Genomic DNA, 57,671 nt, shown 5'->3' on the forward strand with positions numbered 1-57,671 from the left:
AATTACCGTTCCCAAACCCCCGCCGCCGACGAATGTACCAAAGACTGCGGCACTGATCTGATTGATCACAGCGATGCGGATCCCGGTAAAAATAACTGGAAAGGCAATCGGCAGTTCAACATGAATGAGCTGATACATCTTGCTCATCCCCATCCCTTTGGCCGCTTCCTTGACCGCTGGATCAATCCCGGACAAACCGGTATAAGTATTGCGGACAACCGGAAGCAGGGAATAGAGGAACAATCCTACAATAACCGTAAGCTTATTGCCGCCCAAGAAAATCATAATGATTCCCAGCAAAGCCAGCGATGGGATGGTCTGCAGCACATCTGTGACCTTAAAGATGAAGACTTTAAACGTCTTATTGAAGTAGGCAAAGATTCCAAATGGCAGACCGATCAGCAGGGTCAGGCAGATCGCAGCCACCACGACGCTGAGATGTTCAAGAATAACATTTACACTCATCCGCGCTTCCCTCCTAACCCTCTTGGTGTCAGCATTTTCTGAATCCAGTCCACCAACGCTCCCAATGTGAGCGCCAGTATTGCTGCAGGAATGGCTCCGGTCAGAATCAGCTGATTGTTATTGGTGCCTACACCACGGTAAATAAAATCGCCAAGGCCGCCCAGTCCGATCATTGCTGCCAAGACCGCCCAACTGACTGTATATATTGTGGATAACCGAAGACCCACGAAAATATTCGGCATCGCCAGCGGCAATTCAATTTTAATCAGAATCTGCAGGGGCGACATACCACATCCGCGAGCCGCCTCTTTTATCTTTTCATCCACATTCAGAAGGCCGACATACGTATTTTTCAGGATCGGAAAAACCGCGTAGATTGTCAACGCAATCAAGACCGTGGCAGGAACCATTCCGACATAAAGAAACAGGATGCCGACAAAGACAATACCGGGAATCGTTTGGAAAACGGACAAAACTGGCAGAATATAACCAGAAATCTTTGGCACTCGGCTTAATAATACGCCAAGTATTACGGCGATCACAAACCCCAGAATTACCGGAACCAGTACATAATAGAGATGTGTGATAATGGCTTGAATCAAATCCGCGCCATATCGATTTGCCCATTCCATCATCCCTGATCACCCCAAACTACACTTGCCAAAGCTTTTGACATGCTGGTTTTGGTGATAATGCCTTTCACCACATTCTCATCATCAACCACTAAGACGTAAGGCAGATTAGTTTTGGTCAGCCAGTCGAAAGCTTTGCGGGCTTCATCTTTTAGATGAACAGTTGGATAATCAGTACGCATGACTTTTCCTACTGATTCACCAGCTACGCCTTCACTTTTCAGCATATCAATCGTGACCACGCCTTTAAAGTGATGGGCTTCATCAGTAACAACCAGCGAATCGACTTCACGATGACTCATCATTTCAATACATTCCAAAGTCTTACGATTTTCCGTCGTCATATAGACTCGCTTTTTCATCAGGCTTTCACAGGTCATGTCTTCACCTTGACTGCGGTATGCTGCGCTGTGTTTGCCCATAAAGTTCCGAACAATTTCATTCGCTGGATGCCGAAGCATTTCTTCTGGAGCTGCATCTTGCTGAATTACACCTTTATCCATAAAGATGATTCGATCACCCATCTTGATTGCTTCATCCATATCGTGAGTGACAAATATAATTGTAATTCCCAGACTTTTTTGAAGCGCTTTCACTTCATCCTGCAGCGTATCGCGAGTGATTGGATCTAAGGCGCCAAAGGGTTCATCCATCAGGATCACCGGAGGTTTTGCAGCTAAAGCACGAAGAACCCCGACTCGCTGCTGTTGTCCGCCACTGAGTTCGTTAGGATATTTTTTAGCGTTCTCTTCATAAGGCATGTGTACAAGTTCAAGCAGCTCATGCGTCCGCTGATTCATTTCTTCTTTAGACCATTTTAACAATTTCGGTACGACACAAATATTCTCTTCTACTGTCATATTCGGAAACAAACCAATCTGTTGGATAACATAACCAATATTTCGCCGCAGTTTTTCACCATTTAGCTCATGAATACTTTTCCCATTAATCAGGATATCTCCCGAATCCGCTTCAATTAAACGATTAATCATTTTGAGTGTCGTTGTCTTTCCACAGCCTGATGGGCCGATTAAAACAACAAATTCTCCATCATTGACAGTTAGATTTAAATTATTAATGACCGGTACGCCATTATATTGTTTTACAATATTCTTTATTTCAATCATTTTTATCCCTCCTCAGTTTAATGCCATCATGTGACAACTCTATAATAACACAAAGTTGTCACTTCTTCAATTCTCATTGAAATCCCTTTCATTCAATTTTCACAATTATTTCAGGAAAAGAAAGAAAAAAATCGTTCGAAAATGAACGATTAATTAGCGTTTTGTGTTAAAAAATTGATCTACACGAATGATACAGTCTTCCTGACCAATAAAGTAAATAATATCTCCAACATGCAGCCGTGCATATGGACCAGGAGATAAAACTAATTCCTCTTTATGTCGAATTGCGATAACTGTCGCTAAGGTATTGTGCCAGAAATTAATTTCGGACAGATTTTTTCCAATGTGATTCATATTCTCAGATAATTCGATTTGATAGGGAATGAAGGGATTCAAGGCCTTAAATCGCGTAACTGTATCCAGCAAACTTTCGAGCTGATTTTTTATTTCGTTGTTTCTTAAATTTTGTTCATTTAGTGATTCAATCAGCCCTTCTTTCATTGCCGATATCGTATACTCTTCATCAAATTGTCTGACATACATTACGGCATTTTCTGGAGATTGAATCACAACGCCTATCCCTTGTATGGATTCAACAATTTTCATATCACAAAGTACACAGATGGCACGCCGGGCGGTTTCGCTTGATACATGATATTGTGAAGCTAACGAAGAACGTGCAAAAATTTTATCCCCAATTTTATATTCACCACCCGCAATTTTTGCAGCAATATCCGCTGCAATTTGTTGATAACGTGGTGCATTTTTTGCTTGCATTGGGATCACTCCTTTGTTCTTAGTATATCACAGTTTTTTCCTCAATTAAGTTTTCTGTTTACAAATAAGAAACATATCTTCCCTATGATTCTAAGGTTATCCAAAATATAGCAGTTATCCCAATCCACGCACCACTTGCGTGATGCAACACTGCTGAGAACGTTGTTTCTGGCGGTGAGAAACGCATTTCAATCCACGCACCACTTGCGTGATGCAACGGAATTCTGGAGGACTTTACAGATGGCGTACTCCACGATTTCAATCCACGCACCACTTGCGTGATGCGACGTGATTCGGAATTAAAATTATTTGCACTTAAAGTAATTTCAATCCACGCACCGCGTGAGCGACGCGACTACGATAATGTCGTAACTCTGAGCGGATGCTGCATTTCAATCCACGCACAGCGTGAGCGATGCGACAGTTAATAAGAAACTAAACAGTACTCATATGATTCTTATCGCATCTCTATCATAGCTAAGCATCGATATACTTGCAATACTTTCTTCATTTTTCACATATTTCTGGTGCGAACCTCCCTGGGATTTCATGTTCACCTCAGGTTCGCACTTATAGTCCCTCTTCTTCTACAAAACGATAAAATCCTTTTTCTTTTTCTATATCATCGGAATTGACAGTGCCAACTGGTGCTGTATAAACAACAAATTCTTCATTACCGTCTAACTCAAAAAGCTTACTACAAATAGCATCATCAAATGCCGCGATTCCACACACTCCCAAATTTAAAGCTGCACAGGCTAAATACAGATTCTGACCGACATGTCCAGCATCAATTAAAGCTACACGATGTGCACGTATTCCATATCGCCATTCACATCGATAAGCTATGAGTGACCAATAAAATACAACACTAGCTTTACCAGCCCAGATTTGACCGCATAATGAATCGGAAATTATTTTCTCATCGTTGTCAACCTCATGTAAAAATTCCAGTGCATGCTCCATCGGCAAATAATGATATGCCCCGGATTTTAGTCCTTCACACTTTTTGACAATTAAATAAGTTTCAAAACCATGGCGAGCACCGCCAGAAGGCACTGTTCTCAACGTTGCATATTGCTTTCCACGAATCTCTTTTACGCCTTGACTTGCCCATAGCAAATAGGATAATTGAAGCAAGCTAATCGGTTTCTGTGTGAATACCCGAGAACTATGCCGCCGCGAAAGAATCTCTGTAAAATCTTCAATTTTGGTCAATGCTTCAAAATTACGCGGCAGCTTTATCTGCTGAGTTCTCATCGCTGCTTTTACCAAAGGTGGCTGAGGTTTCTTTAATTGCTGATCTGAAATGAATTCATCTTGATCCTTCAGACTCTGACAATGCATAAATTGCCGTCCTTCCTGAATTAAAGCTTTTACACGTTTTTCATTCATCATCATTATAGCTCCCATCTTTTCTTTAATTATAACAGTTCCGCCAAAAACGAAAAGAAAAACTCCATCCCAGGAAATCAGGATGGAGAAATGATATTTATTTTTTCCCGCAGGTATGACCTGCAAGCCAGCCATGGGTCATAGCCATACCTACAGAGTTTCCAGCCATAGGCGTACTGTAGCCTAAACCATATCGACCACCCAAGCAATTGCCGGCAGCATACAAGTTGTCAATCTTTTCCCATTGTTTATTTAATACATTTTGATCAGCATCTGTTACCAATCCAGATAACGTAACCATGGATGGATTGCCACCATGACTCAGATTGCCAGTTCCACCATAAAATGGTGCTGTTTCAATAGGAATCATAAATTCTTTATCTTTACCATAATCTGTATCGCCTTCTGCGGAATGACACAACTCATTGTAATGAGCGATACTGTCAAGGAAATTCTGTTTTGCTTCTCCTTCATAACCTAACAAATCAGCCAATTCCTCCAACGTATTAGCGGCAAAGACGGTGCCTTTCATCATTTTCCGTTCAGCCAGATTGGCACCAGTAACGGTTGAGCCTTCCGGATTACCAATTTCAACAGCATCCATATCCGCTTTCAATACGTCATAAAAATCATCCATACCAAAGTTTGGAGCACCATGATCTAATGGAGCCTTGGCCACGGTTTCACTCCAATTCGCATCGGTAACATAACAAGCCAGACCCGCAGGCTGACGTTTGGATACCGAACCCAGCTGACTGATTGCGCCTTCATTGCAGAAACGCTTTCCTTCAACATTTAACATCAGCATTGGACAGGTTCCCCAAGGTCCGCTGACACCGCCGCCCAGTGCCATCCAGCCACGCGGTGAAGCTTCAATCATACCGCCAGCCCAGCAACCCATTTTGTGGCCGATCCCAGCACGGATGGTTGTGCTTGCCCAATCCTCAGCTGTTTTTCCATCTCGTTCAGCCCATTCCATACCTTCATTTAATAAAGCCCAACACATCTTTGGATCACCGATAAAATCTCCAGCGCATAAAATTACACCCTTATTCGCTGTAAATTTAACATACTCACCCTCAGCATTCTTAGCGATCAAACCTGTAACAGTCCCTTCATCAGACTGGACTAAGACAACACCTGTATGTTCAAAGAACCATTCAGCCCCATGTTCTTGGGTATACTGTACAATATATTTATGAACAAATTCTATATTGTTCCCTTGATAGCCATAGAATTGTGCATTACATGGCCAAGTCTTATAACCACCGCAGCGAATTGGATAGGAAACTTTCGCTCCGCTGTAAGCAGCCTGAGTATTACATAACGGATATTCAAACATGTTGGACATATCAAATTCGCCTTCATCAGGGACTTCTACACCTGGAATTCGAACCATCGTCCCCTTCATGAAGACATGACTGTCATTCGCTTTCCGCTGTTCTTCATACAGATTATAAATTTCCTGATATCGATCAAACATCGCACCGGAATTCTGCACGAAGCCGCGGATAATATCCGGATTACAGCGTCCATTGGCTCGCAGGCAGAACTCAGAAGTAATTTCACCTGTATTGTATGGGCCAAAACCACGATTGATCAAAAACTGTGAATTGACATGTCCGATATCCTCACCAAACCAACCGCCCATATTTGCCCCGGTATTCTCTAAATCTACAAATGCACCCCAGGCCTGCTGTTCAATGACAGCCACACTTGCCCCTTCATCCACAGCACCTAAGGCTGCACCTAAGCCCGAATGGCCTCCACCTAAAATTACGACATCGAACGTCTTTTCTTCTTTGATTTCTGAATCAGCAACCACTGGTTTCTCACCCAGCCAATCACCAGGGCCACAATAGCCCGGAACTCGTCCATCCGCTGCGGCAGAACCGCTATTCGCAGTTACCACTGGTGTTGATTCCGGCTGCGTCTCATTCGTTGAACAGGCACTGAGCAATCCCATTGCGGCAACACCCAACGCGCTTGCTGCTGTAGATTTTAGAAAATCCCGTCTTGAAATTCCTTTAATCATAAGTTTCTCCCTTCATTCTTGGTATTTTTATCCTACCATTGCTGAAAAAAGAAAAAAATGGCTTCTGTCTGCTTGGACATTTTTCTTGTCTGCTTAGTCAATTTTTTAACAAGGCTTTCGGAAGAGGGAAAAGCAAAGTCAGTATAAAATGATGATTGATCACTTCTGTCGATATTGTGCCTTGATATTTTTCAACAGTATAACGAATACTCCTCAAGCCATAGCCATGACCTGCATCCGCTTTTGTCGTTTGCAGCTGATCCTTATGCCAAAGCATTAAATCACATTGACAAGGATTATCAAAACGAATAACACACCAGGATTGATGAAGACAGACCTTCACATTGATTTCCCGCATATCCTCGGAAAGCTGGCAAACATGTTCAATTGCATTATCCAAGGCATTGGCAAAAATTGTTGTTAAATCAGCAGGAGCTAAGAAATCTAACAGCTCTCCCTGAATCATAGTTAAGAGTGGGATCTTATTCCTCATGCAGCATTCATGTTTATCTGTCAGGATTACATTTAAAGTTTCATTGCCGGTGTCGACAAAGTTCTCAAAGCCTTCCATTTGTTTTTGCAGTGTATTTAAATATTGCCGGCGCTTTTCATGATCTTCCAGCTGTTCCAGAACTTGAAGATGATTTTTCATATCATGATATTTCTGATTCACGATTTCCATAGTCTGCTGGCGATTTTCCACTTGGCGATACTGCAGCTTCAGCATGGTTTGCATGCGCTGCAGATCTTCCTCTTTGTGCTGGCTTTCCATCATCCATTGATAACCAACGATAGTTAGAAAGCCACAGATACTGGCAATTCCTTCAATAGAAATAGCTTCCAATCCGCGTGCCCAGCTTTCTTTGCCTAACGTCTCTGCAAAAGTCCCAATATAAACTACAGGGACAACACTTAAAGCAATCAATCCCATATAAACTGGATTTTGCTGAGTCAAGTCATATCGAAAAACCATCTTTTTCACAGGTGTCAAAATTAGAATATAGATTCCGAGCAGACCAAAACAGGAAATCAGGCGTAATCCCCAGGCTGAACCTTCTACTAAAAAATTAGTTGATTGAGCACTGATCATTAGATGACCAATTAAGTGTCGAATAAATCGTGTCGCCAAAAACAGCACGATAACATAGTAAAAACATTCCCGCCATCGACAGCCGCAATACAATCTGACAAAAACCATCAATGTTAGAAAAGTTTCCAATACATAAAGAATGCTGTAAATATCACGGGTTTGCTGCGAAGTCATACTGAGGAGATTCCATAAGTAATAACCAGCGACTAAAAGCAGAGGAAGTCCCCAGCGACGCCAAGAATGCGGACGAAGCGATGAAAGATAATAAAGAACGGCATAGACTTCACAAACTGTAAACAGCAGCAGGAAACCAAGATCTAACAGTTCTGATTGCGTCATATTAAAGTAACCTGCCTACATGTTTTGTCAAAGCTTCCATAAACTCTTTACGCCGATATTTGCTGATTAATAACTCATCTTCACCAACAAATACTGTAGATTTACGAATTTGACGTACATAATCCATATTGACTAAATAGGCGACATGGCAACGAAAAAAACGTTCATCCAAAATCGCTTGAATATTCTGAAGAGGTTCATTGCAGCGCAGCACTTGTGTCTCTGTATGAATTTGCAAATGACGCGCCACGATCTCCACATAAAGAATCTCATTCATTTCCAGCCAGACCTGACCACGGTCTGTTTTCATCGGAATTCGTTTCTCTTTTTGTTTCTTTTCAATCCGTCGCACGGCTTTCATTAATTTTTCCTTGAAGAGTATAGGATTAACGGGTTTCAGAATAAAATCCATTGCTTGTACAGCATAGCCTTGTATTGCATACTGCGCAAGATTCGTAATAAAGATAATGATTAGATCTTCATCTTGTTCGCGAATTTTAGCCGCTGCCTCCATACCATCCATTTTATCCATTTGAATATCCAACAAGGCCAAGTCAAAGGAATGCGCTGGTAAGGCAGAGAAACTTTCACCATCTGTAAAAACAGCAATCTGTAAATTCAGTTGTTCTTCTTGCTGAATCTGATTGAGAATTTCTTCCATACGTTGAATCTGCGGCAGATAGTCTTCTACCAGCGCCACTCTGATCATCACAGCTCCCCCTTATTAATCCTTTGTGAAATCTTTACGTTATTTGTATCATACCATATTTGAAAAGACGGAACAATTATGATCAAAAAAAACGCTTAAACATCATTTCGTCTACTTAGCCATTTTTTCCGACTGATTGGAAAAATAGATATCCTTTTTTCAATATCAATTCGTGATATAATGAACGAAAAGAAAAAGAGAGGTTTTTTTATTGATGAAAACGAATAAAACAATGATTATGGCGATCAATTTCCCATTTTGTTTACAGGAAGAAAATCACGCGCATCCTTTTCAGATTTTAGGTGATTCTCAGATTAAGATGAATTATTTAGAGGCACTGAGCCGAGAACTTCACAGTACCGCTGAAGATTTTCAAGATGTTGCCTTTACAGCAGTCAAGCTTACAGGCTATCCGACAATTATGAATGCTGATAAAGTTGGAGAACTATTGCATCAAATTCGTCAGGAATATCATTTAACAGAATTTTGTGAAGTTAGTATTGAAACATTGCCAAATACAGTTTGTGTACCTTTATTAAGCGGATTGAGTCAGGGAAAGCCGACACGTTTTCAACTGCAAATACACTCACTGCAGCCAAAAGAATTACTAACATTAAAGGTTCCATACACCTTACCTGACATTCAAAATTCAGTCTTATTTTTAGATAAGTTCCGCGTCAATAATGTTTCATTGACCTTGGATTTAGGAATTCCAGGTCAGACCTTTGTTTCATTAAAACGCACGTTACGTTCTTGTTTAGAACTGGAACCTGATCATTTGATGCTTCGGCCCTATTTAAGTGTGCAGCAACAGGCCGATCAAAAGCTGCAGCAAAGAATGTTAAATTCAACAGATGAATATTTAAAAGAGCAGGGTTGGGTGAATTACGCACCTGGATTTTATTGCAAAAAAGAATGTCATGATCAGTTCTTAAGCCAGCTATGGACCCAAGGCGAAGTAGTCGGTTTTGGTCTGGATGCTTATTCGTGTTTTGATGGTTATCAATATCGAAATACACGTGATTTAGCATCTTATATTTCAGGGGCTGATGATTGTCAGCAATTAATTGAAAATCCACAGGCTTTATCGTCAGAAGAAAAACAGCTTCGGCAATTACGCGGACAATTATTACTTGATCAGCAGCCAGCTGCTGAAGGATACGCCGAGAGTGTTCAAAAGGAAATCAATTCATTTATCAAACAAGGATATATTGAAGAATTAGATGGTAAATTAAGCTTAACTAAGGATGGTAAAGGTGCTTTCTGGATCAGCTTATCACATGAAGCTTATTACTGATGAATGAATAAGTAATGTGTAGGACAGTTACGATTTAATTAAGTGCTGGAATCGTGTTCACTCATCTTTAAATTAAAGAATAACGGGTGCGAACCTGAGGTAAACATAGAATCCCTGGGAGGTTCGCACCAGAAATATGTGAAAAAGAAAGATAATGTTGCAAGTAACAGAATTATTCGCTATGATAGTAGCAAGTTAAGAATCATTTAAATCTCTTTTAGTTTCTTATTAGCTGTCGCATCGCTTACGCGGTGCGTGGATTGAAATAACGGACAAAGAGTTCCTAAAACAATATGCAAAACGTCGCATCGCTTACGCGGTGCGTGGATTGAAATTGTACCGTACTTTTTTCCATCAAAACTTATTCCGGTCGCATCGCTCACGCGGTGCGTGGATTGAAATGCAAATAGAACTGATCCTCCACCACCGAACACTTGTCGCATCGCTCAAACGGCTCCAGAGAATATTAATTCAATTTTCAGCAAGAAAGCTAAAAAAAAGAACCTTAAAAATAAGGTTTAAAACAATTTTTCGATTGACCAATCAATACCGTAAATTGAAAATTAGATATTAAAAATCAAATTGCTGATCTATGATCGTAACCACCTAATAATTTTAATACAAAAATAGACTAAATATCACAAAAAATCAAAAAGTGGTACGATTTGGGTACGATTTGAAAATGAATGCATCAAAAAAGCCCTTAACTAAGGGCTTTTTAAGCATCTGGTGCCGATACCCAGAATTGAACTGGGAACTGAGCATTACCATTGCTCCGTTTTACCATTGAACTATATCGGCAGGCATTTAATATAATATCAGGTACTTATAAAAAATGCAACTATCTTTTTTCAGAATCCAAATTTTTTCAATGCACGAACTATGCGAGCAACGGGAAATCCCATAATTGAATAAAAATCACCATTAATTCTTCTTGCCAAAAAGAAGCCTTCGCCCTGAATGCCATACGCTCCTGCCTTATCCAGCGGTTCACCCGTTTTTACATAAGCTTCAATCTCCTCAGCCTCTAAAGAATAAAACTCCACATCGCTAATATCACAGAAAGAGATTCTTTGAGTTGATGACAACAAGCAAACCCCTGTCATTACTTGATGCGTTTTACCGGATAACTGAGCGAGCATCATTTTCGCTTCTTCTGAATTTCCTGGTTTTCCTAAAACTTGCTGCTCTAAAACAACAATGGTATCCGCACCGATCACGACCGCTTCCGGATGTCGATCTAACACCGTTTGAGCTTTTCGCCAAGCTAATTCCTCCATCGCAGCTTCCAATGGTAAATTCCGATTTAACGTTTCATCAATGTCCGCGATCTCAATGTCAAAAGGAATATGACACCGCTCTAAAAGCTCACGCCGCCGCGGTGATTGGCTGGCAAGAATTAGTTTCTGTTTCATTCCCGGCTTCCTTTCTGATTCTTATCATAAATAATCTTCATTCCTTTGAATGCAAGATCCGGGTCATATTCATCAATACAATCCGTTTCTTTGACAAGAATTCGCCCCAATCCCCCAGTTGCGATTACCTTTAACTGCGGCTGATTCAGCTCCGCTTTAATCTTTCGAACAAGATATTCCACCTGCCCGATGTATCCATAGACCAATCCTGACTGCATCCCCGTAACCGTATTTTTAGCCAGCACACGTTCTGGTTTATTAATCTCAATTTCCGGCAGCTTGGCCGTCATTGACCATAATGCCTGAGCCGCAATTTCAATCCCCGGTGAAATCACCGTATATTCAAACACACCTTTACTGGATATGTAATCATAGGTTGTCGCTGTACCAAAGTCAATCACAAGACACGCCTCATGATACAGATGATAAGCCGCTGCTACATTTACAATTCGATCGGCTCCCACCTCTTTTGGATTTTCAGAATTTACAGAGATTCCCGTTTTCACGCCCGGTCCGATAATCAGCGGCGTACAATGAAAATATTTGATAACCGCACTCTCCAGAGAATGCATAATCTTGGGAACAACGCTGGAAATCACTACGTCATGAATCAAAGAACTGTCGATCAGACGTGTCGACAACATTGTCCACAAAACCATGCCCAACTCATCCGAAGTTCGTGGTGTTTTGGTCGTTAAGCGAAACGTCGCTTTCAAATCATCGTGATCGAACACGCCTACCGTGATATTCGTGTTCCCCACATCCAAGGTCATCAACATAATTTATTTCTCCCTTTTTTCTTTTAGGATTGTCAAACAGCGCTCTAACAGTGCATAAGCCAGTTGTTCCTTGCGCATGATCGGCAATGCTTCCTCTCCTTGCGCTGTAAGTACGGTAACCCGATTTGTATCAATTCCAAATCCTGCCCCTTGTTCCCTTAAATCATTAGCCACAATCATATCCGCATGCTTCGACTCCAACTTTGCACGCGCATGCTCCAAAAGCTGCTCTGTTTCCATGGCAAAGCCACAGACTACCTGATCCTCGCGTTTTCTTTCTCCAATTGTTTTTAGAATATCCTGTGTTCGTTTTAGAGTCAGCTGAAATTCCCCTTCTGACTTTTTTATTTTCTGCGCGGCCATTTCAATCGGTGTATAATCAGCAACTGCCGCTGCTTTAATAATTAAATCTGAGTCTTCAGCATACATTAAAAGGGTCTCCGCCATGGATTGAGCGGAAGTCACCGGCATGTCTGCAACATTACGCACAGGCGGTAAAGTGGTCGGCCCATGAACTAACGTTACCTCAGCCCCCCAGTTTCGCGCTGCTTTTGCGAGAGCATAACCCATTTTTCCACTGGAATGATTGGTTAAATAGCGAACTGGATCCAAAGCTTCTTGAGTAGGACCTGCACTCACTAACACCTTCAACCCGGATAACGGTTTTTCTGTAATTAAAGCCTGTTCAATTTCATCTTCAATCGCCGCTAAAGGAGCAAGGCGGCCTTTGCCTACATCGCCGCATGCCAGCAAACCGCTGTCCGCCTCTACAATTTGCATGCCTCTGGCTTTTAACAGGCGCAGATTCTCCTGAGTCGCCGGATTTTCGAGCATTCCGGTATTCATGGCCGGACAAATAATCTTAGGACAGCTGCAGGCTAAAAAAGTTGTAGTCAGCATATCGTCAGCCAGTCCATGAGCGAACTTGGCGATCACATTGGCAGTCGCCGGGGCAACCACAAAAACATCCGCCTGCTTTGCCAGCGATACATGCTGAACATGATATTCAAAATTCCGATCAAAGGTATCCACACTGACACGATGACCGCTCAGTGACTCAAAGGTCAATGGGCTGACAAATTCAGTCGCATTTCGGGTCATGATCACATGGACGTCCAAATCTTTCTTTTTTAAGTCACTCGTCAGCTGTGCCGCTTTATAAGCAGCAATTCCACCAGTAACACCTAATACAACTGTTTTTTTCACAATATCCTCCCTGCCGACAATGTCGGCCATTTTAAGAATCATGTCTGACTCTGAAGCATTTTCTTAATCCAATCGTTAATTTGCCGAAGAAGCTTTCCTATACCCTTTAGTCAGAGGCATCAGCGCTCGTCCGACGGCCAGAACAATCAGCGCTCCGATCACCATTTCCATTATACCATTTGTCATAACAACGCCCAATAACAAAGCCGCCAACCCGGACATCGCTACGCCTTTAACTGCAGCATAGGCAGAACCGAAGAAGAAATAGATCCCCAGCATCACCAGCGTCGTATGCAAAAAGGTGCTGATCAATGTCGAAAACAACAAACTGGCGTTCACTTTCTTCGTTGCCTTCATCAGCAAGTTAAACATCAAGCCGGACAGCCAGCCTAATAAGACCCGAGGACCTAAAGCAATGACCAGACTCGCCAGACCTCCATGGAATTCACCGACTGAATAAAAGGGTGAAAAAACAAAAGAAGTAACAGTAGGCGTCAAGGTATTCACGATAACACTGCTGATCCCAAAGATCAATCCCACTACACTCCCTGCTCCAGGCCCCAGCAAAACCCCTGCCAGAATAACAGGGATATGCAATGTTGTCGCACGCACTGGACCGATCGGGATATACCCCAGCGGCGTCAGCATCAGCACAATTTCGATGCAGCCGAATAAAGCCAGCAGCACCATGTTTTTTGTCTTCTGTTTCGATTTCATATTTTTTTTCCTCCTGTCGCTCCATTTCGGATGCAACGTACTGAAATACGAGAATCTCTTTCAGCCTCACGATGTTTGATAGAAGTCACTTCGGATCTCCTTTAAACGCATGAAAACCAAACTTTGAGAATTCATTTTTATTATACTCAGGATCTCCTTTAATTCAATAGTTCCCTGTCCAACTCTGACAAAAGACTACCAAAAATAGACAAGCCTAAGTTTGTTAAACCTCAGCCATACTAACGATACAAGAAATGAAGGTGAATGAATGAAGAAAATACCTTATGTATTATTAATCAGTCTGCTTCTGCTGAGTGGATGTCAGAATCGGCCGGAAGACAACGATCTCACGGCAAAGGTGGGTTCCATCACTGACGATATTCCGGAAATCGATATTCCTCAAACAGATATCGACTTCTCACAATTCAGTACATTAGATTCAAAGATGCAGGCATGGGGACTTGGCAAAGACAAAGATGAAAATGGCCAGCCTCAGGATGCAGTGCTTGCCAACGAAAGGTATAAAGCTTATGATACCGTGTTCGTCGGACGTCCTGATCACAAAGTTTATTTAACCTTTGACAATGGTTATGAAAATGGCAATACGCCAAAAATTCTAGACACACTGAAAGAAAAGAACGTCAGTGCCGTCTTCTTTGTCACATCCCAATATGTTCTGGAAAATCCTGATTTGATTCGGCGAATGATTGATGAGGGACATATCATCGGCAATCACAGCTATCATCATCATTCTTTTCCAACGATCAGCATTGAAAAGGTTTATGATGAAATCATGCAGTTAGATGCCTTATTATTAGATCAATTCCAGTACAAGATGACATTGGTCCGCCCGCCAAAGGGAGAATTCAACGAACAGTCACTGGCCCTCAGCAATCTCTTAGGATATCAAACAGTGCTGTGGTCGTATGCTTACTATGATTACAATGTTGCCGATCAGCCTGATCCGACCTCAGCTTTAAAGAAAAATCTGGACAACGCACATCCTGGTGCAATTTATCTTCTGCACTCCGTATCGGATACCAATACCCAGATTTTATCAGATTTAATTGAAGGACTGCGAAACTTAAACTATGAAGTTTCCCGCTATGATTTAAAAGAGTGACCCAAAAACTGAAATTAAAATACAAGTTAATTGGAATACTGTTACCTGAAAATCGAACATTCCAATTGGGGATAAAAAACAACCGCTGATTAAGAATCTAATCCCCTTGAGTCTGATTCTTCCGTATAAAAACAAATTTCGTTTCCCTTGCTTATTTATTCCAGGCAGCGGATAAGGAATTTGTTTTTCTTTATAGCGGAGAAATCCCTGTCTGATGATATCAAATTGATAATCCTTGTGATATTCGTTACTCCTTTTTTTGTACTTCCGAGCGCAGCTGTTCCAAACGAGCCTCCGCCGCTGCATCCTGATCAAAATACTCAACAAGTAAATCCAGACAACGCAGCGTTTCCGGTGAACTCATATGTTCCAGCTTCTCCGTTTCCTCTAACAGCCGGTCTCCTTCAATCCCTGCCAGCTGCAGAAAACGCGCCACTCGCTGATGCCGCTCCAGCAGCGCTTTTCCTTGTGTCTTTCCCTTTTCTGTCAACTGCACATCCCCATAGTTTTCCACAATTAAAAAACCTTCTGCAGCCAGTTTCCGCAGCATCTTACTGACTGAACTGCGGCCAACCTGCAAAGCATCAGCAAGGACACAGACGCGAAGACTTTGATTCTTTTGCTGCATCCTGTATAACATTTCCAAATAATCTTCCATGGCCGCTGTCAGCTGATCCGCTTCATTACGTACGGATTCACGGAAAGGCCGAAAACCATTGCTTTTCATTTTCTTCATCCCTTTCAGACAATCCTGTCCTATTCCATTCTATTCGCTGTGAAAAGCCTTGTGCGGGCGGATGCTGAAATCGGAAAGCGATCACTCTGCCCTATAAAAAAGCCAGGATTCCAAAGATTCCCGGCCTTTCACTTTCTCTATATTCAATCTAATTCAATTCTGTTTGATCCTCTGGCAATTTAAAGTAGCTGCTGAATTCTCCCTGAATTCGATCATGCAGACGCCGGACACCCCCTTCCAAATGATAACGCATGACATCACTGCAGCGTTCGCGCTGACGTTTTTCCACAATTTCCACAATTTTTTCATGCTCCTGAAGCAGCTCATTCATTGAGAAGTTCGCTTTTACATCCAGCATTCTAAACCGTGAATAATGGACTTTCATCTGATTGATGATCTGCCACATCGCCCGTTGTCCTGCAATGGCGAAAATATGCTCATGAAATTCGCTGTCTAAAGCATAAAATTCATCCGGTGTTCGCTGTTCGGCAATGGCTTGACGCTGATCTTGCAAATCATGCTTCAACTGCTGAAGCTGAGCCGAAGATCTACGCTCGATCCCATCTTTAAGGATTTGAATCTCTACGATAGTCCGCATATTGATCGTCGCCATGACCAGTTCCATATCAATCAAGGACACCTTGGTTCCCCGCTGCGGCAAAACTTCCAGCAGACCATCATTACACAGTCGCAGAAACACGTCCCGTACAGGTGTCCTGGACACCTGAAAACGCCGAGAGATTTCATTCTCACTAATCAAAGCCCCCGGTTCAATTTTGAGGTCGATGATCTCTTCCTTCAACTGATTATAAATTTCCAATTTATCCATCCCACATCCCCCTCATACAGTTAGTATACAAGGTGTACGCAGCGGATTCAAGTTTCATTTTTTACCCCCTTCTTCCAGAGAAGTTCTCACAGTTTCTTCTGATCATGATATAATGCTTGCGATAAGGAGGACAAATTATGAAGTTTTTAGTCATTTCAGACATTCACGGTTCTGCCGCATACATGAAAAAAGCACTTGAAGCCTATGTTTTGCATAAACCCGATCACATCCTGCTGCTGGGGGATATTCTCTATCATGGCCCTCGCAATCCGCTACCGCCTGATTATAATCCCCAGGAAGTGGTTGCGATGCTGAATCCTCTGGCTGATAAAATCACAGCTGTCCGCGGCAACTGTGACGCTGAAGTTGATCAAATGCTCCTGAATTTTGATATTCTGCGTGACTGTGCGACGATTTTTTTAGGCGGACGGCGAATTACGGCAACGCATGGTCACCTGTTTCCGCTTGATCCGCCGCCGCACAGCTTCCCCGGTGATATCTATTTATATGGTCATATCCATATTCCAGTAATCCGCCAGGAAAACGGAATCACACTGCTCAATCCCGGCTCAATCACGCTGCCTAAGCAGAACAGTCCGCATACCTATGGCTTGCTGGATGAAAATGGATTTACCATTATGACCGAAAATCACGAAGTCTATCAGTCCCTTGCTTTTTGAAACATAAAATAAATCGTTGATTTTAACTCTCTGAATAATTGCTGATTAATCCTGGATTTTCCTAGTCTCCTTCGGCTTGGGAAATCCTTTTTTATTCTCATCGATCAGCAGACAAAGAACTGCCGTCCATTGATTCTCAGTTTCCTTTAAGGTCATTTTTAAAATTGCCCCCTGATTCATCAAATGCCGGTGGGCAACGGGAGCAATATAGTAAATCGGCTGATTTATCGAGCTCAAAATCAGCTGGTTTTCACGAATCTCCATCTCACTCCTTTTCCATTGACAACTGGGCAATGTGCGCCGAATACGATCCTGATCCTTATCGGATCCAGAACGCATTCGCTGCGCCTGTTTCCATACTTGCTGAAGCATTGCTGTGGGCAGCGACTGATAAATATCCGGCAGCGGCGCATCTTCAATCTGCTGCGGATGATGGATCATCGCAGCAAATAATTCTTCGCGAAGCTGCGCGGCACTATGACTTAATGCACAAAGTTGGCGGCGTTGGACCAATGTCGGGAAGCATGTAATTTTTACGTTCATAATCATGAGCTCAATTCCTCCTCACTATTACTATTGCGCTTTTTTTACAAATGTCCCGCTGATTTCAGTTTTTTTATCTCCCAGTTGAGTCCCAAATTGTTTCATTACTATCACTTAGGCACCATTTTGGGCGTCATGATAATAAGTGCGCTTCATTACAAACCTGCTGCAGAATTGAACTCAAATAGAAAAAAACCTTCCGCATTTTAAACTGCTTTCGGAAGGTTCACTTTTTTATTTTTCCTGCATCAACCGATCCAGCCGCGGATTTGCGACTTCTCGGATTCGGCCATTTTCGATATAAACTTTTGCTAAACGGTCGCTCAATAAAGTCAAAACCTCATAGGGAATCGTACCTAATTCCTGTGCCACCTGTTCCAGCGGGATATGTGGGCCGATCAGCTCAACCTTTGTCCCTACAGGAAAAGCATGCGGAAGCCGGATCATCGCCTGATCCATACAAATCCGTCCTACAAATTCCCCGGTTTCTCCTTCAATCCAACAACTGCGCCCCTGATGCCGGCGGATCCAGCCATCGGCATAACCTATCGGCAGTGTTCCGATCCATTCTTCCCCCTGCGTTGTATAGGTTGCTCCATATCCAATCGGCTGTCCAGCTTTTAATTGTTTTACATAGATCAAGCGGCTGTATAAGCTGATACACGGCTTGAGTTCAGTTAAATAAGAAGTCACGCCAAACATGGCCAGTCCGCAGCGGACCGCATTGCCTGGAGCTTTAGGATAATGCACTGCTGCATCGGAGTTACAGCTATGCACCCAGCGAAAAGGCGTCTTCAGCGCATCTACAACCGCCTCAAATCGTGCTGACTGATCCTCGGTCATTTGATTATCCGGATTATCCGAACACGCAAAATGGGTAAATATCCCTTCTACGTCAGCACCGTTGGCTTTTAACAAGGACAACATTGCCTGCAGCTCCGCTACCTTCTCCGTACCAATCCGATGCATGCCGGTATCCACTTTTAAATGCACTTTCAGTCCTTTTATCGGCACCTGAATCAATTCTTTAACCCACTCCAGCGACACCGCCGGTACAGTTAAATCATACTGCAGCAGCAATTCTGCCTGAGCCGGATCCACGACCCCCAAAATCAAAATCGGTGCAGTGATTTCCTGATACCGCAAAGCCAAGGCCTCGTCCAAACTCGAAACTGCCAACATGGTAGCCCCGCCAGCCAATGCAGCCCGCGCCACAGATGCATCCCCTGCACCATAGCCGTTGGCTTTGATCACCGCAATAAATTGCCGGTTTGTCTGTGACCGAAGCCACTGCACATTTTCTTTGATCTGATCCAGGTCAACCTGAACCCAGCTTTCCCGATAAAACATGACCTTCCTTCTTTCTACTTGACTTTCATCGCTTATACAAAGCGAGAAGTCGTATATGCCAGATAAATCCCGCCAATCCGGAACATCAGCGATAACAAACCATTGATGCTTGTTCCGATCAAACTTTGCAGCGTAATTCTAAAGGCCATCATGAAAAATTGAAATCCCATCGTGAATACACCGAAACCAAAATAGGCGATCATATCGCCAAATAAGAAGCAAAACACAGCCAGCACTGCTGCTAATACGGAAAACCGCACCTGTACCCCACGTCCATATTTACGAATTACGGTTCCGATTGCATAGCCAAATGCCAGATAGACCACCGAAAATTCAAACATTAAAAACTGCGAAATCAAGCCATACAGAATCGTCAGTCCAATCGTTGCCCCTACTCCATATCCAACCGCCCGAATAAACCGCTCATTGCGGGTAAGGGCTTGTTTATTGTAAATTTTAAGCATACGTCCGCCTCCTGAATACTCCCAGTATAGCACAATCGATATTAAAAGAGAACGGCCGATCCGCAGACAGAATCTTACAAATCATTAACATCAATATTCACTCTCTGCCCGTAAAAAGTCAAGAAACACAGAATTTAGAAACCGTTTTCTTTACTTTTTCTGCATCTCAGGGTATCATTTTTTTAAATGAGTAAAGGAGGTTTCACCTTGTTATCAAATACGCAGAATCAAGCTTTATATGAATTGCAAAAAGAGCTTTGGGGTTATGCCGAACCCGGCTTTTTAGAACACCGCTCTGCCGCAGCAATGAGTAAGTTCTTACGTCAAGAAGGCTTCACGGTTACGGAAGGCATTTGCGGTATGGAAACCGCATTTGTTGGAGTCTGGGGCAGCGGTCATCCGGTGATCTGTCTGTTGGCTGAGTTCGATGCCCTCTACGGATTAAGTCAGGAAGCGGATGTTTCCGAATATAAACCGATTGAAGGCGTGGCTACCGGACACGGCTGCGGACATCACCTTTTGGGTACAGGCTCGATCGCCGCCGCCATGATGGTTAAAGACTATTTAGAAAAAAACAAACTGTCAGGCACCATCAAGATGGTCGGCTGTCCCGCAGAGGAAAGCGGCAGCGGCAAAGCCTATCTTGCCCGCGACGGCTTCTTTGATGACGCAGATGCCGCCATTACGTGGCACCCATCTACACTGAATGTTGTCTCTTCGGGTTCCAATCAATCCTGTATTCAATGCTATTTCCGTTTCCATGGCGTTTCCAGCCATGCCGCCGGCAATCCGGAAGCTGGGCGCAGTGCGCTGGACGCCGTGGAACTGATGAGTGTGGGTGTCAATTATCTGCGCGAACACATGGATTCCAAAGAACGTGTACATTACGCTTATACGAATGCTGGAGGTATTTCTCCCAACGTTGTTCAGGCCGAAGCGGAAGTCAAATATCTCGTTCGTTCCACGACCAATCCTAAATGCCAAAAATTATACGAACGGGTGATCAACATCGCAAAAGGTGCTGCCATGATGACCGGTACAACCTGTGATGTCATCTTTGATGAAGGACTTAGCAACGTCATCCCTAATTTTACACTTGAGCAAGTACTGGAAGACGCTTTCTTTAAAGTTGGAGTCCCGGCCTATACTGAAGCCGAACGGGCGTATGCCAAACAGTTCCGTGATACCTATCCGCTGGAACCGGAGAGCGAAGTCACCGCGGTCATCGCGGAGCCTAAAACACTGATCACCAACATACAAAACAGTGATATCTGTGATATCGTTCTGCGCCACCGCTGCGTTGATGAATGCTCAATGGGATCGACCGATGTCGGAGATGTCAGTTGGGTTGTCCCAACAGCTCAAATCAATACCGCTTGTTACAGTTATGGAGCCGGTGGTCATACATGGCAATGGGTCGCTCAAGGCAAATCCACGCTCGCCTACAAAGGCATGATGCTGGCGGCCGAAGTTATGGCTGAGGCTGTGGAAGCCTGCTTTGAACATCCGGAAATTATTGAAAAAGCCAAGGCAGAATTTGAAGAACGTCTGGCAGGACAGACCTATGAATGCTTGATTCCGAAAGACGTTAAACCCCATATTATTCAATAATGTTAAATACGTAGGCTAGTGAGAAAATCGCATCCGCCTCTATTCCAGACAAACTAAATCTTCATATATATGAAAAAGAATGAACTGATCGTAAATCCGCAGATCACACTGTTCATTCTTTTTTGTTTAGTGATGCAATTAAATCAAATAAATTCAGCTTATTTTAGAAAGTCATTTCGCTTAGAAAAATTCTTAAGGGTCTGACTGGAAAAGAATGCGACTCAAAATCTGAGATTCTGTCTCATCGCTTCTGTTACTAAGTTTCTTTAGGCATAAGAGTAGATTTTGACGCCTCAAACCTAAATCAGCACGCGCAAGCCTGTAAAAATTCAGGATTAAACAAATCGGTGTCTGTTTCTGCATCGTATACACAATGCCCTTCGCTGAACGTTTTCAACACTTGATAATCTTCGTCAATAATAATAAAGTCAGCATCCATGCCCGCTGCCAGCCTACCCTTATGGGTTGCACCATAGACTAAAGCCGGATTGCGCGAACTCATTTTTACGATTTCCGTCAGCGGCAAATGCAAATTTTCAGCTAAATTACGAATTCCTCGAATAACCGGCAAAGTAGATCCACACAAACGTCCTGTATCCGATAAGCAATACCCTTGCTCATCGATATTGACGTCGAACATTCCGGACAGATGATAGCGTCCGATCGGCGCCCCTGCCATCGGCACATTATCAGAAACCATCATAAAACGATCATACGGATTCTTTTTTACCCGCAGCATCAGCTCGATCATCTCATTGGCAACATGCAGCCCGTCGCAGATCAATTCATTATAAACCTCATCATTGAGCAGGCAGGCGCCTAAGCCTCCCATTCGACGATGATGAATACCTTCCATTACATTTGCGGTATGTGTAGTAACGGTGATCCCCCAATCAAAAGAAGTCAGCGCCTCCTGATACAAGGCATTGCTGTGGGCAAACGCACAACGAACCCCCTGCGAACTCAGCAATTCAATCGCAGCTTTCGCACCCGGCAGTTCCGGCGCAATGGCAACCAGCTTCAACATTCCCTGCGCCGTATCAATCATATCCTGAACATGCTGTAAATCGATATCCGGATGTCCGGTATCAATCCCCTTTTCTCCAACACGATTCAAATAAGGCCCTTCACTATGAATACCGATCGGCTTCGCACCATCAATCGGTCCTTGGGCCACCTTCACGATCGCTTCAAACAAGCTGAAATCCGCTGTCGGCAGACAGGCAGTGACACCTTGTGAGGCTAAACCTTTTAAGTAACCACGAACTACGGCTTCAGGATTTTCCTGTTCTCCCATTAAGCCATATCCCATTGTACCATGATTGTGCGTGTCGATAATTCCCGGCAGAATCCGATGATCTTCAGCATCAATATCAATGGCTACTCTAGCCGTAGGCGGTAAAATTTCTACGATCCGGCCTTCATCAATGTTTAAAATACCGCTGATCATTCCCTGATCTGTAATTATACGATTAGATTTTACAAACATGAACATTCCTCCTTTAAATCACGATAAGTAATTAATTCGATCTGATGCTCTTTCAGAAAAGCTTTTACTTTGGGACTGGTCGCCATGGCTAAATCTTTCATACGAATCATGGTGTAGGTCGTTTCTTTCATCAGATCTTCCTCCACAAATCCGCAATGACAGATAAAATAACCAATTTCATGCTGCAATGAAGCTTGCAAAGCTTGGAGAAAATGCTGCTCCACATCCGTTTTTAACTGATCTTCGATCGGAAAAGGCTTCGGTGTCCATGTGCAGGGAATCATCGATACAGCGTTACTGTTCATGACATCCAGGGTCATCAGAATATTATATTTTTCCGCAATGACTCGCGCTGCCTTTTGTGTATTCGGAGTTGCCATCGAATGGCCATGAAAATACTCTGGTTTACGGCCCATCAATTCAATAAACCGTTTGACCTGATTTTCAGTTTCCAACAAGACCTCTTCATAATTATAGGGATCTTGCTCAAAACACAGACACATTCCCTGCCGTCCGATCACCTTGCCCTCGCGCATACGCTGAACTGAAGGCACAAAGTGTCCATCAGAATTGACCAATGATGGGACTTCAGCAGGATCGCTGATCGGCTTTCCTGCAACCAGATTGATATCAATCCCTACGCAGACTTCGGCACAATCCCGAATTTTTTCAGCAGCCCGCGCAGAACTGGGCATGTTCACAAATAAACCTGTATTGCGAATAATCCCCTGATGAATCCCTTTCAGAATTCCATCCGCCACAGCATCCGTTAAACCATAATCATCACTCTGAAATAATAATTTTTTCATCTTCCATTTATCCTGCCTTTCAATATTTCCAAAATACGCTCCAGTCGTGGGATATCGATCTGACAATCTCGGTTGGAACGTGTATGCCGCACAACAAACTGATGCTTATCAATGGATCCGGACGCTAAAAGCACACTGCGGTCAAAAAAGCGCAGACCATTATCAGGATTCTCATAAATCTTATCAATCCAATCTTCCGCTTTCCAGCCAGAAACGTCAACCCCTTTTTTGTGCGCACAGACCATTTTCTCCCCATAAGCCAAACAATCGAGTAAAATAACTTCCGCCTGCGATGGACAATGCTCTTTTAAGAGCTTCAATCCTTCATAAGAACTGCAGCATTGATCTACCAACACAAATGCGGTTGTTGTGGAAGAGGAACACTCCTGAATCAATCGAAGTACTAATGCCACGGAAGCACTGTTGCGGTTAAAATTCATGCGGTTGCCGCGATTATAGAGCAGGCTGATACCGATACAAGCTGTCAAAATAGCAAGAATCACCATGGCTATTTTCATCGCTAAGCTTAATGACTTCAAGGAATAAACAGCAAAGGCAGCTATGAAAAAACAAACCGCTGCCAATCCCCATTCCAACGCTAAATTCCAGCCCTCTGCCTGCGTATTCTTGCGCGGATTCAGTGGATAATACCGAATCGGCAGATGCGCCTTAACCGGCGTGTCATAAGCGCAGGCAATAACCGTCTTCGCGTGAGCAAGATCGCCAATCACCAGATTGCAGACATGCAGCAGACGGGAATGCTGAGTCTGGAATTCCGTTTTCCAGCCTGCCTGCCGGCACTGCCGGCACATCTCCGCTAAAAAAACCTCTTTTTGTTTTCGCGTATAACGACGTGCCAACGTCACGCCGACCAACATCATTTCATCTTTCATGCGTTACCTCCGAAGGGAAAACAGGCTATGAAGCTCAGTCCTCCATAGCCTAAACTAAACTCTAATTTTTAGAAAATTCTGAAGAAAGCACCAACTAAAGCAAATACGAAGATGCCTAGAATCAGCTGTGTCGGACGAGCTCCCTTTTTAATCAGACGGACTAAGGTAAATAACAAGACTACACCTAACAGCCCCGGGAAGATGGAATTCAGAACATCCCCAATAACAACGGATGTCTGCCCCACATTCAACGTCCAATTTAATGGAACACTAACCATCTGCGCCGTCATGGCACCAACCATGATCAAGCCAAGAACGGAAGCCGCCTTGGTCAAGGCTCCCATCAGTCCGGAAGAGAAGACCATGTCGATGAAAGAGGTGCCATAAATATAACCCCAGTTCACAAAGAAATACTTAACAATCGACTGCGTGACCCCATAAAGCAGGATGAAGATCAAAGTTCCTAATATCGAACCTTCCGCACACAAGCCAATACCAATCCCCGCCGCAATGATTCGCAGGCAGTTAAAGAACAAGCTGTCAAACATTCCCGCTGTCGGACCCATCAGAGCAGCTTTGATACTTTCAATCGTTTGACCATCGATTGAGTTTTTCTCCTTATGCTCTTTTTCCATGGCATAAGCTAAACCCGCAATAAAACTGAATGGAACCGCATGTGTATTGAAGAAATTCTGATGCCGCAGGTACGCTTCACGCTTTCCTTCCATATCATCCTTATAAATACTCTCAATCGCCGGGGCCATTGTGATCGTAAAACCATTCGCTTCCATTTTCACCATATTAAAGCTGGTGAACACCAAATGGGACCGCAGGAACATGGATTTTAAAATTTTCTTTTCTTCTGGTGTTAATACTTTCTTTTCCATTAGAAGAAATCCTCCTCATCTGTCTTTGCTGCCGCACTTGTCAATGAATTCTTTAAATCAATACTGCGCTTTTCTCCCATAAACATCGTGATTGCAATTGCCGCACCTAAGATAGCGATTGGCAAAGTAGCCATGCCTAAATAAGCAACCAGGACATAACCGACAAAGAAGAAGATGCCCACTTCGTTATTCCAGATCATTGAAGTTAAGATCGCGAAGCCAACGCCCAACATCATGGAAGTTGCAGCACCCAGACCCGTCATAACCCACGTCGGCATGCCCGCCAAGAAAGCATTCAAGCCTTCAACACCATACGAAACAGCAAAGAACAGAATGACGACGTTGATCAACGGTGTCAAGCATGAAAAACCAATTGTTTGGAATGCAAATTTACGCGGGTTGCACTCCGCCGCCAGTTTCTCCCAATAAGCGGCCAGAGAAGCCCAGATCGGTGTAAACATACCAGCAATAGAAGCCATGACCGTACCAATAGGTAAAGCGATAGCCAAGCCTGCTTCAATATCGGCACCCGTCAGAATGGTATAAGCAACAGCAATGATGCTGGATGTTGTGGCATCAGCCGGAATGGAACCGCCGATTGCAGAAATTCCCATGAAGATTGATTCCAAAGAAGCCCCCATAATGATGCCTGTTTTGAAGTCCCCCAAAATCAGCCCCGCCAGTGGAGCAACAACGATTGGGCGATTAAGACACTGCCAAGACATGATGTAGGGATCTAAAATAGCAATGATATAATAGGCTAAACAAATTTGTAAAGCTGCGGATACCATATTTCTCCTCCTCTTTTCCTAATAAACTACGGTAATATGTTGGTTTACAATCCCAGAATCTTACTTAATTTCTCCGGATTATCTTCCGGTGTGGTTTGATAAACCGTATCGATTCCAAAGCTCAGAACTTTCTTAAAATCTTCAACTTCATCCTCGTAAGCATACAAATTGGAACCATACGTCCGTCTGGCAAGATCGCCTTGCTTTGGCGCAATGCGTCCATAGTTGCCAACATTGATCAACGGAATATCCTTCACTTCCTCCAAAATCTGAATTAAATCTTTTGGATTAGAAATGATAACCAGGATCTTATGCCCTGCCGCGCGCGGATCTTTCAGTAATGTAATAGAATCGGCAACAGAACGAATGGTTACCTTAGCGGTAGCAGGAGCAGCCATCATTAAGCTTTGCTGAATGATTTTATTTGCAGCAGCCTCATCATTAGCTACTACAATTCGATCTACCCCCGTATGTCTGGACCATTTAATCGCGACCTGCCCATGGATTAATCGCTCATCTAAACGTACTAATTTAATCATTTTTTACATCCTCCTTTCTTTAGAAAAAATCCTCTTGTTCCTCCGTTAAGTCCGGCAGCTGCACAATACTTAGCATTGATCGGCTCTGCTCAACAATTTGTTCAAGTTCCTCAGCAGTCACTTCCGTCTTAGTTGAAAGCTCAAGAACACAGGCCAGATTTACGCCCCCAATCAACGTTGTATTTGGCTTCTGCAGATAAGTCATCATGACCTGATTAACACTTCCGCCAATTAAATCTGACATCAATAAGACTTGATCTTCTTCAGAAACCTCTGCATAAAAAGCATCTAATTTTTCCTGAACTGATGATTGATCAATATACGCGTCAAATACAGTAACATTGTTGGAAGCCCCCATCAGAATATCCAGCGAACTTTTCATACCGCTGGCTAAATGACCATGGGATGACAAAAAGATTTTCAGCATGCTATACCCCTTTCTTGTTGTATTTCTTATCAACGAGTTAACTATATCCCGTTATTGTAAGCGTTACCACGTCCATTTTTTCCGAAAAAAAAGGGAAAACTTTCTATATTTCCCTTACATAAGTGAAATTGGCAAAGCCTTCAAACTCTCGCGAACAATCTCCGTCAACCCAATAACATGATGATTTTCAATCAGCATCCACAGATTTTCATTATCCCTGAAAAATGTCATTAACAGATCATTCACAAATCTTGCAGCCTCTAAACAATGATCAAAATCTACACTGATTACAACAATATGCAAAATTGGCTGATCATTAAATATTTTTTCCTGATTTAGCTGATAAATTTCAAAAACACCTTGACTAACAAAACGCCTTTTAATAAATAAAATACACACTTTATTGGCAACACTGGTTTTTGCTGAAAAATGCAGATCCGCATTAATCTGTTCCACACTCTCAGCATCTTTTCCCATCTTAAAACTTATTAACCGAATAAAAGAATCCATGTTCTCATACTCAAAATCCCGATAAACATTAAAAACAGACAAATGAAGATGATTAAGAACTGACTGCAGCTGAACACCTGACAAGATCACTTGATTGTAAATATCATTCATTTGTTTTTGCGTCGGAATGCTGTTAACCATTAAGCAAGGCCAGTCATACTTATAGGAATAATAAGGATAACTTAAAATCGCCCAATCATAATCTTCCACTGGCAATTTTCGCATTTCATAAAGTTCATAAACATCTAAACAAGCAAAATAGGAATCAAATCGCCTTTCGATCATCTGTTTTAAAATTCCTGACGAAATATAACCGCCGCCATTCGATAAGACCGCTCGAATAGGTTTAAAGGGATAGGAAATCATAAGCAGCAATGTATTTAGATGACCAGCAAAAGTAAGTAAATTATACAGACCAAGTTTACAATGATACTGGGTCTCAAACATAGAAGATAAATTATAGGTCAATTTTGCAGCCAAAGGGCAATCTTGAATTCGGGAATCTTCTGAATGCAAACTTTTTACACTATGGAATAACGCATTGAAATCTTTTTGTACCAAAAGCGGGATCAATCCAGCGCACAAAATCTGATTCCAATCTGGAATTAATGTAAGATCAACACTGTAATCTTTTTTTATGGATTTACAAAAAGCTATGCTTAATTTGTCAGCCTCTTCTGCCAATTCAAAATAATTTTCAGAAAGATCACAATCAAATGGAATATCTGCCCAGAAAATCAGAAGCAGACCAAAAGCCAGAATTTCATCTTCACTGACATCAAAACCAGAAAAATGTCCGCAATTTTCAATAACCATTTTAGCTACATGATATTCCCGAAAACGATGGATATAATCACGCTGTTTTTGAGATAAAGTAATAATATATCCTGCTTGATAACGAGAAACCATCAGTAATAGATAACGGGATAAACGCTGTGTGTTTCCATCTAAAATATGGCATTCTGATTCTCTTAATGTCTTTAAAAAAATGTGCCGAATTTCATAGCGCTCCTCATCCTCCCTTTCAAAGAAAGACAAATAATCTGTATTTTTATACAGATTCACTGCCTCGTGATAGTGATTTTCAAAAATACACAACATTAACATTCTTCGATCAAATTCACTGCCTTTTACCAGAGGACCCTCTTCATGCCTTTTTTTAAGACGCAAATTAAATTTGCTTAGAAGAAAATTTACTTCTTTCATTTCTTCTCGGATTGAACTCTTCGTGAGATAAAGCTCATCGGCAATGTCTTCTATTGTTAAAAATTTTTCCTCTACAATGATACGTCGCAAAATATCATTCGTTCTGTCATTCTGTGCCCGAGGCGTTTCCCCAACCGCTGAAAAATGAATAGTTAACTGCTTTTTAACAGGAGCAAATCGTTCCTCGTCGAATACCTTAAGAACATAGCCTTTTCCTTTTTTAGCTATCAAATCAGCACCGCTCGCTCTAGCAAAAGCTTCTAATTCAGCAATATCATTTTTTATCGTCCGCTCAGTAACCCCTACTTTCTTGGCAAGTTCAAAAGACCGAATATATTCTTCCTGCTGAGCAAGAATATAGAACAACTGTAGAATTCTCTTTTTTTCATTGGCCATTCTAATCCCTCCATCTTTTGTAGTTGGTTCATAAAGTAGACTTTACCTGACGATTGAAATATAATAAGAATTACTGGAAAAACCCTACTTTTTAAGCGTGAATTTGCCTGGTGCAAAAAGTCTACTTTTTCATCCGAACTAGAATCTTGCTGCAAAAATGAATAAGGGTTAACCAAGCAATTAGAAATTTTAAATTTCTCTGAGATGTTAACAATCGAATAATAGATTTTCTTTGAAAATCATCGAACTAACTAAGTAAAAAAGCCTCTGGCTACGAGGCTTTTACTTGGTTAGTTCGAACTGCACAGGGTTTTATTTAATGAGTTCCCAAATCACTCGTCCTGATACAGAGCATATAGCTTACCAGGCTGCTCAAAAAATCATTTTTGAGCTCAGAGAAACTACTTTAATAATTGAACTAACCAAACAGACAATTTTGTTTCTCTATTTATAATATACGCAAAAAATCACCCCCATAAAAAATCAATTTTCTTAAAACATTTACAATATCTCCTCAGTTTTTTACCGAAACACGTCATTATCAGAAAACAAAGGACCCTAAAAAGGATATGACGATGAATACACTACACAAGCTCTTTTTGACTTCTCCTTGCTGGCAACAACTGATTCTCTAATTATCGAAGCCGCAAAACTCGATTCAGATGAACTGTCAGATACAACATTTCTTCTTCGCTCAATTCCTGTCCATAACTGCTGGCAACATACTTTTTTATTTTTTCCGCGCATTGATATTCCTGACTACATCGCTGACGAATCATCCCAAGCATACTCAGGTCAGAATTCTCCAGCAATTCTTTACGCAAAACTCGTTTGGCAAAAAACTCCAGATGAATGATTAATCTGGAATAATCCAGGCTATTAAAATCAATTTCTCTATGAAAGTGATATTTGCAGATGTTTAAAATATCTTTAATCATCTCAACGATCAAATAACTAGAAGATGGATCTTGTTCTTTATCGCGAGCATTGACAATATGAAAAGCAATGTTTCCCGCTTCATCAATTGGAAATTCCTGATTAAATGCAGCATTCATGAGCAATCTTCCCTGCTGCCCTACCGCAAACTCTTCCGGATAAATCCGCTGGACCTCAAATACCAGCTTATTTTGCAGGCGCACTCCTTTTTGCATGCGCTCCCAAGCAAATTGAAGATGATCGATCAAAGCTATCGAGAGATAAGGGCTTAGCTCGCAGGATAACTGTGCCTGTGCTAATTCCGTAATCTGTCCAGCAATCTCAATAATCCGGATGTCAGCCTTTTCCAACATTTCCGCATAGTCACTGATTTGAGTACAATTCTGTGGAACAAAAACCCGTTCAATTTGCGAAGGATCGACAATATCACCTTTTTTATGATTGTATCCTAACCCACGTCCAAATAAAATATATTCCTTATCCTGCTCCTGAGCCAGTACCACGCTTGAATTCAAGAGTTTCACGATCACCACGGAGTTCACCCCCTATCTGTTTTTGATTTGACTCTGCATCCAATAAAATGATTTCTTTTTTATTCTTTTAAAAGTTCCGCTGCCATTATCGTCTACATCACAATACACTAAACCATAACGCTTTGACATTTGTCCACTAGATGCAGATACCTGATCCAAAAAACTCCACATAGTATAGGCAAGAATTTCTACACCATCCTTCTCAGCTTCATTTAAAGCATGAAGATGAGCCTCAAGGTAAGCAATTCGATAATCATCTTCAATTATATCATTCGTTACCACATCCCGAGCTCCCAAACCATTTTCCACAATCATCAGTGGAATCTGATATCGATCATACAAATAATTAAGAGCGTAACGCAGCCCCTGTGGATCAATCTGCCAACCCCATTCGCTTGTCTTTAAAAATGGATTACGAGCACCGCCGAACAAATTACCCGCACTTTTTTCTGCGGTTGCTTCAATGCTTGCAGCATTGCTGCAGTAATAAGATGTCGCGAGAAAATCAACAGGATTCTGAGCCAACACATCTAATTCCGCTTGCGTTCGTTCCAACTGCAGAGCTTGTTCATCAATCTTTCTTTCATATGTACCAGGATATATCCCATGAACTAAAACATCTGCTATTGAAAGAGCATTTCGTTCTAAATCATAGGCCAACATAATATTTTCCGGTCTGCAGTCAACTGGATAGATTGGTGAATAGGCAATCATAGCTCCAATCTGAATCCCTTTTCCTATCGCATGTGCGGCAGCGATTGTCTGTGCGTTAGCATACAACATATTATGCAAGGCTTGAGCTTTTGCTTCTTCAGGCTTATCCGTAAGATCTACCCCCACCGCCAGCGTACATGGAAAATACAATAACATATTCATCTCGTTAAACGTAATCCAATACTTCACTCGATCGCCATAGTGTTCCAATAAAAACTGACTATATCTTAGAAAACAACGTATAAATTCCTTGTTTTCCCATCCTCCATACTTTTCAGCAAGCGCCTGCGGGATTTCCAGATGACTCATCGTAACGATGGGCACGATCTTTTCAGCCAATAATTTGTCGATTAAATCATCATAATGTTTAACTGCCAATGGATTTGGCTGCATCTCCTCTCCCTGTGGAAAAAAACGTGACCAAGCGAAAGAAAAGCGCAAACATTCCAATCCACACTCTGCCATAAGATCAATATCTTCCTGATAACGATGGTAGAAATCCACAGCCTGATGCGTTGGATAATAATGCTTGTCATCCGGCTTCGGATAACGTCGTGTCAGATCCCTGCGTCCAGCCGGTACGGTATCACTGATGGATAAGCCTTTCCCATCTTCATCATAAGCCCCCTCGCTTTGAGAAGCGGATAAAGCCGCCCCCAACAACATTTTGGTTTTCCCCATTCTTATTCCCCCTTTTTCACGCGAAGCAGTGGTGTATTTGCGGTTGCCACTCCGCCCGCAAGCTGCTGAATCTGAACATGTTCGCCATTTGTTATAACTACAGGCGTTATCATATCATATCCCAGTTCATTTAAACGGTCTAAATCCATTGTGGCAATTAATTGTCCGGAACTGACTTTTTCCCCTTTTACAACCTTGTTCTGAAAACCATTCCCTTGCAGATTTACTGTATCAATTCCTAAATGAATTAAAATCTCAGTACCTAATTCTGTCGTAATACCGATTGCATGACGAGTTTCAAATAACGCAGTAATTGTTCCGGAGACAGGCGCATAGACTTGTCCCTCTTGCGGTCGTATTGCCAGACCGGGTCCCAAAATACCTTCAGAAAATATTTTATCTTGGACTTCGCTTAATTCACAGATCTGTCCTGTCACAGGTGCAAACAATGTTTCTTCTATTTCATTAGCAGGTCGCTCCTTTTCGTACATCGTTTTCGAATCATATGTTTCTTCTTGGTCATCAAATCCCAAAGCAAGAGTCAGAATAAAAGCCGTTACAAAAGAAACGATACAACAAACGACAAAAGCTAATATATTGGAAACTCCGCCTGCAATAAAGCCTGGAAAAGCCATTAATCCCGGACTCAGGAACGTATACGCACGTAATCCCATGATTACAGCTACAATCCCACCAGTGAACCCTGACGCAAGAACAGCCCAGAATGGCCTTTTCAACTTGAGTGTAACCCCATATAAAGCAGGCTCCGAAATTCCAAAGCAGGCAGTTAAACCAGCTGAAACAGCAAGCTGGCGAAATTCTTTATCCTTAGTCCTTAATGCTACCGCAAAGCAGGCTCCTCCCTGCCCCAGATTCGTTGGCAGTCCCGTAACTCCCATCAAAACGATATAGCCCAATGAAGCCAATGACTGGAAAACTAATGGAAACAATGCATACTGCATTCCTGTAATGACAATCAGTGGGGCAATGACAGACATAACAATCGTCACCAGCCAGCCTGCCTGTTCCTGAAGCCAGGCCACCAGCATTGCTAGATAATTGCCGCCGATCGCTCCTGCAGGACCAATGATAACCAATGTTAAGGGGATCATGACCATTAACGTGATCAAAGGTTTAATGAAGTATTTAACAAAAGAAGGCGTAATTCGCTCTGCAAAACGTTCAACGTAAGACATCACCCAAATTGCAATGATGATGGGTAATACCGAGGATGAATAGGAGGCCGCTGTAACGGGAAGGCCAAACAATGTCAGCGGAGTTCCAGAGTTCGTCATTGCGATGAAGTCAGGATGCAGAAGACAGCCTGCTAGAACTACAGCTACAAAGGGATTACAGCCTAATTTCTTCGCTGATGTAAATGCCAGCAGCATTGGCAAAAAATAGAAAATCACGTTTGAACAATAATTGATGATTTGATAAGTAGAGGAATCTGTTGCTATCCAGTTGAACGTGGTAAGCATAACCAATACAGCCTGCAGCATTGCACAGCCGCACAATGCCGGTAAAATTGGAGTAAAAATTCCTGCAATCGTATCAATAACCAAGGAGATAAGGTTTCCCTTTTTTTGAACTTTTTCTGAGGATTCCTTGTGTTCACCGACAATTTGATTTACGGCATAGAATACGCTTTGAACTTCATTGCCAATTACTACTTGGATCTCGCCCATTCGTTTATTCAGTTCGAGTACACCAGACAGTTGTTTTATTGCTTCTTCGTTGATTATCGCTTCATCTTTCACAATAAAACGTAATCGTGTTGCACAGTGTGTTACTTGTCGGATGTTGCTTTTTCCACCCAAAAAATCTACAATTTTCTGAGCCAGTTCAGCATACTTCATGTTGTTCCTCCTCACTAAGGCACTAAAAAAGACCCAACAAAAAACATACGTTTTTTATTAGGTCTTGCCTGAACGAAATCAGTAACATGCCTTAAAACTAGTTTCATAATAACACAAGAACTGAGCGTCTACAATAGGAGATGTAAACTTTTTAAATTTTTATTCTCTGTTTCTTTTTTCATAACTAACGTGCAGTTCTCAAAGTTAAATACCTTCTTAATCCATTTCGTAAGAACAAATAATAAAAAAACCCTAATAGGGTTATAATGATTAATGGAGCGAATGATGGGAATCGAACCCACGTAGTCAGCTTGGAAGGCTGAAGTTCTACCATTGAACTACATTCGCATAATTAAGTGGTGTCCCGGAAAGGAATCGAACCTTCGACCCACTGATTAAAAGTCAGTTGCTCTACCGCCTGAGCTACCGGGACATAGATAATCTAAATAAAAAATGGCTGGGGCACCTGGGGTCGAACCAGGGAAATGACAGAGTCAAAGTCTGTTGCCTTACCGCTTGGCTATGCCCCACTATCTTAAAAAAGAATGGTGGAGAGGGGCAGATTCGAACTGCCGAACCCGTTGGGAACTGATTTACAGTCAGCCGCGTTTAGCCACTTCGCTACCTCTCCAACTCCTGGTGCCGACTATAGGAATCGAACCTACAACCTACTGATTACAAATCAGTTGCTCTGCCAATTGAGCTAAGTCGGCAATAAAAAAATGGTGGAGGCTGAGGGGCTCGAACCCCCGACCCTCTGCTTGTAAGGCAGACGCTCTCCCAACTGAGCTAAGCCTCCATCTTTTTATTGCTGATTACCAGCGCTTTAATAATATATCATAAGATAAGAATCTCGTCAACATTAAATTTGATTTTTTTGACCTACACTGAACTACATTCTAAATTTTTTCTCTGAAAGTATCTCTGCTTTCTTATCTATTTAATGATTTTATGCCGAGAAAACTTATTGAAAACGAGTGCCCCTAAGATATACTTGTGCAGCCAAGACTCGTAAACATATTATTTTCGTCCTTGGGCAATGCTTTGGGTTCTTAGGGGCAGAGGCTCGTTGTCAATAAGGAAATTGGAATAAATCTGAAACATCTTTAATAAGTTAGAAGAACACAATAATACTGAGCTTGAATCAAAATATTTTTATCTATTGATTTCCATTTTCTCAATTTTCCTCACAAGTTCACACTCAAAAGCAGGATTTCAAATTATCGAGTTATTCAGTTTTTTCTTCAACTGGCTGATATGGCAACATCCAAGATTCACTATTTTCAATCAATTTCAATTGTGCATCTTCTGGCGCAATTCTCTGTTTTATCACATCTTCGGCAATTTCAATCAACTGAATTTCAGCAAGCATATCCCAGCCTCTAATCGAAGGATCTTTTTCGAAAGCAACCATAGACTCCTCTTGAGAGAAGGAGAAGGCATAGCTGATCTGCCTTTGATTTTCATTTCTAAACGCTAGATAATAAGGCTTGACCAGATCAGAATCTACCTTATCTTCCATTTCTTCCTCAGTAGGTATAGGACGATTCTCAAGTTTATCCACTTTCGTTACAGCCGGAATCGCATCAACTGTATTTATATAGGCTTGAATACCCATTTCGCTGCGAATTAATCGCAATACTTCATTCGATGCTGAAGGATATTTTGTTCCTTCCGCCAGCAAGTAACCTTTTGTCTTCGCTAAAGGTGCGAGTGTAATACCTTCCCACGAAGGCATAGGAGAAAAGTAAAAATCCTGTTGTTCTATATCTTCCTGCTGGTTGTAATACATCCAAGTTCCTACTAAGGAAAAAGGCGATATTAGTTTTTCCAGATAGCTGTCATACAGCCATCCCTCTTCAAAAACTCGATCATTCTCTACACGATAAGGAAGAATCTCTTCTTCAGTTTCAGAATTATCTTGGGCTTCTTGTTGCTCATCTGCATCTGACGGTAATTCCTCTTCTGTTTTCTCTATTTCTGGATCAGTCTCTGCTGGATCTCCTTCCATTTCATTCAAGTCAGCTGACTGTGCCTCATCGCTCTCATCCTCTTCATTTGCATTTAAATACCAAGGATGTTCTCCCATTGCACGCATGAATTTTAAAGTCTCCAAGAAACTATCAGAATCTACACCCGGCGCAAGTGCTTCATGGGATGCAAAGAAGCGAAAATCATCAGCACTAAAAAATCCAAGAGAAGCCCACAGCTCAGATAATGAAAATGGGAAAACAGCCGTTATTTTCCGATTATGATAATCCCGTTCACGACCATTCCAGTCATCTGCCAGCGCCATCAATTTTTCAAAACTATCAAAATTATCTATCAAACCATCCTCATTATCATCCGTTACATCATAGCCCAGTTCACCAAGCATTGTGACATTGGTGGAAAATACCAGTCCATAATAGCTCATTGGTACATAACGTAAACCATCCAGATTTAAAAGTTCGCCAAATTGCAGTGGTACATGTTCCTGAATCTCATCTTTTAATTCAGGTTGGACCGGCATAAAATGATTAATGATCTGCGCGGCATCATTGCTCCACAGCAAGGCGATGTCAGTTTTATACCCCAGCCATGTCGCAGCATCAAAATCCTGTACGACAATCGGTTCAATCACATTCATCTGTTCAGGGTGCTCTTGATTCCAAAGTTCAACTAACGCCTGACCATAAGCTTCGGTTTCTACCATAACTCTGACTTTAGCGTCCTTTTCAACTTGATATTGCTGCAGTTCTTCATCATAACAGATTATTCCGTTTTCAGCGATACAAGGCTTTTCTTGGGTACACCCTCCAAGCATGACCATGAATCCGATCCAAATAAATACTAGTCTTCGCATTTTCTTCACCTCAGTGTCCAATTAAACCGTTATCATGGTAACAGACTTCTAAAAGATTGACAAATTTATTTTTGTTTTCCCCTTGATCTATGAACATAAAAACTTAAATTCTGCCAATCCTAATGCTTTTCATGATAGAATAAACTTGAAAATATCAGTTGATAAAGGAGTATTTTATGAGCTATTTATTAAAGTTGCAACAAGCCTTGAAGCGCCAAAAGATTTTGCATGATTATCCTTTTAATTATACCCTTCCAGATCTTTTTGACAGCTTGGACTTGAAATGTTCTTCAAAATATCGCTTGCCCTCGGGTGAAATTCGTGTTGATCCTTATGAATTTTTCGACGAATTGATTAATTCGCTGCGAAAAGGAAATTCCGAACCTGTCTGCCAGCCTTATTATATGGATCATCCAATTACACGTCCAGCTGCTCACGGAAATTGGATTCGCCAGAGCAGCGTTTATTCATGCATGATTCGAACATCCAGCAGCTGGGATCATGACCGCAGCGGGAACCTGGAAAGTGAAAATCTCTATGGATTAAAAGAAACAGGTACCTTTGTCAAAACGTTGGCTCTGATTCCATTATTAAAGAAAATGGGTATCGATACTTTATATTTACTGCCGATCAGTCAATACTCAACAAAAAATAAAAAAGGAGATTTAGGTTCTCCTTATGGGGTCAGTAATTTTTTCAAATTGGATCCCAGCTTAAAAGACCCAATGACCGGCGGCGAATTAAGTGTTGAAGATGAATTTAAAGCGCTCGTAGAAGCTTGTCATTGTCAGGATATCAAAGTAATCATCGATATTATTCCGCGGACAAATTCTGTAAACTCAGATCTGATTGCGGAACACCCAGATTGGTTTTATTGGATTGATGTTAACCAGTTATCCACATATGTGCCTCCATATGTTCCGGGTGTTGAACCTGGCAGTACGGCGGATCCAAAATACTTAGAACTGATGTACGCCAGTGAAGAGGTTCTCAAGCACATTCGTAAATTCCAGCCAAATCCGCAAAGTTTGGATTCAAAAAAGTGGAAAACAGTTGTATCTCAATGGAAAAAGGGAAAAGGTGAAATATTGGATTTAGTCCAGGAAGCCTTTGGAATGACCGTAGCTCCTGCCTTCAGCGACTGTATTAATGACCCACAGCCGGCCTGGAACGATATAACATTTTTCCGGATGTATTTAGATCATCCGACTGCCTCCGTTCCTTTTTTACCAAAAGACGAAAACTTCAATCCCTACATTCTTTATGATGTTGCGAAATCAAGCCTGAATCCTGGCAGTCTCATCAATCAGCCTTTATGGGATTTGTTAAGTCAGATTATTCCATATTATCAAACAGAGTTCGGAATTGATGGAGCGCGAATTGACATGGGACACGCACTGCCATTGGAATTAGTAAAGCAGATCATTGAAGCAGCCAGAAAAATTGATCCGCATTTCTGTTTTATTGCGGAGGAGTTGGATTCACAAAATGCCTCTGTATCCTTGGAAAAAGGGTATAACATGATTATCGGCGGAGGGTTTACAATGGAAACGCGGCCAAAGGAAGATAAATTAAATGCCTTTGCCTACGGAGCTTCTGCCTTGCCTTGCCCAGTCTTTGCCGTTGGCGAAACTCACGACACCCCACGATTAAGTGCCCGTGAAGGGGGACAGCGCTTAAGCCGGATGTTAACCTTATTGAATTTATTTATTCCCAATTGTGTACCTTTCCTTAATTCCGGACAGGAAGTCTATGAGCTTCAACCGATGAATACCGGATTGGATTGTCGTCCAAACGAACAAGATCAGCTGCCCGAGTCTGATCCGTATTATCGAAAATTAGCCTTATTTGACCGTTATGCTTTCCATTACCTGCATCCGCAGCGATGGGAATTGCCAACACTTTTGGAAGAGGCTTCAAAAATTCGCTATCGTTATCGCTCTGCCATAACCCGAAAACAGGATCAATTTCCACTCATGTTTGAAGGGCCTTGGATTCCTGCCTTAGGTTTTGGATATGCCCTTAAGCGTTCCATGATCTTAGTGATTGCCAACCATGACCTGGATCACCGCCATCGTCACTGGATCCGTACGGATAACCTTCCAGAAAATTTTCAAAAGGTTTTGAGTTCCGCAACAGTTATCTTTACTTCAGAAAGCCGAAATATCGAAATTGATTTGAGTCTGGAAATAGGTGATCGGGCTCTTTGTGCTGAATTTTTACCTGGAGAAGTCAAGATTATTGAAATTTCCTGCTGAGTCATTGTGAGCTTTCCTTGCCAGATGCCCATATAGAAGTACATATCAATCAGACTTTACTGAATCCGGATATCATTTTTCCTGGATTCAGTTTTTATTATAAACAAACTTGAAGCCTTTAACTGTGGAGAATCCGTCTAGACAGCCCGAATCGTCATCAGCTTATTTATTCTGTCTTTCTTTGAAGTTCTGGCTTGCTATCTTTTTATTCCACGTTTCTGTGTCCATGCTATAATTAGAGAAAATAAGGAGGATCCGGCATGCAGAAGTGTTTAGTTTTCGGTTCTTTAAATCTTGATTATTTTTATACTGTGGATCATATCATAGCTCCAAAAGAAACGCAGTCCGCTCCGCAGATGCAGTGTTTTTGCGGAGGCAAAGGGTTAAATCAGGCTGTTGCTTTAAGTCAGGGCGGTGCTTCCGTAAACTTTGCCGGATGTTTAGGACAGGCGAGTTCCCTTTTAACTGAGACTCTGACGCAATATCATATTAGCACAGAATTTTTACGGCAAGTGGATCAGCCAGCCGGACACGCTATTATTCAGGTTGATGGGAATGGTCAAAATGCAATTTTAGTTTATCCAGGAAGTAATTTTGCTGTGACTTCCGAACAGATTGACGAAACCTTAGCGCATTTCCAGAAAGGAGACCTGCTGGTCATCCAAAACGAAATCAATCGGCTGAATGAATTGATCTGTAAAGCACACCAGCGCAGCTTGATCATTGCGCTTAATCCTTCACCTGTGCCTGTGGATCCAAAAGCTTTGCCCTTGGAGTTGGTTGATCTATTATTTATTAATGAAGTTGAGGGTGCTTTCTTTTCAGGCGAAAATGATCCTCAAGCGATCCTTGACTACTTTGCAAAAACTTTGCCCGACACTCAGATCATCTTGACCTTAGGAGATCAGGGTAGTTGTCTGCAGACTGGCCGACTGCGAATCTCGATGCCTTGCTGTCCGGTCGAAGTCATCGATACAGTCGGTGCTGGTGATACCTTCACAGGTTTTTTCTTAGCTGCCAAATTAGCGGGTAAAAGTGATCTCAATTGTCTGGCTATGGCTACTGCGGCCAGTGGTTGTGCTGTCAGTAAAAAAGGTGCCTCTGCTTCAATTCCGTCTTTGGCTGATACAATGGCTTTGTTGGATAAACATCGTGATTATTTATGGAATCAGAAAACTGAATTCAATTTTTAAAACGGCTGGACAAGGTGCCAGCTTTTTTTATATCTTAATGTCATTTCCTGGGAAATTTCTTACATTGTAATGTATGTATTTAATCCAGCTTTTTCCCAAGCAAAAGACATAGACTGCCTCCTGCATATCTTTGTTTCAATCATTCCAGCAAATTCTGCGAAATCAATATGAAACAATGATAAAAAAAGATCAGAGAGTGATGTACCCATCTCCTTTAACGAAGATTAGACATCAGTTCTGACCTTTTTATATAGTGTAACTACGGTTTCCCGAAGAATTCAATTCGATTCTCTTAATTCTCCTTCCGATCTATGGTCATCTGAAAAATTACATATTCTCCTGTGCAGCCGCAATTCGGCCTGCACGACGGCCAAAGGTCACTGTTCGGCCGCAGGCAGCACCCGTGGACAGGTTCGGATAGGTTGCTGAGAAATAAGCTCCACTATCATTGCCGACGACATACAGTCCTGCAATGGGATTCCCTTCCGTATCAATCGCATTCATATTCAAATCGATTTGAATACCATCCATGGTGCATAAGATATACCCACAGTTCTTAGCGCCGTAAAACGGAGCTGTGCGCAGCGCGGACATCCGATGAGCTTCTTTACCGAAGTCTTCATCTACCCCTCGATCATACAGTTCATTATAGCGTTCAACAGTGGCCGCTAGTTTTTCTTTTGGCAGTCCTAATTTATCCGCTAATTCCTCAATCGTATCAGCCTGCTGAACGAAACCGTCCGCAATCAGTCCTGGAAGCATACCTTCCGCAATTACCTGATAAGGGATATTGGGATCCGCATTATTGGGGAACGGAATTAGTCGTGAACAGCCGTGAGTTTTAAACTCCTGAACATACTCTGTCCAATCATTGTCAAACAAAGTGAAGTGGCAGTGATCTTTTTGGAATTCATCAGTATGCAGAATACCTTCATAAGTGCCTGATTCATTAAAGAAACGTTCGCCATCTTTGTTGACCTTTAAAAACGGCTGTGACCCCATCCAGAAAAACCCGCTTTCACCTTTTTTCAGCTGATCAATCCCCGGCTTCGCATCCAGTTTCAGTGCCGCTCGATCAAACATCATCATCGAATGGGTCTCATCAAATTTGCCCCCGGCCCAGATGCAGGCCTTAATCCCATCACCGGACGCCCCCGGAATTGAGCCATTGCGGCCCACCATTGCGACATTTTCCGGCTGCAGTGCCTGAAGCATATCATAGTTCAGCGAATAGCCGCCGGTACAAACAATCACGCCTTTTGAAGCTTTCACCTGGATATAATTTTCGTCCGCATCCTTTGCGATAATTCCGGTAACCCGGCCGTTTTCCTTCGTCAGCTTGATCATTGTTGTCTGATAACGGAATTCTACGCCATGCTGCAGAGCGTAATCCGTCAGCACAATGTTTCCGTTCAGCGGATTTCCCTCGCCGTCATCGCTGCCGGTCCAACGTGGCGAATGACCGGTAGGAAAATGTTTATAACGGTCATCCGGATCATCGCCGCCGGCCTCATGCCACAGTTCAACACCGCGTTCTGCCAGTCGATCCCCATACCAATCAATGGTTTCTCCTGATTCCTCGCAGAAAAGTTTAACTAACCGCTGATCCAAGTGACCATTGGCAATATGCGTCATTTCAGTAATGTAATCAAACTTGTCAATCTGTGTTCCCCATTCCTTTTGATAGCGGGAATTGATCGCTCCCAGATCATCCCGAATACCGCCGCCTGTCGGATACTTTTCAACGACAAGCACCTTAGCTCCGTTCTCGGCTGCCGAACAGGCCGCAAACATTCCACCGGTTCCTGCGCCAACAACCAAAACCTCAGTTTCCAGAGTTTCCTTGATCGCCCCTGCGTCAATCTGCGGTTCCTGACCTAGCCAATCGCTAGCTGCCGTTTCCGGCGTTGGACACGGCTCATTGACCGCCGGTTTATCCTCTGCAGCACAGCCGCCTAACAAACCTAACGCAGCGACGCCCAAAGCACTGGCAGCCGTACCCTTTAGAAATTCCCGTCTTGAAATTCCCTTTTTTCCCATTTTATTTTCCTCCTTTGTTCATGGTTTCTCAAATTATAAATCCGTATCTAAGCCGGGAGTCAACTGCTCGTGAACAAATTCGTAATTGATTTTTTCAGCACTTCCTTGTATATTGATCCTGAAAGCCTGACATCAATAGGAGAAAAAGAGGATGCGAAAATACAAAATCGGTGAATTTTCAAAAAAGGTCGGGGTTACCCAGGAGTTTTTGAAGCATTATCAGAATAATGGGATCCTGATCCCCAATGAGATCACAGAAGCAAAGTATCGTTATTATGATCAACGTAATGCTTCCACCGTCCTGGAAATTATTAAGAATAAAAATTATGGCTTTTCTGTTAAAGAAATCGAGCAGGTTTTTCGGCATCGTTCCACCGCTGAAGTTCTGACCTTAATGGAGCCTAAAATTGAACAGATGCAAAAGCAGCTCATTTTTATGCAGGGCGTGATTGAAGAATATCAAAGATTAAAACAATTCTGTGAAGAAACCCGGCAGGATCAGTGGTTTGTCAAATCGGTTGAAGCTTTTTATTTCCTGCCGCATGTTGACGTCCAGGGGTTTATTGATAATCCGCTCATCTATGAAATCCTTCCCGCCTGGACTCAATGGCTTCCCATCGTCAAATCATGTCAGAAATGCCCTGCCGATCAGCCTTCTGATTATATTTGGGGTTTATCTGTCCCACAGCAGGCGGCAAACCAGATTGGGCTGCCGATCAACGGCAGTGTGCAGGCTTGCGATGGAGGCCGCTTCTTTGAGTATCACAGTATCTTTTTCTTAAAGGAGAAACGGGAGAATCCGATTCAAAAGGCTTTGCTTCAGATGGAAACCCTAGGATTAGAGCCGATGGGTTCCGTTTTCCGCAATATATTAATGTATACGGAATATCAAACTGACAGTTCCATAGAACACAGTATCCTCTATATTCCATTTCGGGATAAAAATACTTCTTCGATAGATTAGGATTCAATGGTAAAATACGCTGATCAGAAATGAACTTGTTTCCGTTGATCATCATAAAGAATTGCGTGTCATCCATTCTAAGATTCTGTTCTCCCATCGCAAAAACGCAGCATAATCGCATCGAATCCGATGTTTTGAATGCTGCGCTTTTTATTCATAAGAAAACTGCCAATCTTTTATTGAAGTTTATTTGCCATTCCGGTTATTGATTATCAAAGGCATGCATCCAATCAACCTTACGGTAATAATAGAAGAAAATAACCGAGCTCATCAGCCAGGTCAGAGGATAAGCCCAGAAAACAACCTGAATCGAATTCACGAGTTTGACCATCAAAGTAATGAAGGTCACCCGCGCCGCGCACCAGGTCAGCAGCATAACCAGCATCGGCACGGTTGATTTTCCAGCACCGCGCAGAATAGCAGCCATGCAATGGGAAAATGCCAGCAGGAAGAAGAATAAAGCTGAAGTTCGTGCACGATCAGTCCCATAGGCGATCACTTGCGGATCGCGGTTGAAAGCCGCAATCAGCCACGGCGCCCCGATGAAAATCAAAATGCCGATACCTTCTGCAATCGCCATCGAACACAAGATGCCAAATCGGGCCCCTTTCCGTGTTCGTTCAAACTCCCGTGCTCCCAGATTTTGTCCAACAAAAGTAGTCAGCGCCATGGTAAACGAGGTTATCGGTAAAAAGCCAAAGCCTTCAATTTTTGAGAACGCCCCGCAGCCGGCCATGGCCATCTGACCAAAGGCGTTGATGTTGGCCTGAACGACGACATTCGCAAAGCCGATAATCGAGTTCTGCAAGCCGGAAGGCAGACCATACTGTATAATCAGCTTCAGCATCGGCTTGTCAAAGCGGATTCTCTTAGGTTCAATTCGATAGACATCCTGAACCTTCAACAGCCGTCTCCAACAGAGCGCGGCGCTGACAAACTGCGAAACAATGGTTGCGAAGGCAGCCGATCCCACACCCAAATGCATTCCTGCCACAAAGACCAGATCCAAAACTATATTGATCAGTGAAGAGATGACCAGATAAACCAAAGGGTGCCGGCTGTCGCCAGCCGCCTGCAGAATTCCGACAAAAATATTGTACATAATAAAGCCCAGTGATCCCGCAAAGTATATTCTGAAATACTCGGTTGATAAACCTAATACTTCCAACGGCGTTCCCATCCAAATTAAAATCTGCGGTGCGAGAAGTACGCCAATTGCCGTCAGCAGCACACTGGCTGCTAAACCGAAAGCTACCGTTGTATGCACAGCCAGCTGAACTTGTTCGCTGTTGCGCGCACCATAGTAGCGAGCGATCACAACCCCGGCGCCAACCGCAATTCCATTGAAAAAACCAACGAGCAGGAAGATCAAATTGCCCGAGGAACTGACAGCCGCCAAGGCTTCACTGCCCAAAAAGTTCCCGACGATCAAAGAGTCGGCGGTGTTGTAAAGCTGCTGAAACAAATTGCCGAAAAAGATTGGCAGTGCGAAGAATAAAATCTTTTTCCAGATCACACCTTCAGTCATTAAATTCTTAGTATTTGCTTGTGTCACTGTATCCCCCTCTTTCAATTTCAAACTGATTCCCTTATCCCCTGACTGCTCAAATCTCCTGTCCTTTTATCATATCAGCTGGAGTGAACTTCAAGTCAATGCTTTTTTTACTCTTTTCATTTACGGCTGCTTCCTTCAGAAAAAAACACATCGCAGTTTAATCGTTTTTGTATTCAGAATGCGTTTTCATGGATATTCATCGGAACTTGAAGAACACTTGGAATGCAACATTCCGACACTTTCCAAACAGGAAAAACAGACGGAATTACCGTCTGTTCAGTCATTTTCGATTAAGCCGGTATACAGCTGATAGTAGATTCCATGCTTTTCCAACAGGCGTTCATGATTGCCGCGCTCAATAATTCGACCGTGATCCATAACCATAATCGCATGTGAATTTTTAATGGTACTTAGCCGGTGTGCTATGACAAAGGTAGTTCGGCCGCTCATCAGCTTATCCATACCTTCCTGCACCAGTTTCTCTGTTCGAGAATCAATCGAGGAGGTGGCTTCATCCAGGATCAGGACCGGCGGATTGGCCAGCGCCGCTCGTGCAATCGAGATCAGCTGCCGCTGTCCCTGAGAAAGTGAGGAGCCATCACGAGTCAGCCAAGTATCATAGCCATTCTCCAGATGTTTGATAAAATAATGGGCATTCGCCAGTTTCGCCGCGGCGACCACTTCCTCATGGGTGGCTTCCGGACGGGCATATTTAATATTCTCTTCGATGGTACCCGTAAATAAATGCGTGTCTTGAAGAACAATGCCCAACGACCGCCGCAGATCATCCTTACGAATCAGCTTCACGTCGATTCCATCATAGGTGATCGATCCTTTCTGAACATCATAGAAACGATTGATCAGATTGGTCATCGTTGTTTTTCCTGCTCCAGTCGCTCCGACAAACGCCAGCTTTTGTCCCGGCTCCGCAAACAATTCAATATCATGAAGGACGGTTTTGCCTTCGACATAACTGAAGCTGACATCATGGAATCGTACATCTCCGGTTAATTTAACATAATCAACACTGCCGTCCTCATGTTGATGCTTCCAGGCCCAATGCCCCGTCGTTGCTTCCGTTTCCTGCATTAGACCGGCCTCATCCTGAACAACATTAACCAGCGTAACCCGGCCGTCATCCACCTCATGGGCCTCATCCAGCAGATTGAAAACACGTTCAGCACCGGCCATCGCCATAATGACGGAGTTTAGCTGCTGTGAAATCTGATTCAGCGGACCATTGAAGGATTTGTTTAAGGCCAGAAATGATGCCAGACCGCCTAGTGTCAGACCGCCGATTCCATTCAGCGCCAGCGCGCCGCCGATAAACGCACACAGAACATAAGAGATATTGCCGAGGTTGCCGACAATTGGCATCAGAATATTCGCATACTTATTGGCTTTGTACGATGCCTCGCACAGTTCGTCGTTGATCTGATTGAATTCCTCAATGGCTTTCTGCTCGTGCGTAAATACCTTGATCACCTTCGCACCTTCCATCATTTCTTCAATGTAGCCATTTTCTTTCCCTAACTGCCGCTGCTGCACGCCGAAATACCGGCCGGACTTCCGCATGATTTTCTGCAGCGCAAACTGCATAATCACAACCATAAACAGCGTAACCAAGGTCAGCGGAACACTCATGACGATCATCGAAAAGAAGACGGAAACAATCGTGATCAGCGAAGAGATGAATTCCGGGATACTTTGAGAAATAACCTGGCGGAGCGTATCAATATCATTGGTATAGACACTCATGATATCTCCATGCGCATGGGTATCAAAGTATTGAATCGGCAGTTTTTCCATATTGCTGAAAAGGTCGTTGCGCAGATCATTCAGCGTTCCCTGCGAAATGACGATCAAAATTTTCTGGGAAATCAGCTTGGTCAGCACACCTGCCATATAAAGGCAGGCCATCAGGCTCAGCGCCCGAAACAGCGGCGCAAAATTCGGATTGGCACTTTGAACCAGCGGCGTAATATAACCGTCGATCAAGGTCCTCATAAACACAGAGGAAGAGACGGAAGCCAGGGATGAAACAATAATGCATAGAATCACCACGGCATAACGGACTTTATAGCGCTTTAGAATGTAGTTCATCAAGCGTCCCAGCACCTGAGTATTCAGCTTTTCACCATTGGTTCCCACATTTCTAGGCCTGCTCATGCTCATCCTCTCCTTTCTTCTGTGTTTCATAAACTTCCTGATAAATGGCATTGCTGGCCAACAGCTCAGCATGCGTTCCAATTCCTTCGATCCGCCCTTCATTCAGTACGATGATGCGGTCTGCATCCTCAATCGATGAAATTCGTTGGGAGATGATCAGCTTGGTGGTATTCGGAATTTCTTCGCGGAAGGCCTTGCGGATCTGACTGTCCGTGCGGGTATCAACCGCGCTGGTACTGTCATCAAGAATCAGGACTTTCGGCTTTTTCAACAAGGCCCGGGCAATGCATAAGCGCTGCTTCTGCCCGCCGGAAACATTGGTTCCCCCCTGCTCGATATGGGTATCATAACGATCTGGAAACTGCTGGATGAACTCATCGGCACAAGCCTGTCGGCAAGCCTGAATCATTTCACTTTCACTGGCTGATTCATTACCCCAGCGCAGATTATCCTTGATCGTACCGGAAAACAAGACATTTTTCTGCAGCACCATCGCGACGCTGTTGCGCAGCGTATCTAAGTCGTAGCTGCGGACGTCAATGCCGCCGACCCGGACCGTTCCTTCCGCGGCGTCATAAAGCCGCGGAATCAGGCTCATCAGCGTCGATTTGCTGGACCCGGTCGGTCCCAGAATACCAATCGTTTCGCCGGACTTGATCTTGAGATTAATATCCTCCAGCACATACTTGTCTTTTCCTGGATAATAGCCGAAAGCAACATGATCGAACTCAATGGAACCGTCAGCCACAGTCATAACCGGATTTTCCGGATTCACAATACTTGGTTTTTCTTCCAAGATTTCAGCAATTCGCTGAGCCGAAGCCATCGACATGCTCAGCATGACGAAGATCATCGAAAGCATCATCAAGCTCATCAGAATGTTCATCGTATAGGTGAACAGGCTCATTAATTCACCGGTAGTCAGGGAACTGCCGACGATCATCTGCGCTCCCATCCAGCTCAGTGCCAGGATACAGCAGTACATCGTCAGCTGCATGACTGGATTATTCCACACCAGGATATTTTCAGCCTTCATGAACATCTTTTTCAGATTGCTGACGGCTTCCTTAAACTTACCAATCTCGGCATTTTCCTTCACATACGCTTTGACAACGCGAATGTTGGTGACGTTTTCCTGAACGCTCGCATTCAGATCATCATATTTACGGAAGGTTTTGCTGAACATCGGATAAGCTTTCAATGTGATAAAGCCCAGAATCGCTCCCAGAAAAATCATCGCGTAGAAGAAAATCATCGCCAGTTTGGCATTGATCATAAATGTCATCGACATTGCAACCACCAGCATTAACGGCGCCCGCACACACATCCGCAGAATCATCTGATACGCATTCTGCACGTTCGTCGCATCGGTCATCATTCGTGTGACCAGACCGGAGGTTGAGTATTTATCAATGTTGGCAAATGAAAATTTCTGGATATTCTCAAACATCGCCTTGCGCAGATTCTTAACAAATCCCGCGGAGGCATACGCTGCATATTTCCCGCTCATCATCCCGCAGAACAGAGATAAAAATGCACAGATCAGCATCAACGCTCCATATTTGAAGACTGCGCCCATATCCCCCTGGTTGACCCCGGAGTCAATGATGAAAGACATCAGAAATGGAAGCATCAGCTCCATTACGACTTCGCCAATCATTAATATTGGAGCTAACAGGGAAGCTTTTTTATATTCTTTAACTTCTTTAAGCAATCGTTGAATCATAACATTCTCCTTTCCTTTTTTACGTTATTCCAGATTCTTTTTGATTTGATCCAAAACAGAAAAAAAGTGTTCCTGATCTTGCTGAGAAATCGACTGGGAAAGCAAAGCTTCCATTCGATCAATATTCTCAGTCATTTTCTGGTTCAGCTGCAGCGCTTTTTCCGTCAGCACCAGTTTCTTTAATCGGGCGTCCTGTTGGGCTGAAAGTCGATAAAGATAACCATCCCGCTCCAGAACATTCAAAATCTCACTGGCCGTGGACCGCCGAATCCGCAGTTCCTTTTCAAGATCCCGCTGAAAGACATCGTGATCTTGATTGGCGATCAGATAACCAATCGTCCGAGTCTGAACAAACGTCAGTTCGCAGTCGTTTTCATGCCGGAATTGTTCCATTTTCTGATGGATCATCTGTTGAATTTCACGAATTTCATATCCAATTCTCCGCTGCATTGCGTCACCCTCTTTTGTTAGGACACTAACATTCTACTCCGATTTGCGAACTTGTCAATCAGGTTTATTGTGAATTTTAAGTGAAATTTAACGAATTGATAAATTCATCCAAGTCGCAGACTTAGCTCTAACGAAAGAAAAGCCAACTCCCACTTCGATATATTCTCTATTTTCACGAAGAAAGAAAGGCGAAATTGTTTTTCAGACTCTGAAGCTGCCAAAAAAATTCATCGTGCCTAACTCCCTTTCTTACCAACCGCATAGCTTAGGGGGAAAGGAGGAATCAATGATGGCTTATGCATTACGGTTAGGCAGCAACGGCATCGATGTAAAAAAGATGCAGTATTATATCAATCAGATTTTGGCGGCGCCGAATCTGACACCCATGGAGGAGGATGGCATTTATGGCCAGAAAACAGAGTTTGCAGTCGCTGTTTTCCAGTATGTCTATCATCTGAATGTGGATGGAATCATCGGACAGACAACCTGGGATAAGATTGTGGAAGAATTTAAAAATCTGTCCAGTCCGGCTGTCGAACGCAACAAAACATCACGGACACTGCGGGTTGGCGATGTCGGCTTAGGCGTACAGAAATTCCAGCAGTATTTGAATGAATTGATAGCACCGAATCCGCGGCTGGTCGTCGACGGCAATTTCGGACAGAATACCAAACGCGCAGTGGAAACGTTCCAGGCACTCAACGGTTTGAATGTCGACGGCGTGATCGGCAACAATACCTGGGATCGTGTTATCAATCGCCTGCAATAATCAAAGAATATCCTTTTGCTTCACAGAAAAAGGTCTGTTTTTCAGACCTTTTTCACACGATTCAGACTTGACGGCGCATCAGGAATTCGCTATGATATTAATAGTTCTATATAGAACATTAGAGCAGAAATCCTCGAGGTGATTCCTATCGAAACACAGGGTGGTTTTTACATTACCCAAATTAAACAGCTTCAAGATCGAATTTTTGAACGCTTTTTAAGCGAGCAGGGATTGAAAATCAGTGGGGGACAGGGACGGATTTTATTCGTACTTTGGAAACAATCGCCCTGCACGATCAGCGAAATCAGTCAGCGGACTTCCTTGGCTAAAAACACGGTATCCATCATGATCGACACGATGGTCGCTCATGGGATCGTCACCCGGCAGAGTAATCCGAACAACCGCCGGCAGACCTGGATCATGCTGACCGATTATGCCTTATCCCTCCAACAGAAATATGACGCTGTTTCTCAGCGTATGAACACGCTTTTTTATACCGGTTTCAGTGAAGGCGAAAAAGATCAGTTTGAAGCTTATCTTCAGCGCATCCTAACGACTTTGCACCAGGTAGAAAAGAGCCAAGAAAGCAATGAGGAAATAAACTATGATGAGTCAAGATGAAATCATCCGCTTTATCCGCAGTCAGAAAGTCGCCGTCGTCACAGGGGTGGACAGAGATGGCTTTCCAAGTCAGAAAGCCATGTTTGCGCCGCGGCGGATTGACGGGCGCACAGTTTTCTATTTTTCGACCAATACCTCTTCCCAAAAAGTTGAAATCTTCCGCAGCAATGCCAAAGCCAGTGTTTATTTTTATAAGCAGGGAAAAGAAAAATACATCGGAATTCAATTGAAAGGAACAATGGAAGTGCTGACGGATCATGAATCCAAAGCCTCGATCTGGCAGCCGACCGACACCCTGTACTATCCGTTGGGCATCGATGATCCCGATTATTGCGTTCTGAAATTCACGGTCACCGGCGGACGGTTTTACAGCGAAGGAAAAACCGAAGATTTTCAGCTCACCGACGAAGAAGCCTGAGCTTCATCAAGCAGAGCATCCTTTCCTTGTCTGCTGATCATCCCAGCAACCTGACACAGAAAAAATGCGCCCTCCCTGTTTTCAATTCAGGAGAAAGCGCATTTTATTTTATTTTTTTTCAGCACAAAGAAACGATTACATTAAAGGGGCAAAGAGTTTAATGACATTGACAATCCAGCGTTTGAGCAGGGGCTGAAACTTCCGGCAGTCCGCCATGGTGATCCGCTGGGAAACAGCCTGCGTTTTTAAGAAATCGTCATGCAGCTGAGCCACTGCCTTTGTTTTCAGCATCCAGGTCGCACATTCATAATGATGAACTAATGACCGATAGTCCAGATTGATCGTGCCGACAACTCCCACCTGATCATCCGAAACAAAGGTTTTGGCATGAATAAAACCTGGCGTATACTCATAAATCTTCACTCCGGCTTCAACCAGAGATGGATAGTACGACTGCGTGATCAGATGCACATACCATTTATCCGGGATGTGCGGGGTGATCAGCCGAACATCCACGCCCCGCTTTGCCGCCATCATTAACGCTGTCAGCAGCTCATGATCAATGATCAGATAGGGTGAGGTCATCCATACATAATTCTGAGCCTGGTTCAGAATATTCATATAAACACTTTCCCCTGTCATCTCATGGTCCAGCGGAATGTCGCTGTAAGACTGAACATATCCGCAGGCTTGCCGATCCTCCTGCTGCGGCAGATAGCGGGAAAAATCAGAGTCTTCATCCCGATAGAAATTCCAGGCTTCCAAAAACATCATCGTCAGATTGGCGACGCCTTCTCCCTGAAGCATGACTGCTGAATCTTTCCAATGACCATGCTTGGCATAAGCGTTAATATACTCGTCAGCGAGATTGATTCCCCCATTAAATCCCACATTCCCATCAATCACTGTAATTTTGCGGTGATCGCGATTGTTGTGGGAAACCGTCAGATGTGCTGTAAAACGGTTGAAAACAACCGTCTTAATCCCCATCGCTTCAAGCTTCTGATCATAATGATCCGGCAGCGTCATAATACAGCCTAAATCATCATACATCATCCGCACTTCAACTCCAGCTTTGACCTTTTCCTTGAGAATCTTTAGCAAGGTATTCCACATCGTTCCTTCTTCTACAATGAAATATTCCATAAAGATATATTCCTGTGCTTTGTTGAGTTCTTCGCACAGGCGCTCGAACATGACTTCGCCCAAAGGCAGATATTCACAATCCGTATGGGTATAGGGCTTGCACTGACTCGCCCATTCGATGTAATGGGATTGGCCGGCATACTGCGGGGCTTCCTGTTGAAGCAAATCTGACGCATCCGGCAGCTGTGACAGTGCGGCCTGACTTCGCTTGACCAATTCAATCATACGATTCTTTTCTTGCTTGCGTACTGGCGTACGTCCGAAACAGACATAAGCAATCCCACCCAGAATGGGAAGCACAAGCATCAGAATGATCCAAGGGATTTTCAAACTGGGTGAGCCGTCGTTATTCACAAGATAAATAAGCAGAAAAAGACTGAGCAGAACACAGAAGGCATAAAAATAGATGAAATAATTGCTCATTTTCAAGATAATGACAAATAGCAGAATAGCCTGCACCGCAATTAAAATCCCTGTGACGATCAATCGGCTGGTCAAAAAATGCAACAGTTTTCGAATCATTCCATGCCCCTTCTTTCCGTTAAATTACAAGACTGTGAATTACTCTCCTTATCCCTGAAAGACTTCCGAAACGGGAATAAGTATTACTCAGAACATCCCGGTCCTTATCATCCTTCTTCTCTATCTTAACAAAGGGGGAATCCCATTGTTTTATAGCCGTCATCCTGCTTGAAAAAATCCTATTTTTCTTTAGCATTACAGGATGGTGTAAGGTAAAGCTTTATTTAACGTTTTTTCGCAGTTCTTTCGCTTCTTTGCCACTCATCGCTTCGATCGCGATTTCCACGACGCAAACAACGTCAAGCCGTTCGTTTATTTCTTCATCCGCGCCTTCAGGATGCGCAGGATTAAAGCGTATTGCCAGCTGTTTTAACGCTGCCTTTTTTTCATCGCTGTCCGTCAGAATACGGGCTTGACCGAAAATAATCACACTGCGGAAATACGTGGTATATTCTTCAGGCACTACCTGATCCTGATCCATGACACAGAATGAAACTTTCGGATTGCGGGCAATGGCCTCCAGTTTATAACCACTGGCAGCACAATGAAAATAGAGCTTGGAATTTGAGTAAACATAACTGAGCGGCACGGCATAAGGATAATCCTCCTCACCCGTTGTTGCCAGCACGCCCGAAGTCCCGCGCTGCAGCACCGCAATGCACTCTTCCTGGGATAAAGCTTGATTTTTCCGACGCATTGATGTCCTCATACCTATTCTCCTTCGTTCGATCTGTCACTTACGCGATCGAATCTGTTTCTTTTACTGTAGCGAAGCTGCGGATATTCGTCAAGTTATTTTAGTCCAACAGCGATTGAGGTTGGGATCATCCCGTTTTCCCATAAGAAAAGAAGCTCCGCAAGCGAAGCCTCTGTATAGTTTTTACTTTTTAGCGCCAGCACCCAGCTTTTCATTGATTTCAGCAAGGTCGTTTTCCAGCTCTTGAATAAATTCTTCTTTATCCTTGATGTCTTCTGCCATTTCATCCGCTGCCGTCTGACTCAGCAAGGTCGGCAGTTCATTTCTCATCCATTTCAGCTGCCGCTGCTGCGACTGGATCAATTCCATTTTACGATTGCGCACTTCCTGCATCCGCTTAATCCAATCGTTATGCTTCTGTTCATTAAACTGTTTCAATCCGGCAAAATAATCATCCGCTGCACAACGGAATTCTTTCCACAGTGCATCTTCTTTTTCCTTGCCGCAGGATCCAATCTCTTTCCACAATCCGTTCAGTTTTTTCATCTGATCCGTATTTTCACGATTGTATTCTTTCAAAGCGACAATCGCAACTGCCTGAGCGATCAATTCCTTTTTCTTCTCAGCATTCTGCTGCTGACGCTGATGAATCTCATCATAGGCAGCACTGCGGCGGTCATAGAATTTCTGCCGAGTTTCATTGAATTCGTTCCACAGCTGATCATCAATCTCTTTTCCGGCAAAGCCTGCGTTTTTCCATTCATCCATTAATTTTCTGAGCTGATCACTGGTTTTCTGCCATTCCTCAGAATCCGCCAAGGCCGCTGCCTGCTTGATCAGTTCTTTTTTTACCTGCTGAGCATTGACAGATTTGGCCTTCCGTTCTTCCCAATTCTGGCGTTTCCGATCAAAGAAAGCATTGCGGGCTTCGTTAAAGGCTTCCCACAGCTGATCATCGGTTTCTTTCCCGGCTGATCCCACGGCTTTCCACTGCCGCATCAGCTCGTTCATTTCATCCGTAGCCTGATTCCAGTTCTCTGATTTCGCCAAAACCTGAGCCCGGTCAATCAATTCTTGTTTTGCTTTCTGAATGTTCTGAAATCCTTCTTTGCGCTTCGCATAGAAGGCATCGATCATGCGGTCAAATTCGTCAGCCAGTTCATCTTCATAAGCGGATTCCCAATAATAAATCCGCTTCCATCTTTTCTTTAAACTCATGACCGCAGAAGCAACTTCATTCCAGTCTTTGGAAAGATCCAGCTGCTTCGCTTCTTCAATCAGCGCTTTTCGGTCCTTGATATCTTCATCAAAATCCCTTACTTCATTCATTTCATCCATTGCCATCGTTGTTCACCCTCCATTACAAGCACTATGACTTCAAAATTAGTTCATGGATTTATTATACCATTAAACAGGATAAAAAGGATATCGGTTATCGCGGAAGTTCTCATGATTCTGAACAAAATTTATTATTGATTTTATCTTTTTCCCTTCGCTGAAGGCTTTCCAACAAGCTTATATACCGTTCTTGCCCACAAAGCAGAAGCTTCCTTTCTTCAATTAGCCCTCTTCTTCTGACCTTTGCTTACCTCTTTCATCATCATTGATAGAGCTGGTTTCAAATGAGTGTACGCTGGAATCTAACGAAAGCTGTGTGCACCCCTCCAACCAAACGAGATGCTTTTCAAGAGGATACAGACGTTGAACAATGAAATTGATAATCCGCTGCTTCATGTTCATTTATGATCGTTTTTTCTTTCCGTTTTCCGTTTGCGCAAAAGAAAAGAATCCTTGAATTCCGGACTCTAATCTAAAAATCAATATAAAATTTATCCTGCTGAAAAGAAAAAGCACATTTTGCCTGAGCTTCAAAGCGCTCAGCGTTTTCCGTAACGGACACATTCAGCCAAAGTTTTACACAGCTGGGCAATATCCAGAGGTTTACTCACATGGGCGTTCATGCCTGATGCCAGAGCGGCTGAAATATCATCGCTGAAGGCATTGGCAGTCGTCGCGATAATCGGGATAGCCAGGGCCTGCGGATGATCGGAGGATCGGATCCGCCGTGCTGCCTCATAGCCATTCATAACAGGCATTTGAACATCCATCAGGATGGCATGATAGGTTTCCGGCTGCGAAGCCAGAAATTGATCTAATGCTTGCTGTCCATCATCAACACAATCCACCTCGGCCCCATTCATCTGCAGCAAGGTAACGGCAATTTCCTGATTAAGAGCATTGTCTTCCGCCAACAACAGGCGGTAGCCGGCTAAAGGCTTGTCCGATGTTTTCTGAGCTGAACCCCATGAAGAATCGGTCTGTTCGTTATGATCCAAAGCCTCTTTGATGGCGGCATAGACCGAAGACCGGTAGAGCGGTTTCGGCAAAAATCCATTGACTCCAGCGGCACGGGCTTCCTCCTCCACTTCCGAAATATCGTAAGCTGAAATCATGACAATCGGGACATCGCTGCCCACGATCCGGCGAATTCGCCGCGTTACTTCAACACCATCCATATCCGGCATTTTCCAATCGATCAAACACAGGTCAACATCTTGTCCCTGACGATGCATTTCTTTCACCCACTGCACAGCTTCACTGCCGGACAAGCACCACTGTGCCCCAATTTTGATTTTTTCCAGCAGAACCGCAGTCTGTTCGCAGACCGTTTGCTCGTCGTCCACAATCAATGCGTGCAAGCCTTGATTTTCGAAGTCGGGTTCAGCCGTCCTGCTTTCATCTCCTTTTTGAAATGGCAGGTCCACGATGCAGGTCGTTCCTTTGCCCGGCTCACTCTCAATCTGTATCTGGCCGCCCATTAAAGAAACTAAGTTTTTTGTGATGGACATACCCAAACCCGTTCCGCCGAAGCGTTTAGAAATTGAAGTATCAGCCTGTTCGAATGGCTGAAAAATACGGGTCACCGCTTCCTTATTCATCCCGATTCCAGTATCTGACAATTCAAAACGCAGCACATCCGCTGAGTTTCCGCTTTTGTGTCGGGATACATCAAGCTGGATTTTCCCGCCCGGCGGAGTAAATTTAACGGCATTGGAGCTCAGATTTAAAAGAATCTGGTTCAGCCGCAGTGAATCCCCGACAAAAACAGCATCCTCTCCAAACCCTTCCATCGTTTCAGTAAAAGTAATACCTTTTTCTTTTGACTGCGCATAAACGGTAGAAACAAAGCCGTTGACAATTTCAAAAATATCGAAAGGTTCATTCTGCAGCACCATTTTACTGCTCTCAATTTTGGACATATCCAGAACATCATTGATCAGCATCAGCAGATGCTTCGACGAAAAAGTGATTTTGGAAAGACAATCCTCTACGCGTACCGGATCCTTCACTGACGCTGCCGCAATGGTCGTCATGCCGATAATCGCATTCAGCGGGGTGCGGATTTCATGGCTCATTCGCGAAAGGAAATCGCTCTTGGCCTGATTAGCCCGCTCGGCACTGATCATGGCTTCCTGCAGCGCCTGCCGGGAACGGACTTCCTCGGTTCTGTCAGAAAAAACCGTTATGATCTGGGGTGTACTCAAATCTCCCACACGGTAAATCCGGATTAGCATCCAAAGCTTTTCCTTATTCGGCTTTGTATATTCCACCAACGTTTCAAAGGGAGATGAAAATTGCGGATCAAGCATCCCTTCGCGCAGTGACTGAACATCGCAATTCCGCATATTCTGATATACAGTTTCAAAACTTTCCACCGAAATTCCAAGGATGCGTTCAATATTCAGTCCCCGGTAATTAATCATTCCGGTATTAGCGTCCTGGATAATAAATGCATCATCAATACTCAGCGATAAATTATCAAATAACTTGCTGCGGTAGATCAGCTCTTTTCGCTGACGGTGCAGGACATACTGGGAAACCAGCAGAACTACGATCATCAAACCCATTAACAAAATCGAGCCGATCAAATTACTCTGCCGCAAGGCTTCCGCTGTTTTTCCATAGCCCACTTTTTTTGCCTGAGCGGTAGTAATGATCTGTTCTGTTTCGCTGAGCGCTTTATCATAAAGCGGCTGAAGGTGTTCGCGTGAATAGGCTTCGATCTCGGTTTCAGTCGTCGTCGGCTGCGCACAGAAATCCAGATAATCATTGCGAGCCCCCTGCAGCTCTTTCAGAGTTTCCTTTAATTGCTGAATATCAGAACTTTCTCCAAGGTACAGCTGTTCGATTTGAGCAATCGGTTCCTGGATCAGACGGTCGAGTTCTTCAAGATTCGCTCTGGCAAACTCCACATCCTCTAAACTAAAATGACGCTCCAGGCGTTCTGTCCTTAGACTCATTTCCGACA

Annotated in this window: 48 protein-coding genes and 7 tRNA genes (2 of these 55 running past the window's edge); 10 read left to right on the forward strand and 45 right to left on the reverse strand. The window is 43.2% G+C overall.

Features of this window, described 5'->3' with window-relative positions; genetic code table 11:
• From MCG46_RS14165 to MCG46_RS14200, 8 genes are all read right to left on the reverse strand, one after another.
• On the reverse strand, positions 1–465 hold the 5' portion of the coding sequence (locus tag MCG46_RS14165; protein WP_040451188.1) for an ABC transporter permease. The gene continues 129 nt to the left of window position 1, outside the view; the window shows 465 of its 594 coding nt (coding positions 1–465); its start codon is at positions 463–465; the stop codon falls past the left edge of the window.
• Positions 462–1,100 carry an ABC transporter permease gene (locus MCG46_RS14170; protein ID WP_020224343.1) on the reverse strand — a complete coding sequence of 213 codons (639 nt, stop codon included), beginning with the start codon at positions 1,098–1,100 and terminating at the stop codon, positions 462–464. Before MCG46_RS14170 ends, MCG46_RS14165 begins: the two co-directional genes overlap by 4 nt.
• Positions 1,097–2,224 carry an ABC transporter ATP-binding protein gene (locus MCG46_RS14175; protein WP_020224344.1) on the reverse strand — a complete coding sequence of 376 codons (1,128 nt, stop codon included), beginning with the start codon at positions 2,222–2,224 and terminating at the stop codon, positions 1,097–1,099. The genes MCG46_RS14170 and MCG46_RS14175 overlap by 4 nt, the downstream gene beginning before the upstream one ends.
• A 153-nt stretch (positions 2,225–2,377) precedes the next feature.
• On the reverse strand, positions 2,378–3,001 hold the full coding sequence (locus MCG46_RS14180; protein ID WP_020224345.1) for a GntR family transcriptional regulator: 624 nt from the start codon (positions 2,999–3,001) through the stop codon (positions 2,378–2,380).
• Between the two features lie 570 nt (positions 3,002–3,571).
• Positions 3,572–4,531, reverse strand: a complete 960-nt coding sequence (locus tag MCG46_RS14185) for a SagB family peptide dehydrogenase (RefSeq protein WP_240280551.1) — start codon at positions 4,529–4,531, stop codon at positions 3,572–3,574.
• Positions 4,494–6,431 carry an FAD-binding protein gene (locus tag MCG46_RS14190; RefSeq protein ID WP_240280552.1) on the reverse strand — a complete coding sequence of 646 codons (1,938 nt, stop codon included), beginning with the start codon at positions 6,429–6,431 and terminating at the stop codon, positions 4,494–4,496. Before MCG46_RS14190 ends, MCG46_RS14185 begins: the two co-directional genes overlap by 38 nt.
• Before the next feature lie 97 nt (positions 6,432–6,528).
• The gene (locus MCG46_RS14195; protein ID WP_240280553.1) at positions 6,529–7,860 is read right to left on the reverse strand and encodes a GHKL domain-containing protein; all 1,332 of its coding nucleotides are present in this window, start codon (positions 7,858–7,860) and stop codon (positions 6,529–6,531) included.
• Between the two features lies 1 nt (position 7,861).
• Positions 7,862–8,569 carry a LytR/AlgR family response regulator transcription factor gene (locus tag MCG46_RS14200; protein ID WP_240280554.1) on the reverse strand — a complete coding sequence of 236 codons (708 nt, stop codon included), beginning with the start codon at positions 8,567–8,569 and terminating at the stop codon, positions 7,862–7,864.
• 214 nt (positions 8,570–8,783) lie between these two features.
• Between MCG46_RS14200 and MCG46_RS14205 the strand changes: the two genes are divergently transcribed.
• Positions 8,784–9,866, forward strand: a complete 1,083-nt coding sequence (locus tag MCG46_RS14205) for a hypothetical protein (RefSeq protein ID WP_240280555.1) — start codon at positions 8,784–8,786, stop codon at positions 9,864–9,866.
• A gap of 727 nt (positions 9,867–10,593) precedes the next feature.
• Here MCG46_RS14205 and MCG46_RS14210 read toward each other — a convergent pair.
• The 5 genes from MCG46_RS14210 to MCG46_RS14230 all read right to left on the reverse strand — a co-directional run bounded on the left by MCG46_RS14210 (position 10,594) and on the right by MCG46_RS14230 (position 13,983).
• A tRNA-Thr gene (locus MCG46_RS14210) sits at positions 10,594–10,667 on the reverse strand.
• Between the two features lie 50 nt (positions 10,668–10,717).
• Positions 10,718–11,281, reverse strand: coding sequence for a Maf family protein (locus MCG46_RS14215; protein WP_240280556.1), 564 nt, complete (start codon positions 11,279–11,281; stop codon positions 10,718–10,720).
• Positions 11,278–12,060, reverse strand: coding sequence for a type III pantothenate kinase (locus tag MCG46_RS14220; protein WP_020224362.1), 783 nt, complete (start codon positions 12,058–12,060; stop codon positions 11,278–11,280). The genes MCG46_RS14215 and MCG46_RS14220 overlap by 4 nt, the downstream gene beginning before the upstream one ends.
• A 3-nt stretch (positions 12,061–12,063) precedes the next feature.
• A complete protein-coding gene (gene coaBC, locus MCG46_RS14225; RefSeq protein ID WP_240280557.1) occupies positions 12,064–13,266 on the reverse strand; it encodes a bifunctional phosphopantothenoylcysteine decarboxylase/phosphopantothenate--cysteine ligase CoaBC in 1,203 nt (400 codons plus the stop codon).
• A gap of 75 nt (positions 13,267–13,341) precedes the next feature.
• The gene (locus MCG46_RS14230; protein ID WP_240280558.1) at positions 13,342–13,983 is read right to left on the reverse strand and encodes an ECF transporter S component; all 642 of its coding nucleotides are present in this window, start codon (positions 13,981–13,983) and stop codon (positions 13,342–13,344) included.
• Positions 13,984–14,251: 268 nt separating this feature from the next.
• Between MCG46_RS14230 and MCG46_RS14235 the strand changes: the two genes are divergently transcribed.
• The gene (locus tag MCG46_RS14235) at positions 14,252–15,106 is read left to right on the forward strand and encodes a delta-lactam-biosynthetic de-N-acetylase (RefSeq protein ID WP_240280559.1); all 855 of its coding nucleotides are present in this window, start codon (positions 14,252–14,254) and stop codon (positions 15,104–15,106) included.
• A gap of 247 nt (positions 15,107–15,353) precedes the next feature.
• Here the strand turns inward: MCG46_RS14235 and MCG46_RS14240 are convergent, their stop codons facing one another.
• Together MCG46_RS14240 and MCG46_RS14245 are read right to left on the reverse strand one after the other, a co-directional pair.
• Positions 15,354–15,842: a metal-dependent transcriptional regulator gene (locus tag MCG46_RS14240; protein WP_240280560.1), complete on the reverse strand. Its 489-nt coding sequence runs from the start codon at positions 15,840–15,842 to the stop codon at positions 15,354–15,356.
• 148 nt (positions 15,843–15,990) lie between these two features.
• Positions 15,991–16,671: a GntR family transcriptional regulator gene (locus tag MCG46_RS14245; RefSeq protein WP_240280561.1), complete on the reverse strand. Its 681-nt coding sequence runs from the start codon at positions 16,669–16,671 to the stop codon at positions 15,991–15,993.
• Between the two features lie 137 nt (positions 16,672–16,808).
• On the opposite strand from MCG46_RS14245, the gene yfcE reads away from it, so the two are divergent.
• Complete coding sequence (gene yfcE, locus MCG46_RS14250) at positions 16,809–17,351, forward strand: phosphodiesterase (protein WP_240280562.1); 543 nt, start codon at positions 16,809–16,811, stop codon at positions 17,349–17,351.
• Positions 17,352–17,396: 45 nt separating this feature from the next.
• Here yfcE and MCG46_RS14255 read toward each other — a convergent pair whose 3' ends face one another.
• The 3 genes from MCG46_RS14255 to MCG46_RS14265 form a co-directional block, all read right to left on the reverse strand.
• Positions 17,397–17,900 (reverse strand): hypothetical protein, encoded by a 504-nt coding sequence (locus tag MCG46_RS14255; RefSeq protein ID WP_240280563.1) that lies wholly within the window; start codon positions 17,898–17,900, stop codon positions 17,397–17,399.
• A gap of 228 nt (positions 17,901–18,128) precedes the next feature.
• Positions 18,129–19,244, reverse strand: a complete 1,116-nt coding sequence (gene alr / locus MCG46_RS14260) for an alanine racemase (protein WP_240280564.1) — start codon at positions 19,242–19,244, stop codon at positions 18,129–18,131.
• A gap of 32 nt (positions 19,245–19,276) precedes the next feature.
• On the reverse strand, positions 19,277–19,708 hold the full coding sequence (locus tag MCG46_RS14265; RefSeq protein ID WP_020224371.1) for a hypothetical protein: 432 nt from the start codon (positions 19,706–19,708) through the stop codon (positions 19,277–19,279).
• Positions 19,709–19,915: 207 nt separating this feature from the next.
• Here MCG46_RS14265 and MCG46_RS14270 point away from each other — a divergent pair, with 207 nt between their 5' ends.
• The gene (locus MCG46_RS14270; RefSeq protein WP_240280565.1) at positions 19,916–21,319 is read left to right on the forward strand and encodes a M20 family metallopeptidase; all 1,404 of its coding nucleotides are present in this window, start codon (positions 19,916–19,918) and stop codon (positions 21,317–21,319) included.
• Between the two features lie 304 nt (positions 21,320–21,623).
• Here the strand turns inward: MCG46_RS14270 and MCG46_RS14275 are convergent, their stop codons facing one another.
• From MCG46_RS14275 to MCG46_RS14360, 18 genes are all read right to left on the reverse strand, one after another.
• On the reverse strand, positions 21,624–22,808 hold the full coding sequence (locus MCG46_RS14275) for an N-acetylglucosamine-6-phosphate deacetylase (protein ID WP_240280566.1): 1,185 nt from the start codon (positions 22,806–22,808) through the stop codon (positions 21,624–21,626).
• Positions 22,799–23,617, reverse strand: a complete 819-nt coding sequence (locus MCG46_RS14280) for a ChbG/HpnK family deacetylase (RefSeq protein ID WP_154240431.1) — start codon at positions 23,615–23,617, stop codon at positions 22,799–22,801. The genes MCG46_RS14275 and MCG46_RS14280 overlap by 10 nt, the downstream gene beginning before the upstream one ends.
• Positions 23,614–24,510: a hypothetical protein gene (locus tag MCG46_RS14285; RefSeq protein WP_240280567.1), complete on the reverse strand. Its 897-nt coding sequence runs from the start codon at positions 24,508–24,510 to the stop codon at positions 23,614–23,616. Before MCG46_RS14285 ends, MCG46_RS14280 begins: the two co-directional genes overlap by 4 nt.
• A gap of 68 nt (positions 24,511–24,578) precedes the next feature.
• Positions 24,579–25,397: a PTS system mannose/fructose/sorbose family transporter subunit IID gene (locus MCG46_RS14290; RefSeq protein ID WP_240280568.1), complete on the reverse strand. Its 819-nt coding sequence runs from the start codon at positions 25,395–25,397 to the stop codon at positions 24,579–24,581.
• A complete protein-coding gene (locus tag MCG46_RS14295; protein WP_020224377.1) occupies positions 25,397–26,188 on the reverse strand; it encodes a PTS mannose/fructose/sorbose/N-acetylgalactosamine transporter subunit IIC in 792 nt (263 codons plus the stop codon). Before MCG46_RS14295 ends, MCG46_RS14290 begins: the two co-directional genes overlap by 1 nt.
• Positions 26,189–26,232: 44 nt before the next feature.
• The gene (locus MCG46_RS14300; RefSeq protein ID WP_020224378.1) at positions 26,233–26,727 is read right to left on the reverse strand and encodes a PTS sugar transporter subunit IIB; all 495 of its coding nucleotides are present in this window, start codon (positions 26,725–26,727) and stop codon (positions 26,233–26,235) included.
• Between the two features lie 19 nt (positions 26,728–26,746).
• On the reverse strand, positions 26,747–27,154 hold the full coding sequence (locus MCG46_RS14305) for a PTS sugar transporter subunit IIA (protein WP_020224379.1): 408 nt from the start codon (positions 27,152–27,154) through the stop codon (positions 26,747–26,749).
• 114 nt (positions 27,155–27,268) lie between these two features.
• Positions 27,269–29,266 (reverse strand): BglG family transcription antiterminator, encoded by a 1,998-nt coding sequence (locus MCG46_RS14310; RefSeq protein WP_240280569.1) that lies wholly within the window; start codon positions 29,264–29,266, stop codon positions 27,269–27,271.
• Positions 29,267–29,901: 635 nt separating this feature from the next.
• A complete protein-coding gene (locus MCG46_RS14315) occupies positions 29,902–30,735 on the reverse strand; it encodes a PRD domain-containing protein (RefSeq protein ID WP_240280570.1) in 834 nt (277 codons plus the stop codon).
• A gap of 12 nt (positions 30,736–30,747) precedes the next feature.
• Entirely contained in the window at positions 30,748–32,130 is a 1,383-nt protein-coding gene (locus tag MCG46_RS14320; RefSeq protein ID WP_240280571.1) for a glycoside hydrolase family 1 protein, read from the reverse strand.
• Between the two features lie 2 nt (positions 32,131–32,132).
• Positions 32,133–33,989: a beta-glucoside-specific PTS transporter subunit IIABC gene (locus MCG46_RS14325; protein WP_240280572.1), complete on the reverse strand. Its 1,857-nt coding sequence runs from the start codon at positions 33,987–33,989 to the stop codon at positions 32,133–32,135.
• A gap of 274 nt (positions 33,990–34,263) precedes the next feature.
• Positions 34,264–34,337 (reverse strand) — tRNA-Gly (locus tag MCG46_RS14330).
• Between the two features lie 9 nt (positions 34,338–34,346).
• Positions 34,347–34,422 (reverse strand) — tRNA-Lys (locus MCG46_RS14335).
• Between the two features lie 21 nt (positions 34,423–34,443).
• Positions 34,444–34,519 (reverse strand) — tRNA-Gln (locus tag MCG46_RS14340).
• A gap of 16 nt (positions 34,520–34,535) precedes the next feature.
• A tRNA-Tyr gene (locus MCG46_RS14345) sits at positions 34,536–34,620 on the reverse strand.
• Between the two features lie 6 nt (positions 34,621–34,626).
• A tRNA-Thr gene (locus MCG46_RS14350) sits at positions 34,627–34,702 on the reverse strand.
• Positions 34,703–34,712: 10 nt separating this feature from the next.
• Positions 34,713–34,788 (reverse strand) — tRNA-Val (locus MCG46_RS14355).
• A 429-nt stretch (positions 34,789–35,217) separates the two neighbouring features.
• Positions 35,218–36,834, reverse strand: coding sequence for a hypothetical protein (locus MCG46_RS14360; RefSeq protein WP_240280573.1), 1,617 nt, complete (start codon positions 36,832–36,834; stop codon positions 35,218–35,220).
• A 176-nt stretch (positions 36,835–37,010) separates the two neighbouring features.
• Between MCG46_RS14360 and MCG46_RS14365 the strand changes: the two genes are divergently transcribed.
• On the forward strand, positions 37,011–39,092 hold the full coding sequence (locus MCG46_RS14365; RefSeq protein ID WP_020224387.1) for an alpha-amylase family glycosyl hydrolase: 2,082 nt from the start codon (positions 37,011–37,013) through the stop codon (positions 39,090–39,092).
• 260 nt (positions 39,093–39,352) lie between these two features.
• Positions 39,353–40,285: a ribokinase gene (locus tag MCG46_RS14370; protein ID WP_240280574.1), complete on the forward strand. Its 933-nt coding sequence runs from the start codon at positions 39,353–39,355 to the stop codon at positions 40,283–40,285.
• A 327-nt stretch (positions 40,286–40,612) separates the two neighbouring features.
• Here the strand turns inward: MCG46_RS14370 and MCG46_RS14375 are convergent, their stop codons facing one another.
• Positions 40,613–42,325, reverse strand: coding sequence for an FAD-dependent oxidoreductase (locus tag MCG46_RS14375; RefSeq protein WP_240280575.1), 1,713 nt, complete (start codon positions 42,323–42,325; stop codon positions 40,613–40,615).
• A gap of 151 nt (positions 42,326–42,476) precedes the next feature.
• On the opposite strand from MCG46_RS14375, the gene MCG46_RS14380 reads away from it, so the two are divergent.
• On the forward strand, positions 42,477–43,289 hold the full coding sequence (locus MCG46_RS14380; RefSeq protein WP_240280576.1) for a MerR family transcriptional regulator: 813 nt from the start codon (positions 42,477–42,479) through the stop codon (positions 43,287–43,289).
• A gap of 202 nt (positions 43,290–43,491) precedes the next feature.
• Here MCG46_RS14380 and MCG46_RS14385 read toward each other — a convergent pair whose 3' ends face one another.
• From MCG46_RS14385 to MCG46_RS14400, 4 genes are all read right to left on the reverse strand, one after another.
• Positions 43,492–44,844, reverse strand: coding sequence for an MATE family efflux transporter (locus tag MCG46_RS14385; RefSeq protein WP_430622667.1), 1,353 nt, complete (start codon positions 44,842–44,844; stop codon positions 43,492–43,494).
• A gap of 276 nt (positions 44,845–45,120) precedes the next feature.
• Positions 45,121–47,019, reverse strand: a complete 1,899-nt coding sequence (locus MCG46_RS14390; RefSeq protein WP_240280577.1) for an ABC transporter ATP-binding protein — start codon at positions 47,017–47,019, stop codon at positions 45,121–45,123.
• On the reverse strand, positions 47,000–48,739 hold the full coding sequence (locus MCG46_RS14395; protein WP_240280578.1) for an ABC transporter ATP-binding protein: 1,740 nt from the start codon (positions 48,737–48,739) through the stop codon (positions 47,000–47,002). Before MCG46_RS14395 ends, MCG46_RS14390 begins: the two co-directional genes overlap by 20 nt.
• 24 nt (positions 48,740–48,763) lie before the next feature.
• On the reverse strand, positions 48,764–49,189 hold the full coding sequence (locus tag MCG46_RS14400; RefSeq protein ID WP_240280579.1) for a MarR family winged helix-turn-helix transcriptional regulator: 426 nt from the start codon (positions 49,187–49,189) through the stop codon (positions 48,764–48,766).
• Between the two features lie 289 nt (positions 49,190–49,478).
• Between MCG46_RS14400 and MCG46_RS14405 the strand changes: the two genes are divergently transcribed.
• From MCG46_RS14405 to MCG46_RS14415, 3 genes are all read left to right on the forward strand, one after another.
• The gene (locus MCG46_RS14405) at positions 49,479–49,958 is read left to right on the forward strand and encodes a peptidoglycan-binding domain-containing protein (protein WP_240280580.1); all 480 of its coding nucleotides are present in this window, start codon (positions 49,479–49,481) and stop codon (positions 49,956–49,958) included.
• 138 nt (positions 49,959–50,096) lie between these two features.
• Positions 50,097–50,579, forward strand: coding sequence for a MarR family winged helix-turn-helix transcriptional regulator (locus MCG46_RS14410; RefSeq protein ID WP_240280581.1), 483 nt, complete (start codon positions 50,097–50,099; stop codon positions 50,577–50,579).
• Entirely contained in the window at positions 50,563–50,997 is a 435-nt protein-coding gene (locus tag MCG46_RS14415; protein ID WP_240280582.1) for a pyridoxamine 5'-phosphate oxidase family protein, read from the forward strand. Before MCG46_RS14410 ends, MCG46_RS14415 begins: the two co-directional genes overlap by 17 nt.
• 135 nt (positions 50,998–51,132) lie before the next feature.
• Here MCG46_RS14415 and cls read toward each other — a convergent pair whose 3' ends face one another.
• The 4 genes from cls to MCG46_RS14435 form a co-directional block, all read right to left on the reverse strand.
• On the reverse strand, positions 51,133–52,665 hold the full coding sequence (cls, locus tag MCG46_RS14420) for a cardiolipin synthase (protein ID WP_240280583.1): 1,533 nt from the start codon (positions 52,663–52,665) through the stop codon (positions 51,133–51,135).
• A gap of 220 nt (positions 52,666–52,885) precedes the next feature.
• Positions 52,886–53,374, reverse strand: coding sequence for a pyridoxamine 5'-phosphate oxidase family protein (locus MCG46_RS14425; protein ID WP_240280584.1), 489 nt, complete (start codon positions 53,372–53,374; stop codon positions 52,886–52,888).
• Between the two features lie 171 nt (positions 53,375–53,545).
• The gene (locus MCG46_RS14430) at positions 53,546–54,706 is read right to left on the reverse strand and encodes a DUF349 domain-containing protein (protein WP_240280585.1); all 1,161 of its coding nucleotides are present in this window, start codon (positions 54,704–54,706) and stop codon (positions 53,546–53,548) included.
• A 533-nt stretch (positions 54,707–55,239) separates the two neighbouring features.
• Positions 55,240–57,671: the 3' portion of a hybrid sensor histidine kinase/response regulator gene (locus MCG46_RS14435; protein WP_240280586.1), read on the reverse strand. 208 nt of this gene lie beyond the right edge of the window; the window shows 2,432 of its 2,640 coding nt (coding positions 209–2,640); the start codon falls outside the window, past its right edge; it ends in the stop codon at positions 55,240–55,242.

Source organism: Holdemania massiliensis (assembly GCF_022440805.1).
In the GTDB taxonomy this organism is placed as follows: domain Bacteria; phylum Bacillota_I; class Bacilli_A; order Erysipelotrichales; family Erysipelotrichaceae; genus Holdemania; species Holdemania massiliensis_A.

Coding starts and splice junctions, on each gene's coding strand:
- MCG46_RS14170 (WP_020224343.1), bottom strand. CDS start 1,100: ATGATGGAATGGGCAAATCGATATGGCGCGGATTTGATTCAAGCCATT.
- MCG46_RS14175 (WP_020224344.1), bottom strand. CDS start 2,224: ATGATTGAAATAAAGAATATTGTAAAACAATATAATGGCGTACCGGTC.
- MCG46_RS14180 (WP_020224345.1), bottom strand. CDS start 3,001: ATGCAAGCAAAAAATGCACCACGTTATCAACAAATTGCAGCGGATATT.
- MCG46_RS14185 (WP_240280551.1), bottom strand. CDS start 4,531: ATGGCTGGCTTGCAGGTCATACCTGCGGGAAAAAATAAATATCATTTC.
- MCG46_RS14190 (WP_240280552.1), bottom strand. CDS start 6,431: ATGATTAAAGGAATTTCAAGACGGGATTTTCTAAAATCTACAGCAGCA.
- MCG46_RS14195 (WP_240280553.1), bottom strand. CDS start 7,860: ATGACGCAATCAGAACTGTTAGATCTTGGTTTCCTGCTGCTGTTTACA.
- MCG46_RS14200 (WP_240280554.1), bottom strand. CDS start 8,569: ATGATCAGAGTGGCGCTGGTAGAAGACTATCTGCCGCAGATTCAACGT.
- MCG46_RS14205 (WP_240280555.1), top strand. CDS start 8,784: ATGAAAACGAATAAAACAATGATTATGGCGATCAATTTCCCATTTTGT.
- MCG46_RS14215 (WP_240280556.1), bottom strand. CDS start 11,281: ATGAAACAGAAACTAATTCTTGCCAGCCAATCACCGCGGCGGCGTGAG.
- MCG46_RS14220 (WP_020224362.1), bottom strand. CDS start 12,060: ATGTTGATGACCTTGGATGTGGGGAACACGAATATCACGGTAGGCGTG.
- MCG46_RS14230 (WP_240280558.1), bottom strand. CDS start 13,983: ATGAAATCGAAACAGAAGACAAAAAACATGGTGCTGCTGGCTTTATTC.
- MCG46_RS14235 (WP_240280559.1), top strand. CDS start 14,252: ATGAAGAAAATACCTTATGTATTATTAATCAGTCTGCTTCTGCTGAGT.
- MCG46_RS14240 (WP_240280560.1), bottom strand. CDS start 15,842: ATGAAGAAAATGAAAAGCAATGGTTTTCGGCCTTTCCGTGAATCCGTA.
- MCG46_RS14245 (WP_240280561.1), bottom strand. CDS start 16,671: ATGGATAAATTGGAAATTTATAATCAGTTGAAGGAAGAGATCATCGAC.
- yfcE (WP_240280562.1), top strand. CDS start 16,809: ATGAAGTTTTTAGTCATTTCAGACATTCACGGTTCTGCCGCATACATG.
- MCG46_RS14255 (WP_240280563.1), bottom strand. CDS start 17,900: ATGATTATGAACGTAAAAATTACATGCTTCCCGACATTGGTCCAACGC.
- alr (WP_240280564.1), bottom strand. CDS start 19,244: ATGTTTTATCGGGAAAGCTGGGTTCAGGTTGACCTGGATCAGATCAAA.
- MCG46_RS14265 (WP_020224371.1), bottom strand. CDS start 19,708: ATGCTTAAAATTTACAATAAACAAGCCCTTACCCGCAATGAGCGGTTT.
- MCG46_RS14275 (WP_240280566.1), bottom strand. CDS start 22,808: ATGTTTGTAAAATCTAATCGTATAATTACAGATCAGGGAATGATCAGC.
- MCG46_RS14280 (WP_154240431.1), bottom strand. CDS start 23,617: ATGAAAAAATTATTATTTCAGAGTGATGATTATGGTTTAACGGATGCT.
- MCG46_RS14285 (WP_240280567.1), bottom strand. CDS start 24,510: ATGAAAGATGAAATGATGTTGGTCGGCGTGACGTTGGCACGTCGTTAT.
- MCG46_RS14290 (WP_240280568.1), bottom strand. CDS start 25,397: ATGGAAAAGAAAGTATTAACACCAGAAGAAAAGAAAATTTTAAAATCC.
- MCG46_RS14295 (WP_020224377.1), bottom strand. CDS start 26,188: ATGGTATCCGCAGCTTTACAAATTTGTTTAGCCTATTATATCATTGCT.
- MCG46_RS14300 (WP_020224378.1), bottom strand. CDS start 26,727: ATGATTAAATTAGTACGTTTAGATGAGCGATTAATCCATGGGCAGGTC.
- MCG46_RS14305 (WP_020224379.1), bottom strand. CDS start 27,154: ATGCTGAAAATCTTTTTGTCATCCCATGGTCATTTAGCCAGCGGTATG.
- MCG46_RS14310 (WP_240280569.1), bottom strand. CDS start 29,266: ATGGCCAATGAAAAAAAGAGAATTCTACAGTTGTTCTATATTCTTGCT.
- MCG46_RS14320 (WP_240280571.1), bottom strand. CDS start 32,130: ATGGGGAAAACCAAAATGTTGTTGGGGGCGGCTTTATCCGCTTCTCAA.
- MCG46_RS14325 (WP_240280572.1), bottom strand. CDS start 33,989: ATGAAGTATGCTGAACTGGCTCAGAAAATTGTAGATTTTTTGGGTGGA.
- MCG46_RS14360 (WP_240280573.1), bottom strand. CDS start 36,834: ATGCGAAGACTAGTATTTATTTGGATCGGATTCATGGTCATGCTTGGA.
- MCG46_RS14365 (WP_020224387.1), top strand. CDS start 37,011: ATGAGCTATTTATTAAAGTTGCAACAAGCCTTGAAGCGCCAAAAGATT.
- MCG46_RS14370 (WP_240280574.1), top strand. CDS start 39,353: ATGCAGAAGTGTTTAGTTTTCGGTTCTTTAAATCTTGATTATTTTTAT.
- MCG46_RS14375 (WP_240280575.1), bottom strand. CDS start 42,325: ATGGGAAAAAAGGGAATTTCAAGACGGGAATTTCTAAAGGGTACGGCT.
- MCG46_RS14380 (WP_240280576.1), top strand. CDS start 42,477: ATGCGAAAATACAAAATCGGTGAATTTTCAAAAAAGGTCGGGGTTACC.
- MCG46_RS14390 (WP_240280577.1), bottom strand. CDS start 47,019: ATGAGCATGAGCAGGCCTAGAAATGTGGGAACCAATGGTGAAAAGCTG.
- MCG46_RS14395 (WP_240280578.1), bottom strand. CDS start 48,739: ATGATTCAACGATTGCTTAAAGAAGTTAAAGAATATAAAAAAGCTTCC.
- MCG46_RS14400 (WP_240280579.1), bottom strand. CDS start 49,189: ATGCAGCGGAGAATTGGATATGAAATTCGTGAAATTCAACAGATGATC.
- MCG46_RS14405 (WP_240280580.1), top strand. CDS start 49,479: ATGGCTTATGCATTACGGTTAGGCAGCAACGGCATCGATGTAAAAAAG.
- MCG46_RS14415 (WP_240280582.1), top strand. CDS start 50,563: ATGATGAGTCAAGATGAAATCATCCGCTTTATCCGCAGTCAGAAAGTC.
- cls (WP_240280583.1), bottom strand. CDS start 52,665: ATGATTCGAAAACTGTTGCATTTTTTGACCAGCCGATTGATCGTCACA.
- MCG46_RS14425 (WP_240280584.1), bottom strand. CDS start 53,374: ATGAGGACATCAATGCGTCGGAAAAATCAAGCTTTATCCCAGGAAGAG.
- MCG46_RS14430 (WP_240280585.1), bottom strand. CDS start 54,706: ATGGCAATGGATGAAATGAATGAAGTAAGGGATTTTGATGAAGATATC.